Here is a 48466-nt window from a genome sequence, read left to right on the forward strand (position 1 = left end):
TCGCTAGGCGGTATCCCTGTAGGATGAAACGCAAGGTCCTTTCACGCTCTAGAGGAGCCCTATAATAATACTCTGTGATGGTTGATTCTTCCTAAAAATGGAAATAGGGGACTTTTCTTAAAGTTTGTCTTTTTTCTAAGAAATTTCCATTTGACTTATTTACCATTATACGCTGGCACCATAAAAAGACAAAAGGTATTTAAATGTCCTTGCTGAGAGGACATTTAAATACCTTTATTTATTGTTAAATGGAAGAAACCCTGTTTGAATAAAGATTTCAGACGCTTATTATAGCTGCTTTTGTTAAAGAGGTGAAGATGAAAGCGTTTCAGTGGTAGCCTACTAATCTTCTAAAAATATAAGTAACCCCGTTCAAACAAATTAATATTACCATCTCTCCAAACGAAAAAACCAATATAGTTAAAAATAAATCAAAGTAGAATTCGCCTATAGATAAAAAATCTGCTGTATCTGTTGTCGAAGTTTTAAACAGAAAGAAAAAGAAAGTGGAGCATAGGAGTCCTATATAAATACATACCCAGTGATGATAAAAATTTATCTTAAATTTACTGCGCCAAAACCATACATTTAAAGGCAAAAAAGTGATAAGAAAATATAAAAGCTGCAAAAGGAAATCGGAAATTTTAACATAAAAGAATAAATACTGATGTAAACAAAAAATGACGATATTAATAAGTATGATTAATAGAAGTGATTGTTTTTGTTGCAAATAAATACCCCCTGTCAATATTTATAAGATCATTAAATGAAATCAAGGTTGATTCCAAAAAAATGAGGTAACGAAAGGGATTACAACCATTAATATATAAAAGAAGGACATTACCGATAAGGCCGCAAATTTTGAAGAATCCTTTTTTTCCTAAGCAACCGAAGATTATCCCAATAATAGGAAAAAGCCTAAGGAGTATTATAGAGAGAGTATTGGGAAAAGGGAGACTCATAAAAAACGCAAGTATGTAAGCCACAGAAGATACGGAAAAAATAGTAAAAGATCCAACGCTATAGTAATTCTGTTTCATAGAATTTCCTTTCCTTTTTTGTTTAATATTACCATAACGATGATTTTTCTGAAATAGCGAAATAAAAGATAAGGAGCTTGATTGATGCCTATATACTTCACCAACCAAGCAACCGAAGTGGTAAAAATCTTAAATCAAATCGGCTACTTCATTGGGGATGAGAAGTTTGTGGATAAAGATTTCCTCCATTCTTATCAATGGATGATCAAACAAATGGATAAGAGGCTGAATAATAATGGTTTGTTTCCAGTTTGGCTTTGGATGAAAAAACCGAATTTAAAGCATGAAAGTCTCTTTCAGAAAGGTACAAAAATTGTATGTTTAACAGTATAAATACCTGATAAAAAAGTGCTCCTTTCTGATTTTGAAGCATGGCATTGTGTGTTAAATAACGGCTTTTGTGCGATTTCAGAGGAAGAAGATAGGGTGTTTGAACAGGGGGAATTAACGATTACAAAGGAACAAAGCTGGAAAGAATATTTCACTTAGCGAAATTACGACACGCAGAAATGTGGAATAATGGGTGCCAAATTGTTCAGGGCGTTACATCTGGGATTTAGAAAGAACAAATTTTGAATGCAGAATATTTTATTGCAAAATAATGTAGTTTTTTGGAAATAATATAATGGATTAAAAAGGAGGAAATAGCTCCTCTTTATGGAATTTCTAAAGTAAAATCAAAGAGTAGGGGATAAAAAGAATGAAAAAAATATTAGTACTTGGTGGAACTCGTTTTTTCGGAAAAAAGCTTGTGGAAATGTTATTGGAAGAGGGGCATCAGGTTACGATTATGACCCGTGGGACAACAAGTCATTCATTTGGCGATCAAGTAGAGCATATCATCGGTGATCGATCTATGAAGGAACAACTTATTAATCATTTTGACTGTCGAAAATTTGATATTGTTTATGATAATATTTGCTATACATCAAATGAAGCAAGAGATTTTTGTGAGATTTTTAACGGGAACATTGGCAAGCTTGTGTTTACTTCTTCCTTATCGACGTATGCTGCAGATGGAATGGAAAAGAGAGAAGAAGACTTTGATCCGTATCATTATCCGATAGCATGGGGAGATAAAGAGGCATTTACATATAACGAAGGAAAGCGACAAGCAGAAGCCGTTTTCTTTCAGTATGCAACATTTCCAGTTGTGGCAGTAAGGTTCCCTATCGTGTTAGGGGAAGATGATTACACAGGTCGTTTGCATTTTCATGTGGAGCGGATTCAGCAAGGAAAAACGATTGGCTTTGTTAATATGGATGCAGAAATGTCCTTTATTCTTGCCACAGAAGCTGCTATGTTTCTAAAATGGGCAGGTTTTTCAGACGTGGAAGGACCATTTAATGCAACCGCAGATGGGAAAATTTCAATGGGAGAATTAATCCGTATGATTGAAAAGGTTACAGGGCATGCTGCGAAAATAACGTTAAAAGGGGACGAAGAAAACACCTCCCCATTTGCCATTCCTGCCACATGGTATATGAATACGGAAAAGGCAGGAAAAGCGGGCTTTGTGTTCACTAATCTGGATGATTGGTTGCCAGCTTTGATTGAGAAAATTGCAGGCAAAGATAAGCATTGATTGTGATGCTTAGGGGGGAATTTGATATTTTTTGGTGATGTGGCGGATGAATAAAGAGATAGTTATAGGAGAAGAAAAATGGCTTATGATTTAGATTGTCCTTTATGTAATCCACATAAAGATAGGGACCAAAATATTGTCCTGGAGAATGAAACATGTTATTTTTTGCAACATAACAAACATCAAGGTATCTTAGAGGGTAGCGGTTTAATAATTCCTAAAAAACATCACAAGGACGTCTTTGAATTAACACAAGAAGAGTGGAACGATACATATGAGCTAGTACATGAGGCAAAAAAGTTTATAGATAATTACCATTCTCCTGATGGCTATACAATAGGATGGAATGTAGGAAAAGTTTCTAACCAAGAGATTTTTCATTGTCATCTTCACCTAATACCAAGATATAAGGATGAACCATTGGCTGGAAAGGGTATTAGATATTGGTTAAAACAAGAGGAAAATAGACGAGTAAAAGGGGAAAGTGAATAGCTTTTATAGTGTTAAAGACACCAAAACGAGATAATGTAGTCATTTTTTTATAGATACAGATAATAACCACTGAAATTGTTTGTTCAGTGGTTTTCTTTTTGTAGGATCCGAATCCTTCGTTGCTTTAGATAATAAAACTTTTACCGATTATTTCTAATGAGAATATGGTAAGCATAATTTCGCTTAACGATTTCATAGGGCCATTTTTTCTTCCCAAATATCTCTAAATAAACCTTTTCAAATCATTTATCGCCTGTAAATGCATGCCTTCATGAAAAATCGTTCGAATTAATACTTGTTCGATTGTGTGCATGCCCATATCGATTGGGGGATATTCTTTTTCAAGCTCATTGCGATATTTCTCTAATATTTCTTGTGGTTGAGCGTTTAAAAGCTCTTTTAATTCATGGAAGGATGGTGTCTCATCTGTGAAGTTAGCTGGTGTTGTACCGAAACCAAACCATTGATTAAATTGCTTCGAAGTAGGAGAGGCTACTTTTGTTAATGCCTCGATCCATAAAAACTGATCGAGATAAAGGTGACCGAGATTCCAGCGGATATTATTATTAAATCCATCTGGGACGATTTCCGCTTGCTCGTCTGTCACCATTTCAACAGTCCCTAAAAGTTCCTTCCGATAGGTTTCCAATTGTTTAAATAAATTTTCATGACGTGCTTCCATTTTACACACTCCTTAAACATAAACTTACAATCATTGATTCGCTATGGGGATATCTTTTTCCTGCACTGAAAAGAATAGTGCATTTTTCTAACGGAAATACTAGGGAAAACAGGAATAAAGGTAGGAGGAATACAATGCCTAGCAAAGATGAAGAACTTAGCGAAGAAGTAGAGAAGGAAACGACGAATACAAAAAAGAAAGAAGGAGAGGTAGATAAATTAAACCGCATGCTAGCAGCAGTGTTGGAGTATATTTCGGATGATGAGGTAGAAGAAATCGACATTGATTACATATTGGATCAAACAGAAGGCCTTCGTGACTGGTGGAATCTATACCGAGAGAAAAACCGCAAGCGCATGGAAGAAGAAATAAAAGAGTCATTAGGGGAACTGTCCCTTGAGGAACTAGAGAAGATTCGGGAACAAATAAAGGCTAAACAATAAGAAAAATGGTTTTCATCAATAGTGGATGAAAGCCATTTTTCTTTTACCTAGTGAAAGAAATGATTACAACGAAATAGTGGTGTGAACAAAACTATTCCTCTGATAGAATGAGAGAATGGAATATCCTAGTAGAATATTAAGAAAATCTTAAGAAATTTGCTTAGCAGATATTAAGATTTTTTGCCTATGATAGAGACAGCGAAGAGAGAGAAAGCAGGTGGTTGTTGTTGGAGAAAGTAAGTGTGCTAGTAGTGGATGATGAGAAAGAAATTAGAGATGCCATTGAAATATATCTTAAAAACGAAGGGATTACCGTTTTAAAAGCAAGTGATGGCCTAGAGGCATTGGATATTTTAATGGAACAAACTGTTCATTTAATTCTAATGGATATTATGATGCCGAATTTAGATGGGATTTCTGCTACTTATAAAATTCGTGAACAAAAAAATATCCCGATTATTATGCTGACCGCGAAAAGTGAAGATACGGATAAAATACTGGGATTGCAAATAGGCGCTGATGATTATATCACAAAACCATTCAATCCAATGGAACTAGTCGCAAGAGTGAAATCGCAATTACGAAGATATGTGACACTTGGAACCTTTGATGGTGTGAAGAAAAAAATAGACCTTCATGGCTTAACATTAGACCAGGAGGCAAAAGAAGTAGCGGTAAATGGAGAAAGTGTAAAGCTAACGCCAATTGAATATAAAATCGTTGTTTTATTGATGAAAAATGCAGGCAGAGTGTTTTCCATTGCGGAGATTTATGAAAGTGTATGGAAGGAACCTGGATACAATGCCGAAAATACAGTCGCGGTACATATTCGAAAAATACGCGAGAAAATCGAAGTGGATCCAAAAAATCCGCGTTTTTTAAAGGTGGTGTGGGGCATTGGCTACAAAATGGAGAAGTAGAGGGGTTTTTATTGTAGTTTTTATTGTTTGGACATTGTTGGTTACGATAGGGCTTAGTGGGCTAGCGCCGCTAAAAATATGGCTAACGCAATATATACATACAAATTATTATGACTCCACCAAGTTTGAAGACAAACGAATGTATTTTACAGAACTATTAAGTGATTATCAGTTATATCAGGTGCCAATAGAAGAAGCGAAAAAGAACATCAGCGTCACGAAAGAAGAAATCGCTGAATATCGTGATTCATACGCAAGTCTAAATGAACAAATGCAATTAATTAATGAGCAATATGAAGAAGATATAGCCCTAGCAATCGAAAATGGCGATGATGCAGTAGAGGAGCTTTTAACAGAAGAAAGAGATCGAGATATAAAGGAAATCACAGAGCTATTGCCAAATGATGAATATGTCCAAGAAAAAATAAAAGAAGAAAAGCAATTAGAGGTAGATCGATATTATCGAGATTTGGAAAATACAAAATATGAATTTGAGCAATGGGCTGAATCATTCTATTATTATTTAAAAAACAGTAAAACGGAAGCAGTTGTAACTAATATGACTCTTTCTCCAGAAGAAACAGTAGATAAGATAATTAACAAGGAAAATGCAAATTTCTTCGGCAACTACTATTTTACTGCGGAAACAGAGAAGTTAAATTTGCCAGGACAATCAATAATCTACAGGGATAATGGATTTACAATGTGGTCATGGGAAGATGGAAATACGCCTACTATCGTAAATCAGTTAAAAAAAGAGATTGGTAATTATGAAGGAGTTGTTGCTGTACCAAAAAAATTAAGTAATGGTAGTTTGCTGATAGAGGAAGAGAATAAGTATTATGCTTATCAAAAGAAAATGATTTTTGGAAGCTCATTGAGCATTATCAGTTTAGTAGTATGTATTTTCATGCTTGTAAAAAGGAAAATCAGCTTTGCGCAATGGGACTATCCTTCTTATCGAAAGGTTCCAATTGATATCCGATATATGCTATTGGTGATAAGTGCCATATTAGCTGTTATTGGACTATGGGGAATCGGGGACCAACTATCCATGAAGGTGAATGAATTAGGAGGAAATTGGGGTGATATTCTTGCCTTTCTTCTTTTGGCATGGGTATTTGTAACACTATCTCTCATTCAAGGCTATCTACTATTTAAAGAGAAAATAAAGTGGAAAAATACTTTTATAAGTATAAGTTTAAATAAGATGAAAACAGCTATTTCACAGCTTCTATCCAGTAGAGATTTTACCAAAAAAGCGATTGGTAGCTTGCTAGTGATTTTTATGTTAGGTCTATTTTTACCAATAAGTCTGGTATTGCAAATTCTTATCCCATTCTATTTAGTAGCTGCCCTTATCATTGGAATTCCAGTTATTATTTTTGTGGTGAGAAATATAAAGGCTTCTAGTAAGCTGCTTGCACAAACGAATGCGGTAATAAATGGGGACTTACATCAAGAAATATCAATCCAAGGGGCGAAAGAGTTAACAGCATTTGCGGATCATATTAATACGTTAAAATCTGGGGTAATTGTTTCAAAGACAGCCCAGGAAAAAAGCGAACGCCTAAAAACCGAATTAATTACGAATGTCAGTCACGATCTACGAACACCTTTAACATCCATCATTAACTATACGGAATTATTGAAAAATAAACATCTATCAGAGGAAGAAAAAGATGGTTATCTGGCCATTATTGACCGTAAATCACAGCGGTTGAAAGTATTGATTGATGATTTATTTGAAGTTTCGAAAATGGTTAGTGGCAATGTGGAATTGAAGAAGGAAAAGGTAGATTTAGTGCAGCTTTTACAGCAAGCATTAGGAGAATATGATGAAACAATCAAATCCTCTACTCTTGATTTTCGTGTAACCAATCAAGAGCCGTCGATTAATGCAGTAGTAGATGGGCAAAAACTATGGAGAGTATTTGATAATTTAATAGGAAATATTTTGAAGTATTCCTTGAAGCATTCTCGTGTCTACCTTTCGATTAAACAAGAAAAAGGGCAAGCGATTCTTCAATTTAAAAATATTTCTAAGTATGAACTAGATGACAATATGGATGAATTATTTGAGCGTTTTAAACGAGGGGATACCTCTAGACATACGGAAGGATCCGGACTTGGACTTGCGATTGCAAAATCGATTATCGACCTTCATGAGGGAGTAATGACGATTGATACAGATGGAGATTTATTTAAAATAACGCTCGTGCTTCCTGTAAATAACATGCAGTGAAACTAACCATATATAGAAAACAAGCGGCATATTTGTATTCATTGGTTTACCCGATAATGAGAAATGAAGTGACTTCAAGGAAAATTGTATGCGATATACTGAAGGAACATAAAGATGTAGAAGAGAAAGCAATCATTCGCAAAGCCATTAACAAAGCGATTGAAGCAGGTAAAGATAAGATAGGATAGAAGATACTTCCTTTTCGTTGATGAAAAGGAAGTATTTTTACTAGAAATATATGTTAGAATAATTTAAAAGATTATGAATAATTGCAGAAAGAAGGAAAGAAAAGTGACCATCAAAAAAATCGGTATCGTAGGACTTGGAGCAATTGGTGCAGTATACGGCAAAATGCTTCAGGAAGTAGAAGGATTAGAAGTACAAATTATTGTCGATGAGCATAGAAAAACAAAATACGAAAAAGAAAAGTACTATATAAACGGGGAGGAAACCTCCTTTCAGTACATCAATCATGAAACACAATCAGAAGCCTTTGAACTGATTATTCTTGCAGTAAAATATGGACAGCTTCAAGAAGCAATCTCCCTAATTCGTCCATTTGTAGGAGGGAAAACAGTAATTCTTTCCTTATTAAATGGGATTACAAGCGAGGAAGAAATAGCACAAAGCTATGGGGAAGAAAAGATTCTCTATTCCATCTGCAATGGTATTGACTCAACAAGAGAAGACAATCGAATCTATTACAGTACTCCTGGGATTATCACTTTTGGGGAAAGAGTAAATATAGAGCTGACGGATTGCGTAAAAGAGGTCAGAGAATGCTTAGAAAGAGCAAGCATACCAGTTGATGTACCAGAAGATATGGAACGAGCACTATGGAATAAGTTCATGATTAACGTAGGCATGAATCAAGCTTCCGCTGTAACGAGAGCTCCATATGCCTTCTTTCAAAAAGAAGGACCAGCAAGAGAACTAGCAAAAAGTGCGATGAAGGAAGTAATTCAGCTTGCTCAGGCTAAGGAGATTGACCTAACAGAAAAAGACGTGGATTATTTTTTTGCCAATGTATTAAGCAAAGTTAGTGGTACAGGAAAGACATCAATGTTGCAGGATATCGAAGCTGGCAGAAAAACAGAAGTCGCTTTATTTGCCGAAAAAGTTATCGATTATGGTCAGAAGCTTGGCATCGAAACACCTATTAATCAAGCATTCTATCGAATTATTAAAACAGTGGAGGAAATGCAAGGGTAGAAAAGCTCTAAAAAGAACGGAGGGAAATCAATTGATTAAAAGTACACAACAGCAATGGTCACCGCCAAAACATATCGTTTCAGCAGCGACGATTGTTATCAATGAACAGGGCGAAATTCTATTAATCAAGGGACCTAAAAGAGGCTGGGAAATGCCAGGCGGACAAGTGGAAGAGGGAGAGTCCTTGAAAGATGCTGCAGTTAGAGAAGCGAAAGAAGAATCAGGTATTGATATTGAAGTAATCAAATTTTGTGGAATCTTTCAAAATGTCAACCGTTCTATATGCAATACGCTGTTTTTAGCAAAACCAGTTGGAGGGGAATTAACCACTTCTCCAGAAAGTTTGGAAGTAGGGTATTTTTCCATTGAGAAAGCGTTGGAAATGGTGACACATAAGAATTTTAGAGAAAGAATAGAGAAATGTTTGGATGAAAGTAGCCAACCTTTTTATGTGGAATTTTAAATGGTAAGGGTAAGAAAGGCGATGAAATTATATGAGCAACTACAAAGCAGTGCTATTTGATTTAGATGACACCTTGCTTGATAGAGATAATGCCGTAGATAAACTGTTTTTCATTATGTTAGAAAAATGTTATGAGGATATTAACGATTCCTTAAAAAAAGAAATGCTGCAAGAATTCAAAGAACAGGATAAGAAATGCTATGGTCAAAAGGATAAAACAAAGGTTTTGGAAGCATTTTTCGATGCGTTTCCACCGAAATACAGAATACCACACAATGATATCTTAGTTTTTTGGAATAATCATTTTCCGTATTGTTTTTCTGTGAATCAAGATACGATTAATATAGTTAATAGGTTAAAGAGCCTAGTGAAGGTTGCAATTATCACAAATGGTACTGTTCAAAGACAAAAAGCAAAAATAATCAACACCAATTTACATCATTATTTTGATACCATCATCATTTCCGATGAAGTAGGAATTAGTAAACCGGACAAACGCATATTTGAGCTAGTTTTAAATAAGCTTAATGTGCAGCCAGAGGATACATTATTTGTTGGGGATGACATAGAAAGTGATATTGGTGGTTGTCAAAATGCCAATTTAAAAGGTATATGGTTTAATCCACGTAAGATTAAGAACGCTACCAAGATAAAACCATTTGCGGAGATTGATTCTTTTGATCGACTATTAAGCTATTTTACATAAGTCAATAGGGGGAGTGCTTCATGAAGGACTCTTTAATTGTAGCGATGGACAAAAACAGAGTAATTGGGAAGGATAATGATATTCCTTGGAGAATTCCGAGAGATTGGGAGTATGTGAAAAAGATTACTTCAGGGCATCCAATTATTTTAGGAAGAAAAAACTTTCAATCTATTGGAAGAGCACTAAGTAGCAGAAGGAATATCGTCTTATCTAGAGACAGAGAAATAGTATTTGATGGCTGTGAAATGGCTCATTCACTAGATGAAGTCTTTACATTATGTGAAAAGGAAGAAGAAATATTTATTTTTGGCGGAGAAGTAATTTATAGAATATTTCTTCCATATGTAGAAACAATGTATATAACCAAGATTCATGCAGAATTTGAAGGTGACACTTTCTTTCCAAATGTTGATTTGCACGGAATGGAAGGAGACATCTGTTACCCAAGGAATAACAGATGAAAATAACCCTTATTCTTACTATTTTCATGTATATGAACGCTTGGCTTTTTAAACAGTATGTGTGTTTATTAACTAACACCATTACTTGAATAACTTATACCAGTACAAAGTGGTCTCAATAATTGGATTATATGACTGCTTTAGTGTATCAGCCCCACCTAGTATGAATCCTTGTTTCACATAAAATCTGCATGCACCAAGATTATCATCTTGTGCTTCCAAGGACATCCCGATAAGATTTCTTTGTTTTGCCCACTCTTCCGCTTTATTTAAGAGCAACTTTCCGATTCCATTTCCTCTATAATCTTTTTTTGTAGCAATGTTTTCAATATAACAGAAGCGATTCCAATCCTTCATTATTCTAATTTGTCCTATGCAAGTATTATTCATATAAGCTAAAAACAAAGCTTTATCCTCTCGATTTATATATTGGCTCCAATCAAGTTTATCATCTGGAAACCGTGTTTCTCTAATTTCTTCAAAAAGAATCTCTTTATAAGACCATTTGCCTGATTGTAAACTAGGGACAACTCTGCCATACAACTTAAAACAATCATTTGTCTTATTGATATCCTCTATTAAATCAATGTTTAATGGAGTTATAATAATTTTATTTTCATTATTCAAAATTTCCCACTTCCTTTTTAAATGTACGGTAGGCAAGGGGTCAAGTTAATATTCTTGTTCCCCTTGAGAAAACTATTATCCATTCACTTAAAAACAAACCCAAAATAAGCTTCTTCCTGTTCTGTATCCTCGAAATATTTTATTCCCATATACTGAAAGCCAATTTTGCCAAGTACTTCTAAAGAAGCCTTGTTTTCAATACTAGCAGAGGCAATTACTTTTTGAACACTTCCTTGCTTTTCAGCAAACTTCATACATGCAATCGCCGCTTCTGTCGCATACCCTTTGTTCCAATTTTCTTTTGTAAAATGGAAAATTAGCTCTACTTCGTCTATGGAATCCTCTATATTAAAGCCAGCTGCCCCAATCACCTGATTGCTAGCCAAATCAACTACTCCATAAACAGAAAGACCGAAGTCAGCTTGACTTTGCTCGTAAAAGTCAATAACTTGTGGAAGTAAGGAAGAGTCTGTACTTCCGCCACAATACTTCATGACTTCTTCGTTTCCCCAAAACTGTTCACATGCTTCTACATCTTCTATTGTTAATAATCGAAAACCTAATCGTTTACTTGTAAAAAGAAACTCCAAGAAAAAAACTCCTTTACATTCTGTTCTTTATTTCCCCATTTTAGCTTAGGAGAATCGGTTTATGCAATGAATTGTAGAGTAGAGAATAGGCAGGGAGAAAATTAATGGATGGAAAAGGCACAAAAGAACACTGATGATGATCTTTTGTGCCTTCAAGCATGACTTTATATGAATGAAAGGATAGAGACTTTCTTACAATGAATTTTCATACTTTCCAAGAGATGCCGTGATACATTCTGCTAGTTCAGAGCAATTTCCTTCAAACATGTGAAATGTTAAAGAATGAAGTAAATGATTAAATTGATCATGGGCTGATTCTGATTTACGGAGTTCTGTAGACCAATTAATTTTAGGGATAGAAATAACAAAAGAATCAGTTGTTTTCATGATATATAATTTCGTGTCTTTTAGTCCGAAGGGAGCAATATCCTCTAGCAAGGTAATCATAACAACAACCTCCGTCTTTTTTTATTTCCATTATACTCCTTTTTTTCGACTTTATTTTCCAAAAGTAGAAGATTTAAATAAAATGTTAAAGGAATGATATGTTTGAAATATAAAAGTGCCAATGAATTTATTTGTAACCTTTATAGTTTTAATACCCCTTTTATCACTGTCAGAAATCGATTATTCCAAATTGCTTCATGATGATTAATAATATCATCTGCATGTAAAACGGAGCCATTAATCGTACTTTGGGTGTTTTGGAAAAGTAGATTATTTTGATATCCCAAGCTATAAGCTGCTCGAATAGTAGTATCAAGACAAAATTCAGTTTGTGCACCAGCAAATATAAGCTGTTCTATTTTCATGCTTTTTAAATAATCCAAAAGTTCTGTTTGATAGAAAGCGTCCCATTTTGTTTTTTTGATTATCTTATCCTCAGAGGAAACTATTAAATTTTGGTGAAGTTTCCAATCATCTTTTCCCTCAAAAAGCTCATCCTGATCATTTAAATCTGTATGTTGAATAAAAATAACCTGAATATTTTTTTCGTGAGCTTGATTGATTAGTATATTGATGTTTTGTAAAATTTGATCCTTATTGAATAAATAGTATTGGGGATGGTTAAAGAAAATTTCTTGCATATCGATGATAATAAGTGCTTGTCTCATAAAATAACACTTCCTGTTTGTTTCTTTTAAAGTATAGCAGATGGAAAAGGAGCTAAACAAGGACAAATCATGGCTAATAAATTATAAGCTAAAGGTCGATTCGTTTAAAAGTCAGAATAAACGAATTTTAGTGTTGAATTTATGATAGAATAGTCTATAATCAAAATGCGAACATATATTCTTTTTAGGAGGAGCGTTATTGGAGAATACATATATTACTAGCGCACTAAATCAAATGGAAATAGCTTTAAAAACAATAATTGAAATAATAGAGACATTAGAAGAGGCTGACTTACAGAAAATGCCTGCAAGTAATAAGCGTTCGATAGGTGAGCTATTAGAACATATTGCTGTAATTTGTAAGGCTGATTTATTGATAGCGAACAGTGCAACACAAAAAGAGATGAGTGAATATTATTCTAGTGTTTCATTAAAAAGTGTGAACGCTATAAAAGATGCTATCGCTTATAATTATGAAACATTAAAAGAAAGCTATAGCAATCTCACAGAAACGGAATTACAAGAAAGAACGACATCCTATTGGGGAGTAACCTATACAAGGTATGAATGGCTATTAGAAATAGTCGCACATATCTATCATCATAGAGCTCAATTACACACCTTGCTTGTTTTCTGTTATGGAAAAGACTTGAATATTTCATTATTTGAATAAGCTACATCAATAGATACATATATATTTTAGAGTAAATTAAGAGGGAGACTGAAAGATGCCATACTGCAAAGTGAAAAACGCAAATATATACTATGAAGATATAGGTTCAGGAATTCCGATAATTATGGTACATGGATTTACTCCAGATCATCGACTTTTGAGCGGTTGTATGGAACCTATCTTTAAAGAGAAGGAAGGATGGAGACGAATCTATATTGATCTACCTGGAATGGGAAAAACTAGGGATTACGAAAAAATACATAACTCGGATGGAATGTTAGAAGCAGTAGTAAGCTTTATTCATACGGTGATACCTAATCAACCATTTTTAATCGTAGGAGAATCCTATGGTGGCTATTTAACTAGAGGAATCATTAAGGAACATAAAGAGCAAATATTAGGAGCTGCATTCATTTGTCCTATGATTATACCAGATAAAGAAAAGAGATTACTTCCAGACCACACAATTGTTTATGCGGATCATGGATTTTTAGCAAGCTTAGCAGAAGATGAGCTTAGCGATTTCCAATCAAATCAAGTAGTTTTGGATGATTACAATTGGAAGCGATATAAGGAAGAAATACTGTCAGGATGCAAAATAGCGGATTCTGTATTCTTAGATAAAATTCAAGAGAGCTATGGATTTTCTTTTTCAATCGATGATGTCCTATTTCAGAAACCAAGTGTCTTTTTACTTGGCAAACAAGATTCTGTGGTTGGATATAAAGATGCATTTGCAATTCTTGAAAATTATTCTAGAGCAACATTTGCTGTTTTAGATAGAGCAGGGCATAATTTGCAGATTGAACAAACAAAGTTATTTACTTCTATTATCATTGAGTGGTTAAATAGGGTAGAAGAAGATATTAGCCTTGCTCAAGAAAAGTAGACAAATATACTGGGTAAAAGACATTATTCATTTTTAAAGGTTTATGCTAATGAATAGTGTTTTTTTGTGCAATCATATATTGTTTGATGCCATTCATGAACATTTATTAGATAACACAGATTTATAGAAAATAAAAAAGGGTAGAAAACTGATAATTATAAAAAAAAGAAAAAGAATAAATTTGTAGTAAAATGAATCATCTAAAGTGTACCACTCTTTAGCATGTGACATATAATTTATGAAAAAGGTGATTTATTATAAAACATTTTTTGAAGCCATTCACGTTTTTTGTGACGATCAGCCTCTTTATTCTATTTATCCGTTATACAGATATCTTACAGGCGATTCGTCAAGGGGAGATTGATTCTGTCACATCTGTATTTAATGATAATATTTCATATGCACTTATAGTAAGTTTATTTATTATGATCATTCAAAATAGCTTTACCGTTATCCCGTTAATATTGGTTATTACCCTTAATTTTTACTCGTTTGGCTTCTTTTATGGTTTTTTGTGGAGCTGGCTTTCTAGTGTCGTAGCCGCGGTGCTTATCTTTCTTGCTACTCGTTTTTGGTTTCAAGATTTTGTTCATAGAAAAGTCAAAAATCACCAAGATATGCTTGATAAAATCGAACATAAAGGAATGAAATATGTAATATATGGTAGGGTTTTTCCTTTCTTCCCGACAAGTATTTTAAACATCATTGCAGGTGTAAGTACTATTTCCTTGCGTCCTTTTACTATTGGCACAGCGATAGGAAATTTCTTTTACTTCTTTATTCTTGCATTAATTCCCTACGGTGTATTTTCCACAAATATTAATCCACTCGCATTAATTGTTATTATTTTGCTGATAACTGGAATTTTTTATTATTTTAACAGAAGAAAGCCATCCGTTAAGGAAAAAGTAAAGGAAATAAAGAAAAGAGCATAGTCAATTTTCCCGATAGGTAGGATAGCTACTTTTCGGGTTTTTTATTTGTAAAAATTATGAAACTATTTCAGCGTAAGGTTCGTATACAAACTATAAGTATAAGAAGGGAGGAGTTTGCTATGTTAGGATTCATAATGATTGTATTTGCTGTGATCTTAATAGTAAATATTTTTAATGCTTCATCAAAAGGAAAGACAAATAATATAAGTCAACATGATAATAGCTATTATTTCCCACCATATTCAGGAAGACCAACAGATAGCTCTAATACATCATTCTTTGATGGAGGGAATGACTGTGGAGGTTCCTCTGATAGTGGGGGAGATTGTGGTGGCGGTGGAGAGTAAAAATTCCTCTTGAATTTTCTATTTATAATGAAAAATCGAAACTTTTCTGCAATATCAATCGTCCAATAATGAAAGAGGGATGAAAGGGGATAATAAGGTTCGCATGTTAATGGTGGTAACAATAATAGCATTTATTTTTGTTTGTATTTGGGTATTCATGGATACATTTTACTTTTCCAAGCCACCAAAACCTGAGGTGCTATGGGAGAATAATAGAATACCGACAACAATTGGCTCCAATTGCTGGCAAGGTTCTTTGAAAGGCTCCTGTGTCGATTATGTTTATGCATCAGCTTGGGATATGGGATTGAAAAATGGTTCTGTTCGAGTGGAACCGAATGCAACCATCACGATTGATTTTAATAAAAAACCTTTAGATGGATCATTACAGGTTGCAAAAGTATTTAAAGATGGTGAAGAGGAATTTATAGAGGTAGACAGAAACAAAATGACTGTTCCAGCCAAAAAAGGAATATATGTATATATGATCTATGCCCAATGGGATCAAGGAAATCCTAATTATACGTTCTCTGTTAAAGTAGAATAGGTTGTCTAAACCGAGCAGTTAGCGGGATAGACAGCCTATTTTACCGTGAGAAATACATACATAAATTATAAAGCAGGGATGGGAAAGAAATGAAAAATTATCCAATTTTAAATTTATTGGTGGCACTAATTTTTTTATTATTATTCTTTGCTAGTAAGAAGATATTTGACAACTATTTAGCTGCTCTCATTATATTTGGTACTTTATTTTGTATTTATTTAGGGCGGTCGATTCTCTATTTAATCCGTCATTTTGACAATCAGAAAACAAATCGTATATCTGTCAAAAGAAAGCAGAAATGAACCGGAAAACGATTAATAATAACTATATGATAGTACCAAGGATGTGAGAAAGGTGTCATGGTTGGAAGGATTACAAAAAGCATTGAACTATATCGAAAAAAATTTAGAAGAAAAGCTTGAGATAGAAGAAATTGCGCGTGTTGCGAATGTTTCTGCTTTTCACTTTCAACGCACATTCGCCATCCTTACTGAAATACCAGTAGGGGAGTATATAAGAAGAAGGCGGCTGACAATAGCTGGGCAAAGCTTGCTTCACTCAAGGGAAAAGATTATTGATATCGCTTTTAAATATGGATATGAAACACCTGAAGCTTTTACAAAAGCATATCGCAGGCAGCATGGTGTTACGCCGAGTGAAACGAGAAGAGGAGTTGGCAGCCTGAAAATATATAACCCACTCGTCATTCAAGTACAGCTGAAAGGGGCAGAACCAATGAAGGTAAAAATTGTAGAGAAAGAAGCATTTACTATTGTAGGTTTGAAAAAGTCTTATTCAATTAAAGAAGATGAAAATCTTCGTGAAATCCCTAAGCTTTGGGAAGAGGTAAATAATGAGGGAACAGTAAACGAACTATTAATGTTATCAGTAGGTGAAGTACCAGGTGTTCTTGGTGTTTGTGTAGACCAAACAGAAGTTGCAGGGAAAGACATGGATTACTGGATAGCGGTTGCTACAGAAGAAAAATCAGCAAAATATGACCAGCTTATCATTCCAGCATCTAAGTGGGCAGTTTTTGAAGTACATGGACCAATGCCCCATAGTATACAGAAAGTGTGGAAACAGATTTATTCGGAATGGATGCCAACTACCAGCTATAAACAGGGAGGATTCATCTCTTTTGAACGCTACACAGAAGATGATCCGTCCAGCGAAGATTGCTATTCGGAAATATGGATTCCAGTTAAATAAAAAAAACCGATGGAATGACAATGCTAGTAGGTAAGCATAAAGTCAGCTTCCATCGGTTTTTTTATTGGGGAAAAGCAGTGTTCATAAATGGAATGAAAACCATTTTTGGAGAGAGGAAGAGAAAAGTGGCGTTCATAAACGAGATGAGAACCATTTTTCAAAGGGAAGTAGAGAAAAGTGGTGTTCATAAACGAGATGAAAACCGTTTTTCAAAAGAAAGAAGAGAAAAGTGGTGTTCATAAACGAGATGAGAACCATTTTTCAGAAAGAGGAAGAGAAAAGTGTGTTCGTAAACAAGATGAGAACCATTTTTCAAAAGAAAGAGAGAAAAAGTAGCGTTCATATTCAAAATGAAAACCATTTCTCAAAGAATGCTATGAAATAATAGCGTTCATAATTACAACAAACGCGATTCTTCAGAGAATGATAGAAAAATACTTCTTATCTTTCCATCTATTAAAAAAATTTAAGAAAAAATTAAGCCAACTCTAGCATAATAAAAATACATTACAGATAGGAGAGATGAAAGTGAAGAAAATACAAAATTGGATCGCGATCCTTGCGATGGTATTCTTATTGGTTCAATCAACAATTGGAGTTGTATCATATGTAAATAGAGAAGAACCTTCTGAGAGAATAGGCATGATGGGCCAAGGTCAAGCGCCGACTAATGCAACTGCATCTGCAAATACAAATACAGACACAAATACAGACACAAATGCAGATTCAGATACTAATAGCAATACGACAGAGGACAATGGATTCTCAATGGATAATCAAAATGGTATGACGCCGTTTAATGGGATGGAAGAAAGAGGCGGTGCACCAAACGGGGATAATGTAAGTACTGCAAGTTTAGTAGGATACATTATTGGTATAATCCTTTCACTTGGGGGATTAGTAGTAACCTTCCTCGGCTGGCGAAAAAACAAAAAAGTTACTATTGCAGAATAATAGCTCAAAGTTGAAATAAGCAGCAACCAGATTCCTATGATTTTAAAGGGAGTCTAGTTGTTGCCTTTTTCATTAAGTTAATAAAATGGGTAATTTCCGTAAGTAGAATAAGCTGGATTATAGCCATATGGTTGAGAGTAAGAGGGAAAAGTTTGACCATAATTCCAATGCTGTTGATGAGTAGTAGGAACATGATGGAAAGGAGTAATAATTAGTGGGTTCCCTGCAGTAAAGCCAGCTGCTGGCGTAACTGCACCAAGAGGAATAGCTCCAACTCCTACAGCACCATGGCCAACACCTGCAAATCCACCAGCTCCAACTGGACCAACTGCACCTATATGTCCACCAAAAGCTCTATTTTGAAAATTCATTATCGTTTCACCTCCCTCCATACTATATGTAAATGGAAATGATTGGCGCTTGCCAGATTTTTTTAAAAAGCAAAAAAGTGTTGGATTCTTCCGGAGAGTGTGTGTATAATAAGAAAAAATATGGAAAGTCGTTGAAAAAGAGACTAGCTAATTGGAAAGCGATAGCGAATTAGGGATGGTGGAAGCCTAATGTAGAACAATTAGTGAAACGCACTTTGGAGATATCATTCTGAAAATGGAAGTAGGAATGATCGGTGACAGGCCGTTAACTGATTTAAGTGGTTATGGAAATAGCAATTAGAGTGGTACCGCGGGAATTTAAGCTCTCGCCTCTTCGTTTGGAAGAGGTGGGGGCTTTTTTATTTTATCTTTAAAAAGGAGAAGAATAGATGGACATCAAATCAGAAATAGCAAACGTATTAGAACCATATTTAGATTTAACAAAGGAAATGATTGAACAACTATTGGAAAAACCGAAATTTGCTCATTTAGGAGATTTGGCTTTTCCATGCTTTACCCTTTCGAAATCAATGCGGAAAGCACCGCAGCTCATTGCTGCAGAGATTGCCGGAAAAATCGAGTCTCCACTAATTGCTCATGTTGAAGTTGTTGGCGGCTATGTTAATATTTATTTAAATCAGCAATTGCTTTCCTCTAAAGTAATTGGGGAAATACTTGAACAAAAGGAGCATTATGGCGATATCCAGCAAGATAAAGGAGTAATGACAATTGATTTGTCTTCTCCTAATATTGCCAAACCATTTTCAATGGGGCATTTGCGTTCAACGGTTATCGGGAATGCCATTGGACTTATTGCAGAGAAAAATGGCTATACCCCCATTCGCATTAATCATCTTGGTGATTGGGGGACACAGTTTGGGAAATTAATTGTTGCCTATAAAAAATGGGGAATAGAAGGGGAAGTAAGGAAAAATCCCATTAAAGAATTATTAAAGCTATATGTTCTGTTCCATGAGAAAGCCGAGGAAGATCCTGCCTTAAATGAGGAAGGGAGAAAATGGTTTAACTATTTGGAGCAGGGAAATGAAGAAGCGACAATACTTTGGAAATGGTTTCGAAAGGAATCGTTAAAAGAGTTTAATAAAATCTATCAACTATTAGGAATAACATTCGATTCAAACGATGGAGAAGCTTTTTTTAACGACAAGATGGAAGCTGTTGTCAAGTTATTAAAGGAGAAGCAGCTTTTAGTCGAATCAAAAGGGGCACAGGTGGTAGAGCTTGAAGACTTCCCGCCATGCTTAATCAAAAAGAGCGACGGAGCAACTCTTTATGCAACACGGGATCTAGCGGTAGCGATCTATCGCCAGGAAAGTTACCATTTTAAGAAAAGCTTATATGTGGTAGGCAATGAACAAACTCTCCATTTTAAGCAGTTATTTCAAGTATTAGAAAAAATGGGTTATGATTGGGCAAAAGGAATGGCTCATATTCCATTTGGTATGATGCTGAAAGAAGGCAAGAAAATGTCTACAAGAAAAGGGAAAGTGGTGCTATTAGAGGAGGTACTTCAAGCAGCAATCGAGTTGGCAGAGAAAAATATCGAAGAAAAAAACCCCTCTCTAAAAAAGAAAGAAGAAGTAGCAAAGCAAGTTGGAACTGGGGCAATCATTTTTCATGATTTAAAGCACTATCGGTTAACAGATATAGAATTTTCCTTAGAGGATATGCTTAAATTTGAAGGAGAAACAGGACCATATATCCAATATACACATGCAAGAGCGTGTTCCTTATTACGGAAAGGACAATTTTTCCAACCAGCTAACATTACTGCCTTACAGTGGGATCATGGAAGTTTTCCAATTGTGAAGAGTTTAATGTACTTTCCAACAAGTGTGGAAAGAGCAATGGAGCATTATGATCCTTCTGAAATCGCCAAGTATGTTATCGACTTAGCGAAAGCATTTAATAAATACTACGCACATGTTCAAATCTTGGAAGAAAACGATGAGAAACAAGCGAGACTATCATTGGTATACGCAGTAACACTTGTTTTAAAAGAAGGATTAAGATTGCTAGGTATATCCGCTCCTGAAGCGATGTAGAAGATTAAAAAGGATTTATTTTGGCGAAAATAGGATATAGCTCGTTAAAAATACATTTGATATAAAACGTTCACAGAATAGACACAAAAACAGCTATTTTATCTTTGAATGAAGTTACTTGATTTGTTATGATGAAGGAGGTTAACACGTGAGAGATAGTGTTAACCTCTCTTTATGGAATCAGTAAAAAAGTAAAGGAGATTTAAAAATGATACATAACAAGAAATTATTATCGGTACTAGTTGCTTTTGCAGCTGTCTTTTTCATTGCATTACCAGTGAATGCTCATGTGACAGTAAATCCTTCTCAATCAACTACAGAGGCTTGGGAAACATATCAAGTAAGAATACCGGTTGAAAAAAATGTGGATACAACCAAAGTTACAATCAAGATTCCGGAAAATGTGGAATTCAAAATGTATGCACCAGTGGATGGCTGGAAGACGACTACAACAACAGATGATAATGGGAAAGTTGCTACAGTTACTTGGGAAGCGGAATCAGAAGATACGGCAATTAAAGCTGGTCAATACCGCGACTTCACCTTTAGAGCACAAAATCCTAAAGAGCCTGGCGATATTGCCTGGGATGCATTCCAATACTATGCAGATGGCAGCATTGTCGAGTGGACAGGAGACAGTGATTCTGAATTACCTCATTCTATTACAAGTATTGCTCAATCCAATGAAACGGTTGATAGTCATGGACATAGCCATGGAACGGATGAAGCAACAGATGACACAGCAGATGATCATCATGCTTCAGACGAGGATACCGAGCATGCACATGAAGGTACGAATGTAAATATGATTCTTTCCATTATCGCGATTGTTTTATCAGTTGTAGCGATTGGATTGACTTTTATTAGAAAAAAATAATAAGATAAAAAAGTTCATTTCCTAAGGAATAGATTAGCTTCTAAGGAATGGACTTTTTTGTTTGTAAATGAATAATGTTTATTGAATTTTTCAAACGGTTGTTCTTTCACCGGTAACATTCCGATAAAGATAGGGTTAATTTAATTCAATTATCGGAAGGAAATAGGGATATAGAAAGGGAATATAGATATACCGGATTAAATAAAGGGGAGAAGGCTATGAGTAAATCATTTATTGAACAAGTCCATTATATTCGAATTCCTGTAAAAGATTTAGAACTGTCTGCAAAATGGTATAGAGATGTACTAGGGCTGCAGTTGCTAAACAATACAGAGGAACTTGCCATTATAAAAGTGAATGAAGGACCTTTTTTACTTATCTTAGTTCCTACTGAGGATGAAACATTTGCACATTTTACAATTGATAATAAACAAGAATTTAGCATTGGTTTTACAAGTCCAGAATTATCTAAATTTCATCAACACTTAATTAATAATCAAGTTAAGGTGGAGGATATAAAAGAAGATAATGGTCACACCTTTTTCCACTTTTATGACCCAAATGGAAATAAGCTCCAAGTACACTGGTAAGATTAAAATAATTCCCCATATTTTTACCTAAAAAACCTATTTACTATCTGTTGGACTTTGTAATTATTGAGGAGATATTTTATGCGTTTATTTGGTGTTTTTATCGTTTTACTTTTTTGTACAGTGCTGATATCATTTGATCAAAAAACTTTAGATGAAACGTTGATTTATTCGTACAATCATCCTGAAACAAATCAAGAATTTAATATTATTCATGTTTATAAGCTATATGACAACTATGAAAAGAGGATAGAAAAGGATTCTACTATTCCAAAAGAGCAAATATTTGAAGAAGAAGTAATTGAACCGGTTTTTGAAGCATGCTACCAGGATGGGGAATACTTTGAAAGAAGTGGGAAAACATATTCAGTCGAGCCTCCAGAAGACATGGAACTTGTTAACGCGATTATAAATACAATGGATGAGGAAAAAATAAATAATGCAATTAAAGAAGCATTAATAGAATCCGCTAATTATATTCCATCAAACAAAGCTACAGATGTATGCATTTATCCAACTCCATACGATCCTGATTTGCCACAAATGGTAACCGAAGGAACAGGGAAAATCAGTGTTCTTTACACGTTATTTTTTGATGAAGAATTTTTGAAGGTTGGAATAGCACATGAATACCATCATAGTGTTTGGACGGAAAAGTATTTTAATAGAGAAAGCTCTGATACAGTATTGGATATTTTAGTTTTAGAAGGAAAAGCAGTGATGTTTGAAAACATTGTTTATCCTGGTAATTCGTATGAAGATCCAAGCTATCCTTTCTTAACAGAATATTGGGAACTAGTAGAGCCTGAATTGAATTTTTATGATGGATACCGTGCCTATGAAATAATCTATGGAGGGGACGAACTTCCTGAGAATTATGGGTATAACGCGGGATATCATTTAGTAAAAGCTTATTTAGACTCGCATACAAGTCTTACCCCCGAAGAATGGACAGAGGTATCTGGAGAAGAGATTTATGAGGATGGAAAATATATTGAGCTATATTAGTAAAAAGTAGTGAAATATTCTATAGGAAAAAAGGAAAGCACTATAGCTGTTTAAAGGGAGAATATTAAGTTATAATGGAAAACAATATAATTTAGATAGCAGTCCTATATGGATGCAATTTGTGGTAAAGAAGTGTGGAGACAATGGAGTGGAAACCTGATCGACAAATAAAAAAAGCAATTTATAAGCAACTAGCTGAGTTTATTGAAAATGGTATCGCAGATGGATCTTTTCTTTTAGACAAGCCGTTGCCATCTGAAAGAACTTTAGCAAAATTGCTAGAATTGAATAGAAGTACAGTAGTTGCAGCCTATGATGAGTTAGAGTCAAATGGATTAATTGAAAGAAAACGCGGCAGTGGAACAACAATCAGTAAGGATATATGGGGAATAACCAAAAAGCGTGTGCCTAGCTGGAATCGCTATATTGAAGCTGGATCTTTTCTGCCTAATGTACCTGTCATGCAACGGATACGAAAAGAGATGGTGGATCATCATTTGATCAATTTAGCTAGTGGGGAGCTTTCAGAGGATCTTTTTCCTTTAAAATCGCTACGGGAAATTACTTCTGATCGCTCCTATATTGGGTCATTAGGCTATGATCATCCACAAGGTAGCGAGGTGCTAAGAAAGACCATTGCCCATCATATGGAGGAATTTCGAGGTTTGCATACGAATCCGTCTTCTATCTTGATAACGTCGGGAGCCCAACAAGCATTGCATTTAATCATTCAATGTTTGCTTAAACCCGGGGATGCGGTAGCGATTGAGGATCCCTCTTATCATTATAGTCTGCCATTATTTGAATCAGCAGGAGTTAAAAGCTATTTTTTGACAGCAGATGAAAATGGCATAAAACCTGATGATTTAATCTCGTTACATAGAAAGCACAGGATTAGAATGATATTTCTAAACCCAGCTTTCCAAAACCCAACTGGCATTTCCCTCAGTCAAAAAAGGAGGAAGGAGATTTTAGAAATTTCTTCCCTATATGGCATACCAGTAGTAGAGGATGATCCATATAGTTTAACCTCTTTTTCTGGAAAACCGGTCTTTCCGCTGAAATCGATGGATGAAAATGGAAATGTGTTATATATTAGCTCGCTCTCTAAAATTGTTGCTTCTGGACTTCGAATTGGCTGGATTATTGGTCCAAAGCCAGTGATTGAAAGATTATCCGATGCTAAGCAACAGGTTGATTTTGGACATTCGAGTTATTCCCAATGGATAGCAAACGATTTTCTAGAATCGCCTTCGTTTGCATCCCATTTAAATCATTTAATTAAACAACTTGAAAGTAGAAGAAATCAAATCATCGAAAGCTTAGATACCTATTTAAAAGGAGAAGTAGAATTCATCATTCCAAATGGCGGGATTCATTTGTGGTGTAAAATAAAAAATGAAGTCAACGAAAACCGTTTATTGGAGGAGTCTTTAAAAAATGGGGTTATTTATGCACCTGGCTCCACTATGGGTTCCAACTCTCATTATGTTCGATTTACTTATGCGAAAGAAAAAGAAACCAATATTGAAGAGGGGATAAGAAGATTTGCAGAAGCAATAAAGTCCAGTAGAGAATAATACAGATGAGATGCAAAACAACTTTGCATCTTTTTTTATAGAGAAGTCAGCATAAATTGAAAGTGGATGGTCAATTTATATAATAATTGGATGGTCAATGTGAATGAGAAATTTAGTACTATTAATATCGTAGAAATGTTAATTGAATAAGTATGGAGTGAATGAGAATGACCTGGATTTCTATCATAGCATTAGCCCTATTTTGTATGATAAAAGTTTTAATGACGTGCTTACCAACTGGAGTGGTAGATTGGCTTTTGGATAAATATAAGATGCATTTAAAACTTAATGATTTGGAGACGGAAATTATCTACAACGAGAGGAAGGTAGATGGGGAGAATAAAGAGACGATAATAAAACTATTTAATGAAGCGATTGTCAGGGAAAAATATAGTCTCTATCCAGGAAGTGAAGAAACATACCTCAAACCAAATAATGCTGAGTATTCCCTCATTATTCATACGAAAAAAGGAAATAAGAATATAAAATTATTCTTAAATAGTTATCACGATCATGTAGATATTGTGAAAAAATACAAAAATAAAATAGTCGCATATAGCACCTATCCTCTTCATTTAGATGTTTTAAAAAATAGAATTTGATTGTTACAAGATTATAACTACCAGTTTGGTAGTTTTTTTATGCGTTTTTTTTGAAAGGTGATGTAAGAGGCAAGGAAGAAAAAGGAAATTGGCAATAAATGTTGAATTGTTTATTTATCAATTATCTCTAATGAACAGAAAAACACGAAAAAGAAGTGTAGGAATACGGAATTTAATCAGCAAGTGATTCGAAAAAAATAAGTGTTTTATCCAATAATTTAAATAAAGAAAATAGGGAGAAATATATGATACTAGAAGCTGTGATGTTACAAGTTAAGGAAGGCATGGAGTCAAAATATGAAGAAGCATTTCTCGAGGCATCAAAAATTATTTCTTCGATGAATGGATATATCTCCCATGAATTACAGAAATGTATGGAAGCAAAGGGGAAATATTTGCTGCTTGTTCAATGGGAAACATTAGAAGACCATACTGTTGGCTTTAGACAATCGAATGAATATCAGGATTGGAAAAAGCAGCTACATCATTTTTATGATCCCTTTCCAATAGTTGAACATTTTACAAAGGTTGTCCTTTGAGGGGATATACATTTCTTTTTAGCATATAGTAGATGAGTAAAATAATATAAAGAAAAAAGCAGTGTATATATGGTATTTATCATATCGATTGGAATAGTTATAGTAGTTATTACTTGTCTATAAATAGAAGTAAAACACAGGAATATCCAGATTATCCTTCCAGGCTGGCTTGTTTATATGCTGCGAAAAGTTATGATGAGGTTCTAAAATGGAAAGCATTATTTGATTCCTATAACCGCAATGTATTACAGATTGTTAAGCTTCTTGTGATGGGGAATTATTTTGAAGGAGATGGAGAACTATTGCCAACTATAGAGGCTGCACCTTTCCACAAAAAAATAGAACAGGCTCGGCAATATTGGAAAGGAAACGAGAAAAATGAGCTACCTGAGCTTTTGATCAATGGAAAAATTGAAGTGGTCGAGATTATTCATGATTTTACAATTGGCAAATTTAATTAAAAGTGGATAATGAAAATTTGAACAAACATTTTGAAACCTATTTGTTCAACAAACTTATAAAATATAAGGCGAATAGCAGCTAATATAAGCATTCATAATGATCAAAAAGGTGTGAAAAAAATGTTTAAATCTGAAATGGTTAACAGAATAGTTTCATTGGTCGGTTTTTGGATTGTCGTCCTTATTGTCTTATTTAGTGATAATTCGATTGGTAGCAGTATCTATTTTTGGGGAATAGTGGTTGTGTTTACTGCTTATGATGTATATAGGGTTGTAGTTGCTGGAAAGAAAAACAATAGTGAAGTATAAAGGAACGAGTGCTTAATCTAAGAAAGAATAGTGCTTCTTTTGTAATATGTTATGGTTGGTGGAAGAAAAAATAGTTTATTATCGTATACAAAAATTATTAATTGTTTCAAACATTAACTCCTTGTTATATACTTATAGTTCATTATGTATGTTTTTTTACCATAATAAAAGGATAAGACTAACTAATGATAGATACGTAAATGGACAAGAAAATCGGAGTTGATTCTATGAGTAAAGCAAAAGGTAAGGGCGGAACAGGCAGAGGAACAGATAAGAAGGGTTGGAATCGCTGGCAACCTAGTGCAAACAAAAAAAAGAGTAACAAGCCTTACACGAGTAAAGGTGTTAAAAATCGCAAAAATACAGAGACATCGGAAAAATAGTTTCTGTTGCTATATAACAGACGGAGCGATTCTTTCATGAGGAAGGATCGCTTTTTCCTTATTTAAATTTTTTCCAAGCTAGGTAAAGCAGGAATCGATTGTTAAAAACTAGAATAAAAAGTGAAGGGGGAGTGATAAGCAATGATTAAATTAGATTTAATGAATTCTGATGAATATAAAACATATCTATCTTCTGCAATTAAAACCTATGCACAAGAAAAAGTTTTGTCAGGAAATTGGAAGCAGGAAGAATCCATAAGAAAAGCGGAAGAGGAATATGCAAAACTTTTGCCGCAAGGAGAAAAGACGGAGCGGAATTTCTTATACACGATTCGAAAGGATGACGAGTCAGTTGGCGTTATTTGGCTCGCACAAAAGTCTGAAAAACTAGGGTTTATCTATGATATACATATAAGAGAAAAATACCAAGGGAATGGCTATGCCAAAGAAGCACTAAAGCAAATAGAGATGGTTGGGCAGGAGGTCGGATTGAAAAAAATAGGTCTCCATGTTTTTGGTCATAATCTAGTAGCCCGAGGATTATATGAGAAAGTAGGGTATGAGACTACGAATGTTTTGATGGAAAAAGACATTTAATTCTACTATTTATGAAAATCGTTATTATTGAATAATTGATAATTTAAAAAAGGAGAACTTATGAGTGAAAAAAGAAAATTAGTATTATTTATTGCCTCAAGCTTAGATGGATATATTGCGACGAAAGACGACTCTCTTGAATGGCTATTCAAAGTAGAAGGGGAAGGGGATAACGGAATTAGCGAGTTTTATGAAACTGTGGATACCATTTTGCTTGGTAAAAGGACTTATGATTGGATTATGAACCAAGAAGGAGGGGAATTTCCATATAAAAACAAAAACTGTTATGTATATACAAAGTCTTCTATTGAGGATACAGAGTATGTGAAATTTGTTAATGAAGATGTCACTAAATTTGCTGATAAGCTAAAAAGCGAAGAGGGAAAATCGATTTGGATTGTTGGTGGAGGAGAACTATTATATTCTTTTATGAAAGAAAAATTGATTGATGAAATCATTGTAACAATAGCTCCAACTATTCTAGGCAATGGCCTTCCGTTATTTAAAGAGGGGAATTATCAATTAGACCTTTCTTTGAAAAGATTAAGAACCTTTAATCAGTTTGTAGAGCTTCATTACGTAGTAAAAGAATAATTTATAAAATGGCTAATTAAAGCATTGCTGCAATAAGTGGTAATGCTTTTTTCTATAGTTGGACACAAAAAGAACCTCCACCAATGCAAAGGAAGTTCTGTGAAAAATGTAAATCGGATTTTAAGATTGGAAATTTTGAAAAAGGGAAATAGTCAGAATAATGGTTGATAAGGTACCTGCAGACATTAAAGTTATGACTTTACGCTTGTTTTTTAATTTATTCTTCTCCTCTGAAGTTTTTACAAGTTCTCGAGATAGCGTACTCCATATAACGATCGATACGATTGCTATTAGTAAAAGCAATATATAATCACCTCCTACAGAAATTTTCATTGATTGAATAATTTGAATTCTAATAACTTAAATGTAACATATGTGTCTGCATTTTTCATTTGAGCTTAGTCTAAATGGGGATAAACGGAACTTTTAATAGCTATTGTCCGTAGTAAATAGTAGATAAATTATATAGGGAGGAACAGCGATGTTTAAACTAAAACCCCAATGTTCCTATTGTGGCAAACATATTAAAGGGAATGAAGTTGTTTTTGTGAAAATGCTCTATCCAAAGCGAAAAGGGATGACGGAAATAAAAGCTTATATACATTATGAAGGGAAATTAATTTGTGAAAAATGCTTTAATACGAAGCAGTAGATAATTTAGGAGGGAAGAGATTGAGAACGATATTATATAATAGTGCATTTGCAATAGTGGCAGTGTATATAATCATTCATATAGATAATTATTTGGTAGGAATTATTCCGTTAATTTCTTTATGGGTTATGTATGACTATACACATAATTTAGAGAAAAAAACAGATGTGAATCGTAAAGTGAAAACTATCGGAACCATATGTTATTTGGTAATTGCCATTATTGGATTATTCCTATTCCTTTTATAAATAATATTAATTAGGAGGTTAACTATGTTTGAAACAAGATGGGCTACTTATGACGAGCTGAGTATTATGACAGACTACTGGTATAAAATGGCTTGTGAAATGGGAGAAATAGATGGAATACCAAAGCCAAATCTTCGGCGGATTGAAGAAGTGAAAAACATATTTCTAAAGGAATTTGAATTAGGCAATTTAATGTTTAGAGTTGCTTTAGATAACGACGATGAAAAGATTGTTGCTTGTGCAGGCGGTTTAATTAGAACAGAGTATGCCTTTCCACTTGCAGAAGAACAAAGTCTCTTTGGTTGGGTGATAGCGGTATATACGATGAAAGAATATCGGAAAAATGGTTTAGCTTCTCAGTTAGTAGATGAAGTTTGTTTATGGCTAAAACAAAAAGGCGCAAAACGAGCAAGATTATGGTCCAGTTCTACTGGACGAACGGTTTATGAACAGCTGGGCTTTGATAATATGATGGATTTATCAAAGAAGCTTTCTTAAAAATAGAAAAAGAAACGATTGAGAGAGGGAAGAGGGTATTGAAATTCACAGAAAGATCTTTAAGAATTCTACATCAAGCAGAAAAGCAAGCTAGTTGGACAAATACGATTATGTACCCCATTCATCTGTTATTTGGTATTTTGCATGAAAAAACAGGAGTGTGTGCTGAATTACATAATACATGTCCCGATCTTATAGTTAAAGTAAGGGAACAATTAAAGAATCCAAGTGTAAGGGAAAACGAACAAGGAATTCCGTTTGAACATTTTCAAGTAAATATTTCTCATTCTACGAAAAATATTTTTGAGTTTGCAAGTAATCGAATGAATAGATTTAAGCAGATTTATATAAATGAAGGACATTTGTTTGAGGGGATATTGGAAAGTAATGACCAATTAACAAGTGCAATATTTGAAGCATTTGATATAGCTAGTATCCTAGAAATAGTTGCTTATCCAAGGAATTTGACTGTTTCATTAAAAGAGTATTCTTTTCCACATCCACCATCAAGCAAGATTACGTATAGAAAAGCAACAAGAAAAGATGTTGCTTTATTAAAACGCTTTGTGAATATGGAATTTGGAAATGGATGGATGGAAGCAATCGAAAATGGTTTATTTATGAACGAAATTCCTATTTTTATTGCATTTGATAATACAAGCATAATTGGTTTTGCTTGCTTTGATGTAGTAGGAAGAAAAAAGGGATTATTTGGACAAATGGGAGTCGCTCTTTCTAATTGAGCACAAGGTATTGGATATACTTTGCTGCATTTATGTTTAAATGAGATGAAGGAAATGGGCTATGAATCTATCATTATTGACGAAGCAGGTCCGATTGAGTTCTATGAAAGGGCAAATTTAGTATAACTATTCAAATATCTACCTTAAGTATATTGAAATAACAGTATATTCAGTAAAAAGAAGACCGACTTGTTCAAGCGGTCTTTACCATTTTTATTTGAATCTTCACTCTATCGGTGTTCCATTTTTTACATGCACGTCTGGTTTTAAAAGTACCACATCACCTTCTTCCGGGACACCTCCAATTACCAATACTTCAGATTTAAAACCAGCTATACGTCGTGCTGGGAAGTTTACTACTGCAACTACTTGGCTACCAATAAGTGCTTCTGGTGTATATCGTTGTGTAATTTGTGCAGAAGAATGTTTAATGCCAATTTCTCCAAAGTCAATTTCTAATTTTATAGCAGGCTTACGTGCTTCTGGAAAAAGTTCTGCTTTTATAATAGTGCCAACACGGATATCCAATTTTAAAAAGTCTTCAATTGTTGCCATGAATACATCTCCATTTTCGTTTTATTTTAGTCTATCTTTAAATGAAATCTGTTTTTTAATTGATTCCCTATTATTCTTTCACACCAATCACTCGGAGCCTTTTATAGTCTGCCATCCATTTTCCTTTTATATATAATCTATCTTTTACATTTTCTTCAACCTTTGAAATGATTTCGGTCTTAGCATCTATAGAAATACCATGAAACAGAAGATCTCCAAACATAGTAATCCAATTCCTCAAGCCATTGTCTCCATCTAATGGAGTCGGTCGATCATAGTGTTGCGCAAAGGTAACCCTAAATCCGACTTTTTCCATTAAATGTGAATACTCCCCAATACTTGGATAAAACCAGGGGAATTGTTCTTCGCTAAACGGAAATCCTGCTCCTTTTATTTGACGTATTATTTCATCTGTTATTATTTGAACATTCCCTTTGCCACCAAATTCGGCAACAAATCTTCCTTCTTTTTTTAAACTTTGATAGATTCCTTCTAATGCTTTGACAGGAGGGTGTACCCAATGCAGAGTCGCATTAGAAAATACTGTATCAAATTCGCTAGGAAAATGTAAGCTTGTTGCATCTTGAACCAAGAATTTTAAATGAGGATATTTATTGAATGCTTGCTTCACCATATTTTCCGATTTATCGATACCTAAAGTCTCAGCACCAAAATTATGGATGGTATTCGTTAAATCACCCGTTCCACAGCCAAGATCGAGGATCGTTTCGCCAGGCTTTGGATCTAACAACTCTACTAAATTATTTCCAAATTTTGAAACAAACGAATGCTTATCATCATATAAATCCGCATTCCAATTGTCTTTTCCATTTTGAAAAGATTCCATTTCTACACTCTCCCTATGTATATATTTGTAAGTTGAATTATAATGGAAAATATTGATAAAGGGAATTAGTATTATGATAGATGCGAGATTTTATTTTTAAAAAATGGGAACCTTTCCTAAAGAAAAGACATCTTACATATGAAAGACGTCAACTAGATATTGAATAAGGAGGTTAATTCTTGGATAAGAAAGAAGTTCTAGAGTTATGGATAGACCAGTATACGCAACGTCTTGTTAGGCTTGCATATACATACACGAAAGATTGGTTAAAAGCAGAAGATCAAGTACAAGAAGCATTTGTTAAGGCATTTTATTCGATGGATCAATTAAAGAATAAGTAAGAGCCATTCTCTTGGCTGGCGAGAATTGTAATAAATGAATGCAATAGTTCGTTTCGAAAATCTTGGCGAGAAGTTATATCTGATTTTTTACCGGAAATGAATCAAGAAAGCAGTGAAGACTCCTATCTCCGAAGTGTACAGGAAGAAGAAATACATAATGCTGTCTATGATTTACCGAAACCTTATAGTTTGCCTATTACACTTTTCTATTTTGAAGAGCTATCGATTCAGCAAATAGCAGACGTTTTATATCTTAAAGTTGGCACAGTAAAATCTAGACTTGCTAGAGGTCGTCAATTATTAAGTAATAGAATGAAGGAGGATGGAAATGGAAGAAAAAGAATTAAGATTAGCAAAGATGTACTTTAAGCATGAAGTGAATCTGGAAAAGTTTAAAAAAGAAACATTCGAAAAAATAGATCAGGAATTAGATAGAGAAGAAAAGCGAAAGAAAAACTACCCTAAGTGGGTACTTGCATCTGTAGCTTCGTTAATGATAATTGGAGCGAGTCTAGCTTTTGGTGGTTCGCACATGGCAGATGCTGCACAATCTTTCATTAGTCAGCTATTTGGGTCGAAAGAGAATCTAATGAAAGCATATCCCGAAGAAACTCAAGGAGAATTAGATTTCTTTGAGCGCAGCATGCAAATAGCGAAGGAGAATTTAACCAACGAAGAATTCAAACAGTATAGTCAATTGTATACAGAACAGGCTGAGACATGGAAAAAGAAAAATAAAGAAAATCGACAGCCAGATAGCAAAGAAGCTAAAAGACTACATGAAATTAAAGAATTACAAAGTACTTATGAACAGAAATTTGCTCTTAAGGAAGCACAGGTATTCGCAAGTTTTCCTATTATAAAACCTACTTATCTACCAGAAGGATATAAACAAGTAGATGAAAGCTTTGCTATATATAAGGAAGGGGAAGAACCGATTGTTTCATTAGAATATAGCGATGGCGCGTCTAGAATTTCAACCCAACAGCTAAATGTAAATCAAAAAGCTGATTTAGAAATGGAAGAGTCCGGTTTTTTTGAACAGCCTGATTCTTATTTTATAAATGGATTTCAGGTGGATTATGTTTCCCCTAGTGATGAATGGCCGTTTGTTGGGATGAGGGTAATAGTACCTGAAAAAGGATATAAAATCATCTTAACTGCAGATACAATGTCTAAAGAAGAAATGGAAAAAGTATTGCTGTCAATGATTGAAAAGTAAGAGATATGTGTAATGGAAGATCGAATTATTCCTACGATAACAATGGAAAAAGAAAGCATAATCATTCTTGATCATGCTTTCTTTTTCCATAGATGATTGTGTTCTATTACTGTTGTTTGCCTGATTTAGCTGCTTCCTTATTTGGAACAGATTGAGGAGAATGGTGTTTTTCACTCCCCCCATTAGTCGGCCCATATGTATGAGCATCGTCCGTGATTTTAGCGCCTTCTAAAAAATTATCCTTCGTTTTCATATTTTTCACCTCCGTTTTTAGTATGTGGCTTCATTTAAATATTATGAATTGGATTTGTAACAGTAAGCTTGATTCCAGGTATTATATTATTTGTTGTGTATTCTTCCATTCACAATTGCCATTTTTCCTATCTCTGTAAAGCCGTTAAAAAAGCCGAGAAGTTTAGCTTTTATAAAGAAATGAAGATGGTTTTTCCATTATTGTAGCCAAATCTTTGGATTTCGACTTTTTTAATTAGTTAATCAGTATTTCTCTGCTCATTTGTTCTCCCGTTACTAGAAATTAACATTGAATCAGATAAAAAAGATTTTTTAGATATATCAATTAATTACTATCATTGTAAGATAGAACATATTTATTTTAAGGAGAAGCAAAATTTATGGGGATTATAATATTGTCCGGTGGTGGAGATTTAAAACAGACCTTTGAAATTAATCAGTATTTTGTGCAATTGATCAATAAGGACAAACCGTTATTATATCTACCTATAGCAGGAGACTCGAAAGTAAGAACATATGAATCTAGTTTAGTCTATATAGAGAAAATGTTTCGTCCTTTGGGAATCCATAATATAACAATGTGGACAGATATCAATGGGAAAACAATAGAAGAATTAAACGAGTTTTCAGCAGTTTATATCGGTGGAGGAAACACTCTTTCTTTATTAAATGATCTTAAGGAATCTGGTTTTGATCAATTACTAAGCTTATATTTTCACAACGGCGGTACAATATATGGTCAAAGTGCAGGGGCAATAGTGCTTGGAAATAATATTTTACATACTTGTGGTGAAAATTACTCGTTTTATGTATATGCAGGATTAAATTTAGTTGCAAATTATTCAATATGGTGCCATTACTCCACTAAAGATGATCTATTAATAGAAGCTTGTTTAAAGAAAAATCAACAAACTTATATACTACTTCCTGATGGTGTTGCTGTCGTATTTAATGAGGGAGATTTAAGTGTAATAGCTAAAAGTAAGCCAAAGATTGCCACTTTAAATAAATTAGGGAAGATGGGTTTAAAAGAAATCTGAATTATCAGTATGTTGCGGGAGGATTTAAATAAAAGACTAGAGGCGGATTTTACTCTGAATATTAGCTATATATGGAGAAAGTTATTAGAAGAATGGAGGGCTATATGTGTCTAGATTAGATTTATTCCGAAAAGAAGAAAAGAAATACAATGATTATTTTTATGAAAAATATAAGTTGTTTGAAGAAGGATCGTGGTTATATAAGCCGGTAAAAGTTGTTTTAGATTTTTTCCTAATACTGAAAATAGGCGGGTACTGGATTTAGGTTCAGCTGTTGGGAGAAACAGTATTCCCATTGCGCAAGAATTAAAGGTAAGAACGGGAAAGTCATTTGTGTTGATCTATTAGATTCCACTTTAGAAAATTTGAAACGGTATAGCAAAGAATATAAGGTTGAAGGAATCATTGAAATGAGAAAGGCAGATATCGGCCATTATGTAATCGATGAAAATGAATTTGATCTCATTGTTGCTGTGTCCACTTTGGAGCACGTCGAATCAGATGAGGTTTTTGAAGATGTATTGAAACAGATGGCAGTCGGAACAAAAAATGATGGAATAAACTGCTTGATTGTTAATTCTGAGATAGAAGAAATCGAACTGGCAACGAATAAAAAGTTAGATGCAATGATGGAAATAAATAAGAAAACGGAAGATATGATACATACACTAAGTAGAATCTATAGAGGGTGGGAAGTGTTGTTCCAAGTAGTTAAACCGTTGGAATATACAATTGTCCGTGATGAAAAGGTAGTATTGCTAAAAATAAATGCTGTTACTTTTATTGTAAGAAAGCCAGCTATTAAATAATAAATTCTGATCGTTGATAAGGCTTGTCTTTTTTTGCGTGAAACTTAATTACGTTCTAAAACGTATAAATAGATAACAAATAGAAAAGGTATGAGCATGCTATTGGTTGAAGACTATTTTATCACTAATATTAATAACCGTTCTTGTTTCTTCGCTAATTATCGTAATTAAAAAGAGGAAAAATACAGGAATAACGGGAATTAAAAGTGCTTTAACACATATTTGCTTTTTTCTTATAAGTATATTCAGTTTATTAGCTTATTGGTTAAAGTATACAGGGCTTACCGTTTGGCTAATCAATGTTATTCTATTAATTATGGCAGCCTTTTTTACAAAATATATGCCAAAAGGTAAAAATGGAACCGGAGTATTTAAAGATAATGATTTAATAAGAGGGTGAATTACTTATGAAAAACAAAATTTTAAACTTCGTTGTTCTTACACTGATATTATCAGCAATGGTGATTAATAATTTAGAAGGACTTCATCCTTTCAAAATGATAGTTAATAATGTTGCGATGGGGATTTTAATTTTGATTGGTAGTGACCATCTGTATAGGCATTTGAAGCGAAGTAAAATACAATAAAAAAAAGTTTTTTTCATAAAAGCATACATATCTAACCGTAAAATCTAAACAACTAGTTAGAGGTGTTTATGATGATCAATCTATTAGAAACAATCAATCAATTATCGGTGGTATTGCTATTACTATGCACTTTTTTCTATTATTGGCATTTAAAAAGGAATAAAAAGCAAAGAAAACTAACAACATTTGAATTTTGGATGTTTTTCACTATTAAACTAGCTATTTTTGTTGGCGCAGGTAGTTATGTTCTGCTTTTTTTAGATCGGAATTAGACTTGAGAATTTAACAAATGAATAGATAGCATGGATGAACATTTTAAATAGGGGGAGCTTTATGGAAAAGAGCTATAATGTATGGTCATTATATTTAATACTTGTTTGTTTAGTCTTAGGAGCTTACTCCTTGTATTCAAATATTAACAACACTTGGTTGATTGCACCTCCAAATTATATTTTACTTATATTTAGTGTAGTAGCCTTTATTTTCGCTATTATTGGTTTTAAAGATAAAAGAAATAGGCGCACAAAGACAAGAAGTTGGTTAACGGTCATTTTATCCGCCATCCTTTCCATTGCATTCTTACTTGCAACCTTGTTTGTATTATTTGCCTCTGGGTTTGGAGCAAACAAGCATTTGGAAAAAGTACAATCTCCTGAAGGAACGAACACATTAGATTTTTACCGATATGATGCCGGGGCAATGGGGTCATTTGGAGTTAGGGGAGAATTAAACGGTCCACTATGGTTTAAAAAGAGAATATATTATCAAGATAATATCGAAAATGTAGAGGTTAAGTGGGAAAATGAAAATACTGTTTCGATTAACAATCATCTGTTAGATCTGAAAAAAGGAGAACGATACGGATATTAGTTTCTAGAAAACTAATTTTTTTATCAATATTTTTCTTTATCCATACATCAGAAAGCAGTTTTTTTGCAACCCTTTGCGAAATCCATTATGCTGAAAGTAAGATGATTTACATTCTTATATTGGAATAGTATATATAAGATGTAAAAATAGGTAGGAGATGGCAAAATGAAGGTAACAATCACAGATGCTGCTGTTGAAAAATTTCGTAGTTATGAAGTTCCTGAAGGTGCAGTTTATCGGTTAAACACAATTTTTAGCGGTGGCTGCAGCTATGTTTATAATTTCGATTTAGCGGTTGATTTTCCACAAGAAGGCGATACAGCCTTTGAAGATAATGGCTTAACGATTTATTTAGATCCCTTAACAATTAAGCATATTAACGAGGATTTAAAGTTTGATTATGTACAAGGAAAAGGATTTCGCTTAATTGGTGCTAGTGAAATTTATTCTTTTCATTTGGAAGTTAAGCAAAAAGCGAATTAATAAAGGGAAGAATCAGGTCTCTAATAGGGGCCTGTTTTTTTTATTTTAAGCGGATATATGATTTGATTTATCCTATTCTTTAGTTTTTATAAGCTGTAAAAATAAATTAATTGAAACATTTCCTCCTTTCACTCGTATACTCAATGAAAGAGAGGGATTATTAGAAAATGGTTATGTATTTCATAATGCTCTTACTTGGAGCTTTATTCGTTTTTGGGTCATTATATTACATAGTTGCTATGTACTTCGATAAAGAGTTTCCCTTAATGAAAGTAGCAAAAATTATAGGTGTCTTGTTATTAGGCATTTTGCTGTTCACTTTCACTTTGCCAAGTCTAAAATATATGCTGTTTAAAGAATACGATGTGGTGAAAGGAGAGTGTGTTATTGACATAGATACATCAGGCCGCTCTGCTGAAGCAATCTTCAAAATGTTAGATACAGACGAAATATTTACATTTGATGATATTCCTAAACTGGATGCATATGGTAAGAAAGTGCCTTATTCTTGTACAATGACAGTCACGAAAGATCATAAATGGGAAATAGGCTATAAAATATACGAAATCGATATAAAAAAGCCCATTTTAACTAGTGAATAACTTACTATTCTCCTGTTAAATGGAATGAAGAAATAAAAGTGCCTTTCTAAAAAATGGGAAGTAAAACGAAAAGGATTATTGAATGTAATTGTCGAACTATTACAGACTTAGCTGTTCTAAAATCTCCATAAAGTGGGAGATGTCTATTTATAGAAAAAATAAATAAGGAAGTGAAGCATCTTGATTAAATACAAATCGCTCCATCATGTAAGTCTTACAGTTACGGATTTGGAAAAAGCCAAATATTTTTATGAGAAAATTCTTTGTTTAAAAGAATTACAACGTCCTGATTTTGATTTTCCAGGTGCCTGGTACCAAATAGAGAATCAGCAACTTCACTTAATTGTTTATCCTGAGTCGCAAACCATTCGAACAAATAAAACTCTAAATAGCAAAGAAGGGCACTTTGCACTTCGAGTAGAGAACTACTATGATACGCTGAATTGGTTAAAACAGAATAATATAGAAATCATTGAAAAACCATATGGAGTAAGTGGATTTGCTCAGATTTTCTGTGCGGACCCCGATGGTAATTTAATCGAATTAAATGTTGATCAGATGGATTTATAAGATAGAGGGGGAATATTCTCATTTCCTTACCAGGATGTGTTTACAACAATTTCGGATATTTTTTTGATAGCCGTAGTAACGAAAGTATCGATATTAAAGAATTTCTTTAAACATATTTGTAGATGGAACGACCGATACATAGACAGTTTGGGAATATCAAAACCATGTGGCTTTTTCAATTGTTCCAAATAGGCAAATATAAATTTGTTCAATAGGAGGCAACTGTTTTTGAAAAAGTTTCGAGGGAAAAAGCGTTATTTTCGCAACTTGTGGAGAGACTTAAACGTAGAGCAATACGATTTAGACTTTAGCCAAGATGCTTGGTTTGATGCTTGGCATACCCATCTTGATTTTTACGGGTATGGGAATCATAGCGGGAAAATAAGAAGAGAGCATATAAAAGCACATATCTTTTTGTATAACAGTTTATTAGAAAAGCTCAGCACATTCGATAAACCTTATCAATCATGGATAGGGTTAGTGGAAGAAGAGGCAGGTTTAGATGCAGTCTATATCCACTCACCCAATCCTAATGATGACAATTTTCCTATTAAGATAGAAAATTTAAATTGGGAATGCACTATCCCACATGATTTCAAGGATTTAATCAACCGAAAAGATTTTAATGTGGGTCATTATAAGTGGGAATCGGATAATTATTATATTATCCAATCAAAAGATATGGGGATTAAATTGTAGTCTTATATAAGACTAAGAGCATTTTTGTGATATGGATTTTTGTTTATTTTTTAATTTAATGAATATATTACCTTTACAAACAGAAATTACCTTGTTATCATAGGAATAATTTAAATCCAAAAAATAGCAAAAGCGATGAAGAGAAGAGTAAATAACCTAATTCTTTAAAGAGAGCTCCAGCTGCTGAAAAGGAGTAAGAATTACTTATTGAACCAAGACTCTGAGCATTCACATTGGAACTTATGTTGAAGGGATAGTGTGACAGGTGCTCCTGTTATAGAGCTAGGGTATAAGTAGGTAACTACCGTACCGGAAGAGTTTAATATGGCGACATATTAAAAAACTGGGGTGGCACCACGGATATTAAATCTCGTCCTCAAGACTAATTGTCTTGGGGGTGGGATTTTTTTTATTGGATAAAATAATTTTTTCAAAATAGATGGAGGGATGAAAATGAAGGGAGAAATAAAATTAGATAATAATTTGGAAAAAATGGTGGCAGAGGATATACAAAATAGTGCATTGAATCGAACGATTTGCACAAGATTTCCCCCTGAGCCAAATGGTTACCTGCATATCGGCAGTGCATATGCCATCCATATGAACTATGCGATTGCGCAAAAGTTCAACGGGAATTTTAATCTGCGCTTTGATGATACCAATCCTTTAAAAGAAGATATGGAATATGTGGATTCGATTATAGAGGATATTAATTGGCTAGGATATTCTCCAGAAGAACGGATTTTTTACGGGTCTGACTATTCTAATAAAATATTTCATGCAGCATTGAGTTTGATCAAGAAAGGAAAAGCATATGTTTGTGATTTGTCTCCTGAGCAAATAAAGGAATACCGCGGAACACTTACAGAGCATGGTAAAAATAGTCCTTATCGAAACAGGACAATAGAGGAAAATATCGATTTATTTTTGAGAATGAAAAATGGAGGATTTCCAACAGGATCGCATGTATTACGAGCCAAAATTGATATGGCCTCCCCAAATATCAATTTAAGAGATCCCATTCTTTACCGGATTATTCATGCTAGTCATTATAGAACCGGGAATGATTGGTGTATTTACCCAATGTATGATTTTGCTCATCCATTTCAAGATGCAATCGAAGGTGTTACCCATTCCTTATGCTCCATTGAATTCAAAGACCACAGACCTTTATATGAGTGGGTATTGACTGAGCTAGAAATAAAGGAAGCGCCAAAACAACGTGAATTTGGAAGAGTGAATATAACTGGTGTTGTAACAAGTAAACGATATTTAAGGGAATTAGTGTTAGGGAAGCTGGTAGATGGGTGGGATGACCCTAGATTACCAACAATCCGTGGACTTAGGAGAAGAGGCTTTACCCCAGAAAGTATTCGCACCTTCGTTGATGAACTTGGATTTGTAAGAAATCAAAGTACAGCTGACATAGCAATGTTGGAAAGTACGCTTCGGAGAGAATTAAAATCAAAAGTAAATACAGTGATGGCAGTATTAAATCCATTAAAGGTGACGATCACCAATTATCCTGAGGACAAGACAGAGCTTTTATCAATGGAAAATAATCCGGAAAATCCTGCATTAGGAAATAGAGAGGTTGTTTTTTCAAAAGAGATTTATATCGAAAAAGAAGACTTTATGGAAGTCCCAATAAAAGGGTTTAAACGATTAGCTTTACATGCAGAGGTCCGATTAAAAGGGGCGTATTTCATCAAGTGTAATGAAGTGATTAAAGATGAAGTTACAGGTGAAATTATCGAGCTCAGATGTACTTATGATCCAAAGACCAAAAGTGGAACAGGATTTTCTGAGCGGAAAGTAAAAGGAACGATTCATTGGGTTTCCGCTATAAATAGTGAATTAGTGGAAGTGAATCTCTTCGAAAAATTATTTGAAGACGAAATGATTGTGAAAGATGCGGGAAAAACTTGGGAGGAAAAAATGAATCCCAATTCTAAAGTTACACTAAACCATTGCCGAATTGAATCTTGGATGAAGGACGCAAAAATCGAAGATAGGTTCCAATTTTTGCGACACGGTTATTTTTGTGTAGATAAATATGCAACAGAAGAAAAATTAATTTTCAATAGAATTGTGTCATTGAAGGATTCTTGGAAAGGGAAAAAAGGATAAAGTTGAAATCGAGTGTAAAATTTTTGCACTCGATTTTTTTACAAATAGATATTTTAACATCTATAAGCAAAGGGGATTGAAAGTTGGATGAATTGCTGTAAAATTATCAGAGAATAGGTAATTTATGTTAATGTGGATTAAAGCATGAAAGAACTAGGGAAGATGGATGGAAAAGTTAGAAATTTAGATGAAAGATAAAAATAGATAGAGAGAAGGCGATATTAATGGAATTAGTGAGACCATCTGAGCAGTATTGGGAACAATTAATGGAATATAGAACAGCATTTTTACATATAGAAGAACACCTTTATGGCGGCAGCTCCTTGCAAAATTATACCGACTTTCAGGAATGGCTTAATAAAGTTATTAGCCAGGAAAATGGTGATAACCTACCTCCAAATCGAGTTCCTGCCACTCAATTTTTAAGCATTAGCAATGGGAAATTAATTGGACTTATTAATATTCGCCATCGATTAACCCCAGAATTGTTGATGGAAAGTGGACATATTGGCTATAGCATTCATCCAGATGAGCGCAGGAAAGGATATGCGACAGAGCAGCTGCGACTGAGTTTATTAGAAGCTAGAAAACTGGGCCTAAATAAAGTCTTAGTAACATGTGATAAAGAAAATATCGCCTCTGCTAAAACGATTCAAAAAGTGGGTGGAGTGTTAGAAAATGAGGTGATTTCCGCAGAAGGGAAGGAGATTGTTCAGCGTTATTGGATTGAAATTGGTTAACATTTTATGTAATAGAAAAATTAAGGTAGCAAACTATTCTGCAGTCCACTTCACAATGAATTGGACTGCCTTTTTTACAGAATCTTTTTTAGCAGAAAAATGAATATGTATAAGTTTAAAATAATCATCCAACCTGTTTATCAATAAAAAAAGTATAAATTTAAATAAAAATTTATTGTAAAACGATAAATTATATGGTAAATTTCAATAAGATAATAAATAGGAGAGGTGCTTTTTTATGAAAAGAGGAACAACACTTTTTTTAAAGATAGCTGTCGTTCTTATTGGAACCCCAGTTCTTGTTTTAGGATTATGGGGAATGTATGACTTGGCTAAGAATCCAGTAAATCCAGATTATGCCCATATTCTATATCCGATTGTAATTGGAATATATCTATCTACAATCCCGTTTTATATGGCTCTTTATCAGACTTTTAGACTTTTGGGTTATATTGATAGGAATGAAGCTTTCTCGGTAATGTCTGTAAAGGCATTAAGCCATATAAAGAAAGATGCAATTATCATTTGCAGCTTATATGTACTAATGATGCCTTTCATTTTTCTCTTGGCTCAGTCAGATGATGCTCCAGGTCTTATCTTATTTGGAATGATTCCGATTTTTGCTTCCATCGTAATTGCGGTCTTTGCAGCTGTTCTTCAAAGACTTTTACAACAAGCGATTGATATAAAATCAGAAAATGATTTAACAGTCTGAGGTGAATGAAATGGCAATTGTAATTAATATTGATGTGATGTTAGCGAAAAGGAAAATGAGCGTGACCGAACTTTCAGAGAAGGTTGGAATCACGATGGCAAATCTATCTATTTTGAAAAATGGAAAAGCCAAAGCCATTCGACTTTCCACATTAGAGGGAATATGCAGGGCTTTAGAATGTCAACCTGGAGAAATCTTAGAATATCGTAGGGATAAAGATAGTGAATAAGCAGGACATCAAAGGATTCCCAGAAAGCATCATGACATATTGGAGGAATAGAAATATAAAAAAACTTTTCGAAAGGAGGGAAATCAATGAAACTACCTTTTTTCAATAACAAACAAGCAGAAGGATTCGTCCATTATCCGAATGATACTATACCGGAACATATTGCCATCATTATGGATGGAAACGGACGCTGGGCAAAGAAGCGAGCCATGCCGAGAATGGCTGGTCATAAAGAAGGCGTGTCTACTGTCGTAAAAATTGTTAAGACAGCAGTTAAATGCAAGGTGAAGGTTCTCACACTTTATACGTTTTCTACAGAAAACTGGAAACGTCCAAAGACCGAGATTGAGTTCATATTGAGGCTTCCTAAGGAGTTTCTATCTATTTATCTACCAGATCTGATTGCTAATAATGTGCGCATAGAAATAGTTGGGGATATGGAAAAGCTTCCAGCTCATACACGTGAAGCCATTGAGGATGCAATGGTACGTACCCGGTATAATGACGGCCTTTTGCTTAATTTTGCACTAAACTATGGAAGCCGACACGAGATTTTACATGCGATGAAAGAGATGTTTTCGGATATAAACAATGGAAAATTTTCACTAGAAGAATTGGATGAACAGAAGTTTTCAGACTACCTATATACATCAGGTACGAAAGAACCGGACCTCCTTATTCGAACAGGAGGGGAAAAACGTCTAAGTAATTTCCTGCTATGGCAGCTTGCTTACACGGAGTTCTGGTTTACTGATATACTGTGGCCAGATTTCTCTGAGAAGGACTTTCTACAAGCGGTAGAAGAATATAGAAATCGAAAAAGACGTTATGGTGGGCTATAAGAGTTTGGTAATATATGTTGAATCAACGCATACCAACGCTAAATTGTACTTTAACGGTTGATTATTGCTAGAATATTCAATGTTTAAAGTTGGAGGGCCGAAAGATGGAAACGAATGTATTTGAACAGCTTGCAAAAAGATATGATACAGAAGATAGAATAGAATTGGCGAAAGTTATCGCGAAGGAAGTAAGGACAGAATTAGAAAACAGTAAATCCCAATCTTTAATCGACTATGGGAGTGGTACTGGTCTCGTTAGTTTAGAATTAACCGACGTGGTGGATTCGATTTTGCTAGTCGATTCATCGGAACAAATGCTGGAGGTTGCGAAAGCGAAAATAGCGCAAAAAGGTATTAGGAACGCAAGCTTACTTTATTCCGATTTTACGAAAAATACTACGGAATTAAAAGCAGATATTATTCTCATGTCTTTGGTCCTTCTTCATATTCCAGATACGAAAGGAATATTACAGGAATTGTTTTCTATCTTAAACACTGACGGTAAGCTAATTATTGTTGATTTTGATAAAAATGATAATATTAGTCATCCAAAAGTTCATAACGGTTTTTCCCATGAAAAATTAAAAAAAATATTATCCGAAGTAGGTTTTAAGTTGTCCAAAATGAAAACATTTTATCATGGTAATCGCATATTTATGAATCAGGATGCGTCAATGTTTATATCCAGCAGTATAAAATGATTTATTTTATTTTTAGTGCTTTTTATGATAGTAATTCATCAATATGTCCCTATGGTAATTATATTTCTATAAATTTAAGATAGTTTGTGACTTTGGAAAAAGGTATCGTGTCATTATTTAAGAAACCTTTCCATTGTAGAATAAGGCGTATGAGTAAAATGTTTGTGGGAGAATAAATATCCTTTTTGTCTAGTTGGGGGACTCGTCCCCCAACTAGACAAAAAAGCCACCAAGCGAGAGCGCGGTAGCTGGAAAAAATTAAGCATTAAAAAAGAGAGCTTCCTTTTGTAAAGTAGAGTTTGCCTAGAACGCTACGAAAAGGAGAGGCTCTCATGAATGAATGTAACATAAAATTACCATCATTAAAAGAATTGGAAAAAACTTTATTTCGAACACTCCAAATGACGTTTCAAGAAATTCTTGTTCAAACATTAGAAAATTGGGATCAAGAGATTGCTCAGCAACGAGACAAAAGAAGATTTGCTTTACGAGATAAACGAGAAATACGAGTAGATACAGCGTTTGGAGCTGTGGAGCTGAAGCGTAATTATTATTTCGATCGTGTGACCAAAAAATATATTTGTCTATTAGATCACTATTTACAGTTTCAGGGGAATAAGGGATTTAGTCCACTACTAGAAGAATGGGGGTTAGAACTAGCGACGAATGGCTCTTCCTATCGAAAGGCGGTGGAAACATTCGAACAATTTTTAGGTTATTCGGCGATGAGCCACGAAGCATTACGGCAACATCTTCTTCATACAAGCGTCCTTCCCGCTAAGGAAAAACGCCCTTTTCAAAAGGTATTGTTTGTCGAAGTAGATGGATTATATGTGAAGAGTCAAGAAAAGAAAAAGCGTGGATGGGAGTTGAAATTCGCCGCTGTACATGAGGGATGGAAAGAAAACGGAAAGCGAGTCAGACTCCGAAATAAAAGGCATTTTCTCTACGAAGGAAAAGAACCCTTTTGGGAAGCTTTTGAAACATTCTTACAGAATCATTATGCGTATGATCCTACCCAAACCTTGCTTATTATTAATGGCGATGGAGCAGGCTGGATAACGGCATGTCGAGAGTATTTTCGGGAACGAGCCTTTTTCACCATGGATCGTTTTCATGTCGCTCGTTCGATGAAGCAGCTTATGAAAAACCATCCTCGATATCGCTACATGAAAAAAGCGTTAAGAAATTATCAGGTTGATTCCTTATTTTTAGAGTTGAATAGTGCAGTAGGAACAATGGATACACCAGAAGAAGAAGAAAAACTAGCGCATTTCCTCGCCTTTTTAACGCATCATCAGGAAACCATAAAAGATTATCGTAGTTGGTTACAAGAGAAAGGCGTGGACACGGCAGCATATCGACCAATGGGAAGTGCAGAAGCAATGATGAATCAATTAGCCAAACGATTAAAAAATGGAAGAGCATGGAGCAAAAAAGGGGTCATGAGCCTAGCACGATTATGGATTGGACTAAAAGATGAACTATCCATCCAAACGATATATGGGAAATGGGAAAAGGCCACGGAAAAATCAAAGAAAGAGCATCGACCGAAAAGAAAAATATCCACAAAATTAGTAACAGAAACCGTGCGTCAGAACCTGCCATACTTAAATCAAGCGATTGGAAAACCCATTCACTTTGCCTTACAGGGATTAAAAGGTTTTTAAAAAAAGAAAAAAACGAAATTTTGATGAAAGAAAATGTTTAGAAAGCGGATACAAAATTAAAAGTTTTATTTTATAAAAAGGGAGCTAAAAAAAACTCCCACAAAAACTTGACTCAATCGAATAAGGCTTTCTTGTTGACAAATATAAGAATTTGGAATATCTTATATTTAGCTTAATACTTAGTTATAGGTTAATTTTCTTTGTTTCAAGATTAAGACTTTAGCATTCTTTTAATGTTTACATTGACTGAATGAAAAAGTAACTTAATAGAAAAAGGAAAAGTGATTTTATAAATAAGTAGCCAATTAATAATGGAATATTTATTATGAAAGTTAATTTACATATAAAACCTATAAAGGGTAGCTCTTCAAAAAATTCGCTGTAATTAGTTGAAGGGAAGCCGACAATTTTTTTGTTTCCTATGATTATTATCATGGTGAAGCATAAAGATTGTCGGCTTTTTTATTGGGGAAAAATGTTGTTCTACTGTTACAGTTTATAAATGTCCGAATGATCCAACTAAAAATCAGTGGGAAAAGGTCGTACTGACGGAAGTTTCCCTTTATTAAAAGGAACGTTGGGGATTTTTGAAGTCAATGTGGTTTTCTAAGTAAGTTAGTAAAAGGAGAATTTCAACATGTTTGTTTCGCTGAGTTTGCCATTATTGCTAGTATTGTTTTTTATTATGATTTTAGTTTCTATGCTAAGTGGATTATTATTTCTGCATCCAAGAGTACCACTGAGCTTTGTGAAGATACATAGCTGGATTGTGTCTTTACCGCCTCTAGTTTCCTTAGTAGCACTTGTGAATCCGAATGGAAGGGGGAATTTTGGTCCATTACACTTGGATTCCTTGGCTTGGTTAATGACTTTTTTCGTTCTTGCCATAGGATTAATTGTGCAACGTTTTTCTATTCGTTACTTAATGGGAGATCGCTCTTATCGAAAATATTTTCCACTCTTTACGTTCACAACAGCTGCTGCTTCCATTGCTTGGTTAAGTGCTGATCTGCGCTTGATGGTTTTATTTTGGGGAGCAACGCTTGCTGGATTAACCTTTCTTATCAAATTAAACAATAGGTGGAAAATAGCAAATGAAGCATCTAAGCTCTCTGCCCGTAACTTTATATTTGGCTGGTTGTCCTTATTATTGGCGGTCCTTTGGCTATATCAAGGCACTGGTTATTGGCAATTAGCGTCTGTTTTATCCAGCGAAAATGTAGCTGAACTTGCAAGTTGGGAGAGAACTGGGATTAACTTACTGATTGTCCTAGCGGTTATCATTCCGGCAGCTCAATGGCCTTTCCAAAGATGGTTGATAGAGTCTGTTGTTGCACCGACACCTGTTTCAGCAATTATGCATGCAGGAATTGTAAATGCAGGTGGGATTATGCTTGCTCGTTTTTCTCCACTATTTAATGGAGATATAGCTACTATTATCTTGCTTGTTCTAGCAGGTATATCTGTCTTGGTTGGTTCTGGAATCAGTTTAGTGCAAGTGGACTATAAACGTCAGTTAGTAGGCTCTACGATTGGACAAATGGGCTTTATGCTCATTCAATGTGCGTTAGGTGCCTATATTGCTGCGATTATTCATCTTATTCTACATGGTTTGTTTAAAGCCACTCTTTTTTTACAGTCAGGTTCAGCGGTGCGTCGTTTCGAAATATCTAATCAAAGTAATAAACAGACCTCCCTTTTATGGAGCATAACGGGGTGGATTTTAGGATTCGCTGTTGGATTGGTCTTTTGGCTCCAGTCACCAGGAGAGGGATATCAATTAATTAGTGCGATAATCTTAGGGTTGTCCTTGTCTATTTCTTGGAAACAGCTAGTAGCTTTGGGAGAGGGAAACATTGGTCGAATCGCAGGGTTATTAATGGTAGGAGGGACGGCTGCTATTTATGTCACTATTCATCATTTTTTCTATGATTTCCTGCAATCTACAGTTTCCCAGGGGACTCAGCCTCCAACAGTTGCAGTCATCATAATTACCTGTCTTTTATTAGTTGGAAGTGTAATAGGGTCATTTATTGCCCGTAATCGTTCGTCTATTTTCTTTGCAGTACTTTATCTATGGTTAGTAAGATTAGGCGAAGCAAAGCCAAAATCAGTGGAAAGCCATCCCAGTTATCTAAAACAACAATTGCCATAAGGAGCATTCCTGTTAGAAGGATTTTCGGGGACTTGAACAAAAAGAGCCCTCTTGGTATGATGCGGGGTGTCAAATCGTCGACGAAATGACCCCTAATTTGTAACCAAGGAGGACTCCATAATGGATTTTAAACAAAATCAGAAAATAAATC

63 protein-coding genes, 3 pseudogenes and 2 other annotated features are annotated in these 48466 nt (G+C 34.4%); of the genes and pseudogenes, 56 read left to right on the top strand and 10 right to left on the bottom strand.

The window, feature by feature from the left end; genetic code table 11:
- Window positions 1-1124: 1124 nt before the first annotated feature.
- From QQZ16_RS10645 to QQZ16_RS10655, 3 genes are all read left to right on the top strand, one after another.
- Window positions 1125-1373, top strand: a complete 249-nt coding sequence (locus tag QQZ16_RS10645; RefSeq protein WP_231512558.1) for a DUF3841 domain-containing protein — start codon at window positions 1125-1127, stop codon at window positions 1371-1373.
- 367 nt (window positions 1374-1740) lie between these two features.
- Window positions 1741-2625, top strand: a complete 885-nt coding sequence (locus QQZ16_RS10650) for an NAD-dependent epimerase/dehydratase family protein (protein ID WP_031537789.1) — start codon at window positions 1741-1743, stop codon at window positions 2623-2625.
- Window positions 2626-2703: 78 nt separating this feature from the next.
- Entirely contained in the window at window positions 2704-3117 is a 414-nt protein-coding gene (locus QQZ16_RS10655) for an HIT family protein (RefSeq protein WP_031537790.1), read from the top strand.
- 223 nt (window positions 3118-3340) lie between these two features.
- On the opposite strand, the gene QQZ16_RS10660 is transcribed toward QQZ16_RS10655, so the two are convergent.
- Entirely contained in the window at window positions 3341-3799 is a 459-nt protein-coding gene (locus QQZ16_RS10660) for a DinB family protein (RefSeq protein ID WP_031537792.1), read from the bottom strand.
- Window positions 3800-3933: 134 nt separating this feature from the next.
- On the opposite strand from QQZ16_RS10660, the gene QQZ16_RS10665 reads away from it, so the two are divergent.
- The 8 genes and pseudogenes from QQZ16_RS10665 (at window position 3934) to QQZ16_RS10700 (ending at window position 10301) form a co-directional block, all read left to right on the top strand.
- Complete coding sequence (locus QQZ16_RS10665) at window positions 3934-4242, top strand: hypothetical protein (RefSeq protein ID WP_031537793.1); 309 nt, start codon at window positions 3934-3936, stop codon at window positions 4240-4242.
- A 227-nt stretch (window positions 4243-4469) separates the two neighbouring features.
- Window positions 4470-5162: a response regulator transcription factor gene (locus tag QQZ16_RS10670; RefSeq protein ID WP_031537795.1), complete on the top strand. Its 693-nt coding sequence runs from the start codon at window positions 4470-4472 to the stop codon at window positions 5160-5162.
- On the top strand, window positions 5140-7407 hold the full coding sequence (locus tag QQZ16_RS10675; RefSeq protein WP_031537797.1) for a sensor histidine kinase: 2268 nt from the start codon (window positions 5140-5142) through the stop codon (window positions 7405-7407). Before QQZ16_RS10670 ends, QQZ16_RS10675 begins: the two co-directional genes overlap by 23 nt.
- Before the next feature lie 56 nt (window positions 7408-7463).
- Window positions 7464-7595 carry a hypothetical protein gene (locus QQZ16_RS10680; protein ID WP_284561349.1) on the top strand — a complete coding sequence of 44 codons (132 nt, stop codon included), beginning with the start codon at window positions 7464-7466 and terminating at the stop codon, window positions 7593-7595.
- A 103-nt stretch (window positions 7596-7698) separates the two neighbouring features.
- Window positions 7699-8619: a ketopantoate reductase family protein gene (locus tag QQZ16_RS10685; RefSeq protein ID WP_031537798.1), complete on the top strand. Its 921-nt coding sequence runs from the start codon at window positions 7699-7701 to the stop codon at window positions 8617-8619.
- A 31-nt stretch (window positions 8620-8650) separates the two neighbouring features.
- The gene (locus tag QQZ16_RS10690; protein ID WP_031537800.1) at window positions 8651-9082 is read left to right on the top strand and encodes an NUDIX hydrolase; all 432 of its coding nucleotides are present in this window, start codon (window positions 8651-8653) and stop codon (window positions 9080-9082) included.
- Window positions 9083-9113: 31 nt separating this feature from the next.
- Window positions 9114-9788: an HAD family hydrolase gene (locus QQZ16_RS10695; RefSeq protein ID WP_031537801.1), complete on the top strand. Its 675-nt coding sequence runs from the start codon at window positions 9114-9116 to the stop codon at window positions 9786-9788.
- A gap of 20 nt (window positions 9789-9808) precedes the next feature.
- Window positions 9809-10301, top strand: a pseudogene (locus QQZ16_RS10700) (dihydrofolate reductase).
- Between the two features lie 29 nt (window positions 10302-10330).
- Here QQZ16_RS10700 and QQZ16_RS10705 read toward each other — a convergent pair.
- From QQZ16_RS10705 to QQZ16_RS10720, 4 genes are all read right to left on the bottom strand, one after another.
- Window positions 10331-10876, bottom strand: coding sequence for a GNAT family N-acetyltransferase (locus QQZ16_RS10705; RefSeq protein ID WP_031537802.1), 546 nt, complete (start codon window positions 10874-10876; stop codon window positions 10331-10333).
- A gap of 83 nt (window positions 10877-10959) precedes the next feature.
- The gene (locus QQZ16_RS10710; RefSeq protein ID WP_031537805.1) at window positions 10960-11466 is read right to left on the bottom strand and encodes a GNAT family N-acetyltransferase; all 507 of its coding nucleotides are present in this window, start codon (window positions 11464-11466) and stop codon (window positions 10960-10962) included.
- A 192-nt stretch (window positions 11467-11658) separates the two neighbouring features.
- Window positions 11659-11913 carry a YueH family protein gene (locus QQZ16_RS10715; RefSeq protein WP_048717823.1) on the bottom strand — a complete coding sequence of 85 codons (255 nt, stop codon included), beginning with the start codon at window positions 11911-11913 and terminating at the stop codon, window positions 11659-11661.
- Between the two features lie 140 nt (window positions 11914-12053).
- Entirely contained in the window at window positions 12054-12581 is a 528-nt protein-coding gene (locus tag QQZ16_RS10720) for an isochorismatase family protein (RefSeq protein ID WP_031537807.1), read from the bottom strand.
- 235 nt (window positions 12582-12816) lie between these two features.
- Between QQZ16_RS10720 and QQZ16_RS10725 the strand changes: the two genes are divergently transcribed.
- The 8 genes from QQZ16_RS10725 to QQZ16_RS10760 all read left to right on the top strand — a co-directional run bounded on the left by QQZ16_RS10725 (window position 12817) and on the right by QQZ16_RS10760 (window position 18138).
- Complete coding sequence (locus QQZ16_RS10725; protein WP_031537809.1) at window positions 12817-13254, top strand: DinB family protein; 438 nt, start codon at window positions 12817-12819, stop codon at window positions 13252-13254.
- Window positions 13255-13309: 55 nt separating this feature from the next.
- Window positions 13310-14143 carry an alpha/beta fold hydrolase gene (locus QQZ16_RS10730; RefSeq protein WP_031537810.1) on the top strand — a complete coding sequence of 278 codons (834 nt, stop codon included), beginning with the start codon at window positions 13310-13312 and terminating at the stop codon, window positions 14141-14143.
- 269 nt (window positions 14144-14412) lie between these two features.
- The gene (locus QQZ16_RS10735; protein WP_048717825.1) at window positions 14413-15078 is read left to right on the top strand and encodes a TVP38/TMEM64 family protein; all 666 of its coding nucleotides are present in this window, start codon (window positions 14413-14415) and stop codon (window positions 15076-15078) included.
- 119 nt (window positions 15079-15197) lie between these two features.
- Window positions 15198-15425: a hypothetical protein gene (locus QQZ16_RS10740; RefSeq protein WP_031537814.1), complete on the top strand. Its 228-nt coding sequence runs from the start codon at window positions 15198-15200 to the stop codon at window positions 15423-15425.
- Window positions 15426-15537: 112 nt separating this feature from the next.
- The gene (locus tag QQZ16_RS10745; protein ID WP_284561350.1) at window positions 15538-15972 is read left to right on the top strand and encodes a hypothetical protein; all 435 of its coding nucleotides are present in this window, start codon (window positions 15538-15540) and stop codon (window positions 15970-15972) included.
- 354 nt (window positions 15973-16326) lie between these two features.
- Complete coding sequence (locus QQZ16_RS10750) at window positions 16327-17184, top strand: AraC family transcriptional regulator (protein WP_031537817.1); 858 nt, start codon at window positions 16327-16329, stop codon at window positions 17182-17184.
- Between the two features lie 195 nt (window positions 17185-17379).
- Window positions 17380-17520, top strand: coding sequence for a hypothetical protein (locus tag QQZ16_RS10755; protein WP_155986751.1), 141 nt, complete (start codon window positions 17380-17382; stop codon window positions 17518-17520).
- A gap of 192 nt (window positions 17521-17712) precedes the next feature.
- Window positions 17713-18138: a hypothetical protein gene (locus QQZ16_RS10760; protein WP_031537820.1), complete on the top strand. Its 426-nt coding sequence runs from the start codon at window positions 17713-17715 to the stop codon at window positions 18136-18138.
- Window positions 18139-18215: 77 nt separating this feature from the next.
- Here QQZ16_RS10760 and QQZ16_RS10765 read toward each other — a convergent pair whose 3' ends face one another.
- Window positions 18216-18509, bottom strand: coding sequence for a hypothetical protein (locus QQZ16_RS10765; protein ID WP_031537821.1), 294 nt, complete (start codon window positions 18507-18509; stop codon window positions 18216-18218).
- A gap of 122 nt (window positions 18510-18631) precedes the next feature.
- Window positions 18632-18846, top strand: a binding site (T-box leader).
- Window positions 18847-18898: 52 nt separating this feature from the next.
- Here QQZ16_RS10765 and argS point away from each other — a divergent pair.
- From argS to QQZ16_RS10825, 12 genes and pseudogenes are all read left to right on the top strand, one after another.
- A complete protein-coding gene (gene argS / locus QQZ16_RS10770; protein ID WP_031537823.1) occupies window positions 18899-20575 on the top strand; it encodes an arginine--tRNA ligase in 1677 nt (558 codons plus the stop codon).
- A gap of 208 nt (window positions 20576-20783) precedes the next feature.
- A complete protein-coding gene (locus QQZ16_RS10775; RefSeq protein WP_031537824.1) occupies window positions 20784-21452 on the top strand; it encodes a YcnI family copper-binding membrane protein in 669 nt (222 codons plus the stop codon).
- Between the two features lie 218 nt (window positions 21453-21670).
- Entirely contained in the window at window positions 21671-22042 is a 372-nt protein-coding gene (locus QQZ16_RS10780) for a VOC family protein (RefSeq protein ID WP_031537825.1), read from the top strand.
- A gap of 81 nt (window positions 22043-22123) precedes the next feature.
- Complete coding sequence (locus tag QQZ16_RS10785; protein ID WP_048717827.1) at window positions 22124-23050, top strand: DUF2268 domain-containing putative Zn-dependent protease; 927 nt, start codon at window positions 22124-22126, stop codon at window positions 23048-23050.
- Between the two features lie 143 nt (window positions 23051-23193).
- Window positions 23194-24630 carry a MocR-like pyridoxine biosynthesis transcription factor PdxR gene (pdxR, locus tag QQZ16_RS10790; protein WP_031537829.1) on the top strand — a complete coding sequence of 479 codons (1437 nt, stop codon included), beginning with the start codon at window positions 23194-23196 and terminating at the stop codon, window positions 24628-24630.
- 167 nt (window positions 24631-24797) lie between these two features.
- Entirely contained in the window at window positions 24798-25232 is a 435-nt protein-coding gene (locus QQZ16_RS10795) for a YfmQ family protein (RefSeq protein ID WP_031537830.1), read from the top strand.
- Window positions 25233-25477: 245 nt separating this feature from the next.
- The gene (locus QQZ16_RS10800) at window positions 25478-25771 is read left to right on the top strand and encodes an antibiotic biosynthesis monooxygenase family protein (RefSeq protein WP_031537831.1); all 294 of its coding nucleotides are present in this window, start codon (window positions 25478-25480) and stop codon (window positions 25769-25771) included.
- 131 nt (window positions 25772-25902) lie between these two features.
- Window positions 25903-26232 (top strand): annotated as a pseudogene (locus QQZ16_RS10805) (DUF2441 domain-containing protein); the annotation flags it as partial.
- A gap of 120 nt (window positions 26233-26352) precedes the next feature.
- Window positions 26353-26541, top strand: coding sequence for a hypothetical protein (locus QQZ16_RS10810; protein WP_031537835.1), 189 nt, complete (start codon window positions 26353-26355; stop codon window positions 26539-26541).
- 227 nt (window positions 26542-26768) lie between these two features.
- Window positions 26769-26924: a DUF3934 domain-containing protein gene (locus QQZ16_RS10815; protein ID WP_081836642.1), complete on the top strand. Its 156-nt coding sequence runs from the start codon at window positions 26769-26771 to the stop codon at window positions 26922-26924.
- 141 nt (window positions 26925-27065) lie between these two features.
- On the top strand, window positions 27066-27521 hold the full coding sequence (locus QQZ16_RS10820) for a GNAT family N-acetyltransferase (RefSeq protein ID WP_031537838.1): 456 nt from the start codon (window positions 27066-27068) through the stop codon (window positions 27519-27521).
- Between the two features lie 60 nt (window positions 27522-27581).
- Window positions 27582-28115, top strand: coding sequence for a dihydrofolate reductase family protein (locus tag QQZ16_RS10825; protein WP_031537839.1), 534 nt, complete (start codon window positions 27582-27584; stop codon window positions 28113-28115).
- 120 nt (window positions 28116-28235) lie between these two features.
- Here QQZ16_RS10825 and QQZ16_RS10830 read toward each other — a convergent pair whose 3' ends face one another.
- Window positions 28236-28418, bottom strand: a complete 183-nt coding sequence (locus QQZ16_RS10830; RefSeq protein ID WP_414630339.1) for a hypothetical protein — start codon at window positions 28416-28418, stop codon at window positions 28236-28238.
- Window positions 28419-28596: 178 nt separating this feature from the next.
- Between QQZ16_RS10830 and QQZ16_RS10835 the strand changes: the two genes are divergently transcribed.
- From QQZ16_RS10835 to QQZ16_RS10850, 4 genes are read left to right on the top strand one after another with little or no spacing between them, the layout of a single operon-like run.
- Window positions 28597-28767 (top strand): hypothetical protein, encoded by a 171-nt coding sequence (locus QQZ16_RS10835; RefSeq protein WP_031537842.1) that lies wholly within the window; start codon window positions 28597-28599, stop codon window positions 28765-28767.
- A 20-nt stretch (window positions 28768-28787) separates the two neighbouring features.
- Window positions 28788-29015 carry a hypothetical protein gene (locus QQZ16_RS10840; RefSeq protein WP_031537843.1) on the top strand — a complete coding sequence of 76 codons (228 nt, stop codon included), beginning with the start codon at window positions 28788-28790 and terminating at the stop codon, window positions 29013-29015.
- A 24-nt stretch (window positions 29016-29039) separates the two neighbouring features.
- A complete protein-coding gene (locus QQZ16_RS10845) occupies window positions 29040-29513 on the top strand; it encodes a GNAT family N-acetyltransferase (protein WP_031537844.1) in 474 nt (157 codons plus the stop codon).
- 38 nt (window positions 29514-29551) lie between these two features.
- Window positions 29552-30256, top strand: a complete 705-nt coding sequence (locus tag QQZ16_RS10850) for a hypothetical protein (protein WP_081836643.1) — start codon at window positions 29552-29554, stop codon at window positions 30254-30256.
- A 225-nt stretch (window positions 30257-30481) separates the two neighbouring features.
- Here the strand turns inward: QQZ16_RS10850 and csaA are convergent, their stop codons facing one another.
- Window positions 30482-30811 (bottom strand): chaperone CsaA, encoded by a 330-nt coding sequence (gene csaA, locus QQZ16_RS10855; protein WP_031537846.1) that lies wholly within the window; start codon window positions 30809-30811, stop codon window positions 30482-30484.
- A 70-nt stretch (window positions 30812-30881) separates the two neighbouring features.
- Window positions 30882-31658 (bottom strand): class I SAM-dependent methyltransferase, encoded by a 777-nt coding sequence (locus QQZ16_RS10860; RefSeq protein WP_031537847.1) that lies wholly within the window; start codon window positions 31656-31658, stop codon window positions 30882-30884.
- A 179-nt stretch (window positions 31659-31837) separates the two neighbouring features.
- Here QQZ16_RS10860 and QQZ16_RS10865 point away from each other — a divergent pair, with 179 nt between their 5' ends.
- The 3 genes from QQZ16_RS10865 to QQZ16_RS10875 are packed head-to-tail and all read left to right on the top strand — an operon-like array spanning window position 31838 to window position 33221.
- Complete coding sequence (locus QQZ16_RS10865) at window positions 31838-31999, top strand: sigma factor (protein ID WP_081836644.1); 162 nt, start codon at window positions 31838-31840, stop codon at window positions 31997-31999.
- 15 nt (window positions 32000-32014) lie between these two features.
- Window positions 32015-32368 carry a sigma factor-like helix-turn-helix DNA-binding protein gene (locus QQZ16_RS10870; RefSeq protein WP_109769017.1) on the top strand — a complete coding sequence of 118 codons (354 nt, stop codon included), beginning with the start codon at window positions 32015-32017 and terminating at the stop codon, window positions 32366-32368.
- Window positions 32328-33221 carry a DUF4367 domain-containing protein gene (locus QQZ16_RS10875; RefSeq protein WP_031537850.1) on the top strand — a complete coding sequence of 298 codons (894 nt, stop codon included), beginning with the start codon at window positions 32328-32330 and terminating at the stop codon, window positions 33219-33221. The genes QQZ16_RS10870 and QQZ16_RS10875 overlap by 41 nt, the downstream gene beginning before the upstream one ends.
- 106 nt (window positions 33222-33327) lie before the next feature.
- Here QQZ16_RS10875 and QQZ16_RS10880 read toward each other — a convergent pair whose 3' ends face one another.
- On the bottom strand, window positions 33328-33474 hold the full coding sequence (locus tag QQZ16_RS10880; protein ID WP_155986752.1) for a hypothetical protein: 147 nt from the start codon (window positions 33472-33474) through the stop codon (window positions 33328-33330).
- 379 nt (window positions 33475-33853) lie between these two features.
- On the opposite strand from QQZ16_RS10880, the gene QQZ16_RS10885 reads away from it, so the two are divergent.
- The 18 genes and pseudogenes from QQZ16_RS10885 to QQZ16_RS10970 all read left to right on the top strand — a co-directional run bounded on the left by QQZ16_RS10885 (window position 33854) and on the right by QQZ16_RS10970 (window position 48315).
- The gene (locus QQZ16_RS10885) at window positions 33854-34513 is read left to right on the top strand and encodes a Type 1 glutamine amidotransferase-like domain-containing protein (RefSeq protein ID WP_048717832.1); all 660 of its coding nucleotides are present in this window, start codon (window positions 33854-33856) and stop codon (window positions 34511-34513) included.
- A gap of 106 nt (window positions 34514-34619) precedes the next feature.
- A pseudogene (locus QQZ16_RS10890) lies at window positions 34620-35322 on the top strand (class I SAM-dependent methyltransferase).
- A gap of 106 nt (window positions 35323-35428) precedes the next feature.
- Window positions 35429-35722, top strand: a complete 294-nt coding sequence (locus QQZ16_RS10895; protein ID WP_284561351.1) for a hypothetical protein — start codon at window positions 35429-35431, stop codon at window positions 35720-35722.
- Window positions 35723-35729: 7 nt separating this feature from the next.
- Complete coding sequence (locus QQZ16_RS10900) at window positions 35730-35909, top strand: hypothetical protein (protein ID WP_031537854.1); 180 nt, start codon at window positions 35730-35732, stop codon at window positions 35907-35909.
- A gap of 71 nt (window positions 35910-35980) precedes the next feature.
- A complete protein-coding gene (locus QQZ16_RS10905) occupies window positions 35981-36181 on the top strand; it encodes a hypothetical protein (protein ID WP_284561352.1) in 201 nt (66 codons plus the stop codon).
- 61 nt (window positions 36182-36242) lie between these two features.
- Complete coding sequence (locus tag QQZ16_RS10910; protein WP_031537856.1) at window positions 36243-36779, top strand: DUF5412 family protein; 537 nt, start codon at window positions 36243-36245, stop codon at window positions 36777-36779.
- 165 nt (window positions 36780-36944) lie between these two features.
- On the top strand, window positions 36945-37262 hold the full coding sequence (locus tag QQZ16_RS10915; RefSeq protein WP_031537858.1) for a HesB/IscA family protein: 318 nt from the start codon (window positions 36945-36947) through the stop codon (window positions 37260-37262).
- Window positions 37263-37447: 185 nt separating this feature from the next.
- Window positions 37448-37864 (top strand): hypothetical protein, encoded by a 417-nt coding sequence (locus tag QQZ16_RS10920; RefSeq protein WP_284561353.1) that lies wholly within the window; start codon window positions 37448-37450, stop codon window positions 37862-37864.
- A 180-nt stretch (window positions 37865-38044) separates the two neighbouring features.
- A complete protein-coding gene (locus QQZ16_RS10925) occupies window positions 38045-38434 on the top strand; it encodes a VOC family protein (protein WP_031537860.1) in 390 nt (129 codons plus the stop codon).
- Between the two features lie 228 nt (window positions 38435-38662).
- Window positions 38663-39133: a hypothetical protein gene (locus QQZ16_RS10930; protein ID WP_031537861.1), complete on the top strand. Its 471-nt coding sequence runs from the start codon at window positions 38663-38665 to the stop codon at window positions 39131-39133.
- A 126-nt stretch (window positions 39134-39259) separates the two neighbouring features.
- Window positions 39260-39514, top strand: a binding site (T-box leader).
- 72 nt (window positions 39515-39586) lie between these two features.
- Complete coding sequence (locus QQZ16_RS10935; RefSeq protein ID WP_109769022.1) at window positions 39587-41263, top strand: glutamine--tRNA ligase/YqeY domain fusion protein; 1677 nt, start codon at window positions 39587-39589, stop codon at window positions 41261-41263.
- A 224-nt stretch (window positions 41264-41487) separates the two neighbouring features.
- Entirely contained in the window at window positions 41488-42003 is a 516-nt protein-coding gene (locus tag QQZ16_RS10940) for a GNAT family N-acetyltransferase (protein WP_031537863.1), read from the top strand.
- Window positions 42004-42241: 238 nt separating this feature from the next.
- Complete coding sequence (locus QQZ16_RS10945) at window positions 42242-42718, top strand: DUF2975 domain-containing protein (RefSeq protein WP_031537864.1); 477 nt, start codon at window positions 42242-42244, stop codon at window positions 42716-42718.
- 10 nt (window positions 42719-42728) lie between these two features.
- Window positions 42729-42947, top strand: coding sequence for a helix-turn-helix domain-containing protein (locus tag QQZ16_RS10950; protein WP_031537865.1), 219 nt, complete (start codon window positions 42729-42731; stop codon window positions 42945-42947).
- A gap of 86 nt (window positions 42948-43033) precedes the next feature.
- Complete coding sequence (locus tag QQZ16_RS10955) at window positions 43034-43789, top strand: isoprenyl transferase (protein WP_031537866.1); 756 nt, start codon at window positions 43034-43036, stop codon at window positions 43787-43789.
- Between the two features lie 104 nt (window positions 43790-43893).
- Entirely contained in the window at window positions 43894-44490 is a 597-nt protein-coding gene (locus QQZ16_RS10960; RefSeq protein WP_284561354.1) for a class I SAM-dependent methyltransferase, read from the top strand.
- Window positions 44491-44822: 332 nt separating this feature from the next.
- Complete coding sequence (locus QQZ16_RS10965) at window positions 44823-46160, top strand: ISLre2 family transposase (RefSeq protein WP_284561355.1); 1338 nt, start codon at window positions 44823-44825, stop codon at window positions 46158-46160.
- 637 nt (window positions 46161-46797) lie between these two features.
- On the top strand, window positions 46798-48315 hold the full coding sequence (locus tag QQZ16_RS10970) for an NADH dehydrogenase subunit 5 (RefSeq protein WP_284561356.1): 1518 nt from the start codon (window positions 46798-46800) through the stop codon (window positions 48313-48315).
- Window positions 48316-48466: the final 151 nt, after the last annotated feature.

It is taken from the genome of Bacillus sp. T2.9-1 (assembly GCF_950097965.1).
In the GTDB taxonomy this organism is placed as follows: domain Bacteria; phylum Bacillota; class Bacilli; order Bacillales; family Cytobacillaceae; genus Niallia; species Niallia hominis.

Bases quoted from the DNA above. Each gene is read 5' to 3' on its own strand.
- QQZ16_RS10645 (WP_231512558.1), top strand. From the start codon at position 1,125: ATGCCTATATACTTCACCAACCAAGCAACCGAAGTGGTAAAAATCTTA.
- QQZ16_RS10650 (WP_031537789.1), top strand. From the start codon at position 1,741: ATGAAAAAAATATTAGTACTTGGTGGAACTCGTTTTTTCGGAAAAAAG.
- QQZ16_RS10655 (WP_031537790.1), top strand. From the start codon at position 2,704: ATGGCTTATGATTTAGATTGTCCTTTATGTAATCCACATAAAGATAGG.
- QQZ16_RS10660 (WP_031537792.1), bottom strand. From the start codon at position 3,799: ATGGAAGCACGTCATGAAAATTTATTTAAACAATTGGAAACCTATCGG.
- QQZ16_RS10665 (WP_031537793.1), top strand. From the start codon at position 3,934: ATGCCTAGCAAAGATGAAGAACTTAGCGAAGAAGTAGAGAAGGAAACG.
- QQZ16_RS10680 (WP_284561349.1), top strand. From the start codon at position 7,464: ATGAGAAATGAAGTGACTTCAAGGAAAATTGTATGCGATATACTGAAG.
- QQZ16_RS10695 (WP_031537801.1), top strand. From the start codon at position 9,114: ATGAGCAACTACAAAGCAGTGCTATTTGATTTAGATGACACCTTGCTT.
- QQZ16_RS10715 (WP_048717823.1), bottom strand. From the start codon at position 11,913: ATGATTACCTTGCTAGAGGATATTGCTCCCTTCGGACTAAAAGACACG.
- QQZ16_RS10720 (WP_031537807.1), bottom strand. From the start codon at position 12,581: ATGAGACAAGCACTTATTATCATCGATATGCAAGAAATTTTCTTTAAC.
- QQZ16_RS10725 (WP_031537809.1), top strand. From the start codon at position 12,817: ATGGAAATAGCTTTAAAAACAATAATTGAAATAATAGAGACATTAGAA.
- QQZ16_RS10730 (WP_031537810.1), top strand. From the start codon at position 13,310: ATGCCATACTGCAAAGTGAAAAACGCAAATATATACTATGAAGATATA.
- QQZ16_RS10740 (WP_031537814.1), top strand. From the start codon at position 15,198: ATGTTAGGATTCATAATGATTGTATTTGCTGTGATCTTAATAGTAAAT.
- QQZ16_RS10755 (WP_155986751.1), top strand. From the start codon at position 17,380: ATGAAAACCGTTTTTCAAAAGAAAGAAGAGAAAAGTGGTGTTCATAAA.
- QQZ16_RS10765 (WP_031537821.1), bottom strand. From the start codon at position 18,509: ATGAATTTTCAAAATAGAGCTTTTGGTGGACATATAGGTGCAGTTGGT.
- argS (WP_031537823.1), top strand. From the start codon at position 18,899: ATGGACATCAAATCAGAAATAGCAAACGTATTAGAACCATATTTAGAT.
- QQZ16_RS10775 (WP_031537824.1), top strand. From the start codon at position 20,784: ATGATACATAACAAGAAATTATTATCGGTACTAGTTGCTTTTGCAGCT.
- QQZ16_RS10780 (WP_031537825.1), top strand. From the start codon at position 21,671: ATGAGTAAATCATTTATTGAACAAGTCCATTATATTCGAATTCCTGTA.
- QQZ16_RS10785 (WP_048717827.1), top strand. From the start codon at position 22,124: ATGCGTTTATTTGGTGTTTTTATCGTTTTACTTTTTTGTACAGTGCTG.
- pdxR (WP_031537829.1), top strand. From the start codon at position 23,194: ATGGAGTGGAAACCTGATCGACAAATAAAAAAAGCAATTTATAAGCAA.
- QQZ16_RS10795 (WP_031537830.1), top strand. From the start codon at position 24,798: ATGACCTGGATTTCTATCATAGCATTAGCCCTATTTTGTATGATAAAA.
- QQZ16_RS10800 (WP_031537831.1), top strand. From the start codon at position 25,478: ATGATACTAGAAGCTGTGATGTTACAAGTTAAGGAAGGCATGGAGTCA.
- QQZ16_RS10810 (WP_031537835.1), top strand. From the start codon at position 26,353: ATGTTTAAATCTGAAATGGTTAACAGAATAGTTTCATTGGTCGGTTTT.
- QQZ16_RS10815 (WP_081836642.1), top strand. From the start codon at position 26,769: ATGAGTAAAGCAAAAGGTAAGGGCGGAACAGGCAGAGGAACAGATAAG.
- QQZ16_RS10820 (WP_031537838.1), top strand. From the start codon at position 27,066: ATGATTAAATTAGATTTAATGAATTCTGATGAATATAAAACATATCTA.
- QQZ16_RS10825 (WP_031537839.1), top strand. From the start codon at position 27,582: ATGAGTGAAAAAAGAAAATTAGTATTATTTATTGCCTCAAGCTTAGAT.
- QQZ16_RS10835 (WP_031537842.1), top strand. From the start codon at position 28,597: ATGTTTAAACTAAAACCCCAATGTTCCTATTGTGGCAAACATATTAAA.
- QQZ16_RS10845 (WP_031537844.1), top strand. From the start codon at position 29,040: ATGTTTGAAACAAGATGGGCTACTTATGACGAGCTGAGTATTATGACA.
- csaA (WP_031537846.1), bottom strand. From the start codon at position 30,811: ATGGCAACAATTGAAGACTTTTTAAAATTGGATATCCGTGTTGGCACT.
- QQZ16_RS10860 (WP_031537847.1), bottom strand. From the start codon at position 31,658: ATGGAATCTTTTCAAAATGGAAAAGACAATTGGAATGCGGATTTATAT.
- QQZ16_RS10875 (WP_031537850.1), top strand. From the start codon at position 32,328: ATGGAAGAAAAAGAATTAAGATTAGCAAAGATGTACTTTAAGCATGAA.
- QQZ16_RS10880 (WP_155986752.1), bottom strand. From the start codon at position 33,474: ATGAAAACGAAGGATAATTTTTTAGAAGGCGCTAAAATCACGGACGAT.
- QQZ16_RS10885 (WP_048717832.1), top strand. From the start codon at position 33,854: ATGGGGATTATAATATTGTCCGGTGGTGGAGATTTAAAACAGACCTTT.
- QQZ16_RS10900 (WP_031537854.1), top strand. From the start codon at position 35,730: ATGAAAAACAAAATTTTAAACTTCGTTGTTCTTACACTGATATTATCA.
- QQZ16_RS10905 (WP_284561352.1), top strand. From the start codon at position 35,981: ATGATCAATCTATTAGAAACAATCAATCAATTATCGGTGGTATTGCTA.
- QQZ16_RS10910 (WP_031537856.1), top strand. From the start codon at position 36,243: ATGGAAAAGAGCTATAATGTATGGTCATTATATTTAATACTTGTTTGT.
- QQZ16_RS10915 (WP_031537858.1), top strand. From the start codon at position 36,945: ATGAAGGTAACAATCACAGATGCTGCTGTTGAAAAATTTCGTAGTTAT.
- QQZ16_RS10920 (WP_284561353.1), top strand. From the start codon at position 37,448: ATGCTCTTACTTGGAGCTTTATTCGTTTTTGGGTCATTATATTACATA.
- QQZ16_RS10935 (WP_109769022.1), top strand. From the start codon at position 39,587: ATGAAGGGAGAAATAAAATTAGATAATAATTTGGAAAAAATGGTGGCA.
- QQZ16_RS10940 (WP_031537863.1), top strand. From the start codon at position 41,488: ATGGAATTAGTGAGACCATCTGAGCAGTATTGGGAACAATTAATGGAA.
- QQZ16_RS10945 (WP_031537864.1), top strand. From the start codon at position 42,242: ATGAAAAGAGGAACAACACTTTTTTTAAAGATAGCTGTCGTTCTTATT.
- QQZ16_RS10950 (WP_031537865.1), top strand. From the start codon at position 42,729: ATGGCAATTGTAATTAATATTGATGTGATGTTAGCGAAAAGGAAAATG.
- QQZ16_RS10955 (WP_031537866.1), top strand. From the start codon at position 43,034: ATGAAACTACCTTTTTTCAATAACAAACAAGCAGAAGGATTCGTCCAT.
- QQZ16_RS10960 (WP_284561354.1), top strand. From the start codon at position 43,894: ATGGAAACGAATGTATTTGAACAGCTTGCAAAAAGATATGATACAGAA.
- QQZ16_RS10965 (WP_284561355.1), top strand. From the start codon at position 44,823: ATGAATGAATGTAACATAAAATTACCATCATTAAAAGAATTGGAAAAA.
- QQZ16_RS10970 (WP_284561356.1), top strand. From the start codon at position 46,798: ATGTTTGTTTCGCTGAGTTTGCCATTATTGCTAGTATTGTTTTTTATT.